This is a genomic window from Halobacterium sp. KA-4 (assembly GCF_021028995.1).
GTDB lineage: Archaea > Halobacteriota > Halobacteria > Halobacteriales > Halobacteriaceae > Halobacterium.
On record NZ_JAJJZG010000008.1, the window covers coordinates 1 to 55967 of the forward strand.

A 55967-nucleotide genomic window follows, 5' to 3' on the forward strand; every position below is an offset into this window, starting at 1 on the left:
TCCTCCCGGAAGCCACAGTCGCCACGCCGAACGTCCCCGAGGCCGAACTCCTCGCGGACGTCACAATCGAGGACGACGCCGACCTCCGCGAGGCCGCCGACGCCGTCCGCGACCTCGGCCCGGATGCGGTCCTGCTGACCGGCGGCCACCTCGACGGCGACCCCGTGGACGTCTACGCCGGCGAGACGACCCGTGCGTTCTCCCGCGAGCGCGTCGACACCGAGGACACACACGGCTCCGGCTGCACGCTCTCCGCAGCCATCGCCGCGTACCTCGCCAGCGGCGACGAGCCCGAAGTTGCCGTCGAGCGCGGCGTCGATGCCACCGCACGCGCCATCGCGTCGGACCTCTCGCTCGGGTCGGGCGCTGGCCCTGTCGACCACGCCGCAATCGCAGACCGACGCGTCGTCGCCGACGGCGCACGTGCGGGCGTGAGCCCCAACACGACCGACGCCATCGACGCGGTCCGCGATGTCGTCGCTGCGCTCGAACGTGAGTGGCCGCCCGAACTCGTGCCCGAAGTCGGGACGAACGTCGCCGTCGCGCCGGCTGACGCCACAGAACCCGAGGACGTGGTCGCCGTCGACGGCCGACTGCACGCGACGAGCCGCGGTGTGCGTGCCACGGGCGGCGTCGCGCCGGGCGCGTCCAGCCACATCGCGCGCTTCCTGCTCGGCGTCCGCGAGCACGACCCGCGGATTTCCGCCGCCGGGAACGTCCGCTGGAGCCGGGCGCGCGAGTCGGCACTGCGCGAGCGCTGGGACGTCGAACTCACCGACCGCACCGAGGAGCCCGCGGACGCCGACGGGACGATGGACTGGGCCGCTCGCGACGCGATGGCCGACCGGGAGCGCGCGCCCGACGCCGTCGTCGACCGCGGCGCAATCGGGAAGGAAGCGATGATTCGCCTGGTCGCGGAAGATGCGGACGCGCTGCTGGAGAAATTCAGAACCGCCGCGTCACTCGAACGTGACGCCGACGTCGTGTAGACCCTCGTTGTGGAGTGCGAGGTCGACGAGCAGCGGCGTCAGCGACTCCACCTCGGCGGCGTTCGACAGCGGGCCCGCGTCGAGCGCGCGGATGCCCTCGATGCCCGCGGCGAGGTCGACGACGTTCTGCTTGGCGTCGCCGTCGTCGCCGACGACGAGCGTGTCGAGGTCTAACTCGACGTCGAGGTTCGCCAGCCGGTCGGCCGCGAGATTCTGGAACGCGCCCACCACGGACACCTCGTCGGGTGCGGTCTCCGCGACGAGTTCGGTGACGCTGCCCGCGCTCGGCGGGTTGTAGTCGAAGCCGCCCTCGCGCTTCTTCATGCCGACGGCGGGCGACACCAGGAGCGTGTCCTCGTCGAGGCGGTCCGCGATTTCTTCGACGAGGTCGGAGACGTGGTACGGCGGCACCGCCAGCACCACGACGTCCGCGCGGTCGGCCGCCATCTCGTTGGCGAACCCTGTGATTTTCTCGTCGACGCCGCGGCTGTCCAACTCGGTCTCGTACTCTTCGGCCTTCCCGCGGGCCCGCTCGGGGTCCCGCGAGCCGACCACGATGTCGTGGTCGGTGTCGTACGCCCACCGCAGCGCCAGCCCTTCGCCGATGTCGCCAGTCCCGCCAAGTAACGCGATTCGCATACCTCACTGTCTCCCGGCGCGCGGTTAAGAATTGTGTGGGCGACTATCCGATGTGGGTCTCGACGTCCACGCCCGTGAGTTTCCCGAGTTCCTCCCACTCGTCGTCGCGGGCGTGGCGGCGCTCGACGGTCACGTGCTCGTCGCTGGTCTTTGGCGTCGTGAACCGGAACAGGACGTTGTCCGCCTCCAGGTCGCGGCCCTCGGCGTAGAACCCCTGTTCGCCTTCTTCGGCTTCCTCGAGTTCGACATCGTGCTCCCACTCGTCGTCGACTTCGATGTGCACTGGGCCGGCTTCCTGCTCGCGGAGAATCGTCACGAGTTCGTCCATGTGGGTGGCTGCGACGGCCAGCGTGTTATGCGATGTGGCCGTGCTACCGCGGGTCGACGACCTCGGGGAGGTCGTTGATGGAGTCGAGCACGCCGTCCGCGCCCGCGTCCTCGTACTTCCGGCGGCCCTCCGGCCCCGTCAGCCCGCCCGTGAGCACGCCGAACGCGTAGTACGTCCGGTCCGGGTCGGCCTCTCGCGCGTTCACCACCGTCTCGATGTCGTCGAGGGTGTCCCCGACGAACGCGACTGACTCCGCGCCCGTGCGCTCCGCGAGCGCAATCAGCGCCCGCGGATTCGGCTTCCCCTCCTCCCAGTCGTCCATCGTGAACCGGTACTCGTCGGGTACGTCCAGCCCCACGCGGTCCAGCGCGATTTCGGCCTCCGCCTCGGGGCGGCCCGTCAGCACGCAGACCGGGAACTGGCTGGTGAGTGCGTCGACTGTCTCGGGCGTCACGATGACCGGCTCGTCGTTGATGTACCCCTCCTCTGCGGGGAGGTCGGGTTCCTTCCCTTCCAGTTCCTCGTAGAGGTCGGTGCCGAGGTAGAGCTGCTGGAACACCTCGCGGAGCCGGTCGGGGCGCCAGTCCTCGCGCACGCGCTCGACGCCGCCCGGGTCGAGGTGGGACTCGACGACTTCCTCCGCGCCCGCCAGTCCACCGCCGTGTGCGGCGACCTGGTCCGTGAATTCGCCGACATCGCCCGTGTACCCCTCGCGCGAGGCGAGCACGAACAGCGCCGCCGCGTCCGTCAGCGTCCAGTCGTTGTTGAACCCGCCCGCGTCCTTGAATTGCTGGACGGCGGCCTTCTCGATGGTGTCCCCGTAGACGTACTGGACCGACTCTACGATGGCGCGCCTGTAGGAGTCCGCGACGTCCACGAGCACGCCGTCGACGTCGAGCACGACCGCGTCCACTTCCATACCACCACCGACGCGGCCCGCCGAAAAGACAGTTACGTCCCCGGACGCGCCGCATCGCCGCGCTCCCGTGCGACGTACAGCGTCCCCGAGGCGACGGTCCGTCGTTCGACTGGAACTGTGGGTTGGTCGCCGCCCAGCGTCGTGAACAGACACGTCGCGTCCGCTGTCTCCGCCACGGCGACGAGCGCGCTGTGGAGTTCCGGTGGACAGTTCAGCGCGTACACGGCGTCTGCATCCGCGTACACCGCGGAATCGGGGTCGGTCACGTCGTCGCGTACGAACGCGACGCCCTCGGGGCACTCGCGCTCGTGGACGTCCGTCGCGGTCACATCCCGCCCGCGCGCCGCTAATTCGGCTGCCACGTCCGGCCGCTGGCCCACGCCGACCTCGACGAGTCGCTCGTAGCCGGCGAGCGCGTCCACGACCGCGGGTGGGTTACCCATGCCGGGATGTTTATGCCTCACGCCGCTTAACTTCGTCTTGATGCGGGTCGACATCGTGCCCGTCGGCGACGTTCCCGCGAACGTCAAACGCGAGGCCTCCGCCAGCCTTCGGAGTATCTACGACTGCGACGTCGTCGTCGCGACAGAACAACCCGTCCCCGAGAGCGCGTACGACGACGCCCGCGGCCAGTACCGCGCCGCCGAATTCATCGACGTCGCCACCCGCGCCGGCAGCGGCGACAAGACCATCGCCATCACCCCCGAAGACCTCTACTACCGCCGCCGCAACTACGTCTTCGGGCTCGCGTACCTCGACGGCCGCGGCTGCGTCGTCTCCACGTACCGCCTCCAGACGTCCAGCGACGGCGGCTTCTCCGAACGCCCCGCCAGCGACGTCTTCGCGGACCGCGTCCGCAAGGAAGTCGTCCACGAACTCGGGCACACGCTCGGCCTCGAACACTGCGACAACAACCGCTGCGCGATGAACTTCTCCCCCACCGTTCAGGAAGTCGACCGGAAAGAACAGCACCTCTGTGGGAGCTGCCAGCGCACTGTTTTCTAGAACGCACTTTTTGCTGTGGGAGGGCGCCTGCGGCCGCTCGCTGGCAAAAACTTGCGGAAAAAGCACTCCTCGCTTCCTATGGTCGCTCGTCGGCCTCGCGGCTTCGCCGCGAGTGAACCGCGAGCGCCATATGGCGCTCGCGGATGCTTGCTCGTCGGCTACGTAGGTTCAAGTAGGAGAGCGGAGCCAACCCGGCCTGTGACCTGACAGTCGCCGCGGGCCGGCGGACGCGGAACGGCGGCGGACCGGCTCGCGGACTCGAACGCCGCCTGCAAGCCACAGCCGTCGCTGGTGCGTTCTGAGACGGGCGACTCGGGAGAAAGGCCTCGTCACAAGGGGCTCGGAGGGGGTAACTCCTCGTCACCGTCGCCCGGGAGTACGGTAGGGGCTCCCGGGAGAAGAGCCTTTCACTCCCGTCCAGCGGCTTCAACGTATTTCTTGCTGGCCGTCGAAGCCCGGGGTATGCGCCGTCTCGCAGTCGTCAGCGACACGCACGTGCCGTCCCGCGAACCCGAGATTCCGGGGTTCGTCGAACAGGAACTGGAGGACGCGGACGTCGTCGTCCACGCCGGCGACTTCGACAGCGAAGCCGCCTACGAAACTGTCGAGTCGCTGGCCGGCGGCGACCTCGTGGCCGTCCGCGGGAACATGGACCCCGTCTCGCTGGGGCTGCCCGCAGTGGAGACGCTGTGGGTCGAAGACCGGCAGTTCGTCGTCGTGCACGGCAGCGGTCCGCTGTCCGGCTACGAGGACCGCGTCCTAGAAACCGTTCGCGAAGAGCGCGACGACGAGGACGCTATCGGTATCTCCGGGCATACGCACGAGGTCACCGACGAGACCGTCGACGGCGTCCGCCTCCTGAACCCGGGGAGCGCGACCGGTGCCGAGCCAGCCGAGGAGGCGACGATGCTGACCGTGGACGTCGACGGTAGCGACGTCGACGTCTCCGTGGTGCGAGCGTAGAGTGGCCGTCGTGTCCGGTACCGCCGGGGCTTTTGTGAGGGGCGCCGAAGGCCGAGTATGCACGCGTTCGCGGTGCCGGAGTTTCCGGAGGTGCGTTCGGGCGACAGTCTCGCCGACCTCGTCGCCGAGCGCACCGACCTGCAGGACGGCGACGTCGTCTGCGTCGCCAGCACGGTCGTCTCGAAGGCCGAAGGACGGACGGCGTCGCTGTCGGACTACCCAGCGGGGCCGCGCGCCCGTGAAATCGCCGACCGCCTGAGCGAGATTACGGGCGAACAGAAGGACCCCCGGTTCGCGCAGGCCGTCCTCGAGGAGTCCGTGGACCTGCTGATGGAGGCGCCGTTCCTGTTGACGGAGACGACGTTCGGTCACGTCGGCGTGAACGCCGGCATCGACCGGTCGAATACGGGCGGCGCCGACTTACTGTTGCTCCCCGAAAATCCGACGGAGAGCGCCGAGCACATCCGTGAGGGCTTGGATGCGGACGTCGCGGTGGTCGTGACCGACACGTCCGGGCGGCCGTTCCGGCACGGCCAGCGCGGCGTCGCGCTCGGCTGGGCGGGGATGCCAGCATCCCGGGACTGGCGCGGTGAGACGGACCGCGACGGCCACGAACTCGAAGTCACCGTCGAGAGCGTGGTGGACGAACTCGCGGCGACCGCGAACCTCGTCTCCGGCGAGGGCGACGGCGGCACGCCCGTCGTCGTCGTGCGGGAGTTCGATTTCGGCAACCACGACGGCAGCGAGGAGTTGTACCGCGAGGTCGACGGTGATTTCGTGCGGCAGGCGCTCCGGGGGTGGGAGTATGCGCGGGATTGAGCTGGCCCCCGAGATTCCCGTCAGCGAGGTCGCCGACCTCGCCTCGCAGGCGGAGGCGGCCGGATTCGACGCGGTGTTCGCGTCGTGCCACTACAACAACCGCGACCCGTTCGTCGCGCTCGACCGCATCGCCGCCAGCACCGAGGACGTGCAACTCGGCCCGGGAGTGGCGAACCCCTACGACACGCACCCTGTGAAACTCGCGTCGCAGGTCGCGACCGTCGACGAAGTGAGCGACGGGCGCGCAGTGCTGGGGCTGGGCGCGGGCGACGCGTCGACGCTGCGCAACCTCGGCGTGGAGCGCGACCGGCCGTTGCGCCGGGTGCTGGAGGCGATGAAAGTCTTGCAGGACCTGTGGGCGGGCGAGCGCGTCGACCATGACGGGACGTTCGTCGCGCGGGACGCCGGCCTGAACTACGAGGTCGGCGAGGTCCCGGTGTACGTGGGCGCGCAGGGCCCGCACATGCTCCGGATGGCGGGCAAGCACGCGGACGGCGTGCTGGTGAACGCGAGCCACGAGAAGGACCTCGCGTGGTCGGCCGACCGCGTCGCGGAGGGCGAAGCCGACCGGGTGGTGGACGGAGACCCGGACGTCGCGGCGTTCGCGTCGGTCTCCATCGCGGAGGACGCCGACGCTGCGCTGGAGGCGGCGCGGCCGCCGGTCGCGTTCATCGCGGCGGGCGCAGCACCGCCCGTGCTGGAGCGCCACGGTATCGACGCCGAGCGCGCGAGCGACATCGGCGACGCCATCGAAGCCGGCGAGTTCTCGGCGGCGTTCGAGAAGGTATCCGAGCAGATGCTGGCAGCGTTCTGCATCGCGGGCGACCCCGAGGACGTCGCCGAGCAGTTGGCGGCGGTGGGGGAGCACGTCGACAGCGTGGTAGCGGCGTCGCCGCTCGGACCGGACCGGGAGAAAGCAGTGTCGTTGCTCGCGGACGCGTTCGACGCTGCGGACGTGTAACTACTGGGCGCGGCGCTGGCGCTGCGTGGCGGTGTCGGGAACGAGCGATTCGGCGAGCGCGCCGAGGGTGAGCGCGCCGAAGCCGCCGGCGGCGAGCGTGACGAGGGCACCGCCGACGAGGACGAGCGCGGCCGAAATCGGGTCCGTGCTGGCGGCGGTGACGATGTTCTCGGCGAGCGAGACGGCGTTGTCGATGAACCAGACCATGTGCGGCCGTGTGTGAGCCGGTGCCTTAGATGCTCCGGGACGGTTATGTCGGTCGCCGCCGAATCTGGGGGTGTGTCCGACGACGCCACGCTCGACGCGTTCGCGCCCGAGGAGACCGAGAGCGAGCAGGAGGAGGAGCGCGACAGTGCCGACGCGACCGACGCCGCGCCCGTGACGAGTTCGTGGAGCGACGCATCGGTCTGCGAGGCCTGCGGCGAGGCCGCGGGCCGTCGCTGGCTGGACGACGGCGAGCGCGTATGTGCGGCCTGCAAGCGCTGGTCGTGAACCGGCACTGTCGTGTGTGACCGAGAAACATACAAGTGACTGCTCTCCTACCGTTCGACAACTGACGACCGCCGCCCGGCGCTCGCATACCATGACAGACGCACACGATACCCACACCGTCGCCGATTCGCGGGGCGGCGCGACGACCGCGATGTCGATACCGGACGCCGGCGACCTCGCGGGCCGCGTCGTCGAGAACATCGAGACCGTCGTCGTGGACCAGCACGACACCATCGAGCACGTCCTGACGGCCGTCCTCGGCGGCGGCCACGTCCTCCTCGAAGACGTCCCGGGCGTCGGGAAGACGATGCTCGCGCGGTCGGTCGCGCGCTCGTTCGACGGCGACTTCCGGCGCGTCCAATTCACGCCCGATCTGCTGCCGACGGACGTCACGGGCGTGAACGTGTTCAACGAGAAGACCCGCGAGTTCGAGTTCCAGCCCGGGCCGGTGTTCGCGAACGTGCTGCTGGCGGACGAAATCAATCGCGCGCCGCCGAAGACCCAGTCGTCGCTGCTGGAGGCGATGGAGGAGGCGCAGGTGACTGCGGACGGCGAGACGCGCGCACTCCCGGACCCGTTCGTCGTGGTCGCGACCCAGAACGCCGTCGAGCGCGACCGCGCGTACGAACTCCCGGTCGCGGAACTGGACCGCTTCATGAAGAAACTCCGACTCGGCTACCCGGGCCGCGAGCAGGAAATCGACGTGCTCGACCGCGCGGTCGGCGGCCACCCAATCGACGACATCGAGGCCGTGGCGTCCGTCGAGGACCTCCGGCGCGCTCGCGCCGCAACCGCGGGCGTGGAGGTCGCCCGTCCCGTCAAGGAGTACGTCACGGAGCTGGCGCGGTACACCCGCGACCATGCCGCGCTCGGCGTCAGCCCCCGTGGCTCGATTTCGCTCCTCCGGGCGTCGCAGGGCCGCGCGGTCCTCGACGGCCGCGACTACGTGGTGCCCGACGACGTGCAGGCCGAAGCCGAGCCAGTACTCGCGCACCGCATCCGCGCGGAGGCCGGCGGGACGCTCGGCGGGGAGCCGGCGCGGACGCTCGTGCAGCGAGCGCTCCAGCGGGTCGCCGTGGAGTAGCATGGCGACGACGAAGCTCACGCGCCGCGGGAAGGCGGTGCTCGCGGTCGCCGTGCTCGGCGTCGTGCTCGGGTACGCGTTCGGCGGCCGCAGCCTGAACGCCGTCGTCGTGCCAGCGGCCGCGCTTCTGGGGGTGACGCGGCTCTACGTCCACACGTTCCCGGAACCCAGCGTCGAACGAACCGCGCCGAGCGAGGGCTATCAGGGCGACCGGCGGACCGTCGAACTGGTCGTCGACGCGGCGCAGCCGTACCCGGCGACGATTCGGGACCGGCTCTCCGACGGGCTGCGCGGCGACAGCGAGCGAGACGCCGAGGCGGACGGGCGCACGCTGACCTACGACGTCGAGTTAGCCGAGCGCGGCGTCGGCTCCGTCGGCCCGTGCTCGGTGCGCGCGACCGACCCGTTCGGGCTGTGGAACGTGGGGTTCGTCGCCGGCACGCAGGAGCGCGTGACGGTGTTCCCGCGCGTCCACGAACTCCGTGACACGGCGGCGCTCCTGTCGGGGTACGTGGGCGTGACCGACGACCGGGAGCAGTTCGCGGGCGTCCGCGAGTACGAGCGCGGCGACCCCCTGCGCGACATCAACTGGAAGGCGTCGGCGAAGCGCCCGAACGACTTCGCCGTCACCAAGTACGCCGGCGAGGGCGCGACCAACCGCGTGACCGTCGCGGCGGAGGCGGTCGGGCCGCGAGCGGACTCCGTCGCGGAGGCCGCCGCGAGCGTCGCCGTCCACCTCCTCGACGCGGGCGTCGCCGTCGGCGTGGCAACCGCGTCCGGGAACGTCGAACCGGCGCACGGCGACCCGCACCGCCGCCGGCTGCTCGGCGCGCTCGCGACGTTCGAGCGCGGCCGGCTCCCCCAACACCGCAGAGACAACGCCGACGTCGTCGTGCACGCGCCGGAGAGCGGCGAGCACGTCACCGTGACCGTCGGCGGGACGGACTACCGGTACACGGAGTTCGTCGGCCGCGGCGCCGGACCGGAGCGAGCGAGTAACGAGCGTCCCGCGAACCGCGGGGAGGTGTCGGCGTGAGCACCGCGCGCGTTCGAGACGCCGCGAGCGACTGGTCGGTTTCGTGGCGGAGCGTCGCAGCGGGCGGCTGCGTCGCCGTCGTCGTCGCGGCGTACCTCTCGGTGTTGTACGACGTCGTCACGGTCGTCGACGACCCGACGCTGTTCGTCGGGGCGGTGGTCGGCGCGGTCGTCCTGGCGGGCGTGCTGCGGGCACTCCCGTGGACGCACGCGCTCGGACTGGCGTCGGCAATACTGGTGGGCGGCCTCGCGCTCTACCTGTCGGCGGTTCCGCCGGCGTACTTCGACGCGCTGTCGCCGCTGCGCGTCCTGCAGGACACGGTCGCGCTGCTGACCGGCTACTCCGTGCTGCGGATGCCCGCCGCGGGCGCGTGGGCGACCGCGGTCGCGCCCGCACCGACGTTCCTCGCGGCGTACCTCGCGTTCCGCGGGCAGTACACGCGAGCAGCGGGGGTCGCGGCGGCGACGCTCGGGTTCTTCGTGTTGACTGGGGACAGCACGACGACCACGACGCTCGTCGGCGTGCTCGCGGCGGCGGGCGCGGTCGGGTTCGGCACGCTCGCCGCACACGCCGCGAGCGCGCGACAGACGCAGGTGTTGACGGTCGTGCTCGCGGTGATGGTAGTCGGGTCGGCGACGGTGACCGCGGTGCCGGGCGGACAGTCGCCGCTCGTGCCGGCGTCGTCGTCGAACCCGAGCGCGGGCAGCCTCGTGAGCGCGGACGGCTACGTCGGCGTGGGCGGCAGCCTCGACCTCGACCCGCGCGTCCAGTTCGTCGTCGGGTCCGAGCGCGCATCCTACTACCGGGCGGGCGTCTACGACCGCTACACGGGCGACGGCTGGGTGCGGACCGCGGACGTCGGCTCGGGGACGACGCCATCGCCGACCGGGGAGCGCGTGCGCCAGCGCATCACCGCCGAGCGCACGCTGGACGTGCTGCCGTCCGCGCCCGTTCCGCAGTCCGTGAGCGGCATCGACGCCGAAGTGGTCGACGGTGGCCTGCTCGTGAATGGGCCGACGCTGCGGTCCGGGGACACCTACGTCGTCGAGAGCCAGCGCCCGGTCAACGATTCCGTCGACCTCTCGCGGGAGACGGGTGCAGTCCCCGACCGCGTCGCGGCGACGTACCTCCAGTTGCCGGACAGCACGGACGACCGTGTGGTCGACCTCGCGGCGTCGCTGACCGAGGGTGCAGAGTCGAACTCCGAGCGCGCGGCCGCCGTCGAGCGCTGGCTGGAGGCGAACAAGCAGTACTCGCTGGACGCGCCGAAGCCCGACGACGACCTCGTCACCGAGTTCGTGCTCGGGGACGCGCCCGGCTACTGCACGTACTTCGCCAGCGCGATGACCGTCATGTTGCGCTCGCAGGGCGTGCCCGCGCGGTTCGTCACCGGCTTCACGCCCGGCCAGCAGGTCGCCGAGGACGAGTGGGTAGTGCGGGGACTGGACTCGCACGCGTGGGTCGAGGTGTACGTGCCGGACCGCGGCTGGGTGCGCTTCGACCCGACGCCGAGCGGCGAGCGCACGACCGTCGAACAGCAGCGCATCACAGAGGCGCGCGCGAGCGGGACCGAGGGCGTCGACGCGGCGGGCAGCGAGGATGGCACGTGGACGCCGACGAACGAGACGACCACGATGACGAGAACCGAGACGACGAGCGCCGGCGTCGGCGAGTCGGACGCGCCGACTGAACAGGCCGCGTACGGCGTCGGCAACCTCGAAGGCGAGGGTTCGGACCCGGCGAACGTGACTCCGCCGACTGGTCCGAATGGAGCGACGGGGAGCAGTGGTGGGCCGACGCTGCCGCCGGCGTCGACGCTGCTGGTCTGGGGCGTGCTCGTCGGCGGTGCGGTCGCGGGGGCACGGTACTCCGGACTCACCGCGCGTGCCTACCGGGCGGTGTGGCTGCGGTGGCTACCCCGCGGCGACCCCCGCGAGGAAGTCGAGGGGGCCTTCGAGCGCGTGGAGTACGTCCTCGAACGCCAGCACCGCGAGCGCGAACCCGGAGAGACGGTCCGCGACTTCGTCGCCGACGTCCGCGCTGACGACCGAGCGCGCCGGGTTGCGGCCCTCAGAGAGCGCGCGCGGTACGCGGGTCGCGTCGACAGAGCCGACGCCGCCGAAGCGAGACGGCTCGCGCGGTCGCTGGCCGCCGAAAACAGCCGCCTGCCCGACCCTCGGCGATAGTGTTTAATAGGCGGATTTCGTACGCACACGTGTAATGTCTGAGGTGTGCTCGACGTGCGGGTTGCCCGAGGAACTCTGCGTCTGCGAGGACGTCGCTAAAGAGTCCCAGCAAATCGAAATCCGCATCGACGAGCGACGCTACGGAAAGGAAGTTACCGTCATCGAAGGATTCGACCCCAACGACGTCGACCTCGACAGCCTGTCGTCGGACCTCAAGTCGAAGTTCGCGTGCGGCGGCACTGTCGAGGACGGCGAAATCGAACTCCAAGGCAACCACTCGGGGCGCGTGGAGGACTTCCTCCGCGACAAGGGCTTCAACGTCGCCTAACCCGCGCGTCGACGTCCACCACTTCTCTCTCAGTATTCGCGCTGCCGAGCCGCACGGTTCCCCAGTTTAGTTATTCCAGAAGACCAGCGCAGCGTTCAGAACGGGGATTCGGTCGCGGATTCGGTGTCGGGGCCTTCGTCGCTCTCGTTAGCGGCGACCTCGCCGTCCCAGCCGGTGATGCCGCTGGCGAGGCTCTCGACGCGCGCGTCCTCGTCGAGGCCCTCGTAGGACTTGACGAGTCGCGCGGCTTGCTGGCTGGCCTGCCCGTGGGGGCAGACGGTGACGACGCGGTCCGCGCCCTCGAGTTGGTCGACGGACTGGGGGAGGTCGGAGAACGGGATGTTCTCGCTGTTCGGGATGTGACCGCGCTCGAAGGCCGCCCGCGGGCGGATGTCGACGATGCGGACGTCCTCGCCATCGTCGAGGAGTGCTTCGAGTTCGTCGGCGGAAATCTCGCCGTCCATGTGCCGTACCTGGGTCTACGCGGAGTTACGGCTTGCGGTCGGGGAAGGAACGCGACTGCCACAACGACGAAGGGGCTGGTCATGTTATGTTTTACCATGCCACGTAGAAACGTCAACGTTCCGATGCGAGACCCGCGACGGGAGGAGCGCGAGGACGACCACGAGCACCGCCACCCGGTGCTCGCCGTCGCTGCGGTTCACAGGTAGCCGTCGGCCTGCGCCAGCAGCAAGCCCTCGATGGTGGCGTCGTTCGCTGGTGGCGCGCGAGCCACCGAGAGCGCCTCCTCGACGGGCACGCGCTCGACGGAGAGGAACTCGTTGTCGTCGAGGTCGCGGCCGACTTCTGTGAGTCCCTCCGCGAAGACGATGCCGCGCTGGTGGCGGAGCACGCCCGTCGCCGTCCAGAACGACTCGAGGAAGTGGACGTCGTCGGCCTCGTAGCCCGTCTCCTCGCGGAGTTCGCGGCGGCCCGCCGAGACGTACGACTCGCGGTTCGGGGTGGGCGCGACGTCCGCTGTTTCTTCACTCGATTCCTCTACGATTCCTGCAACCAATTCCATGCACTGCTCGCGAATCGTCGGTCGGTACTGGTCGACGAACAACACGTCCCCGTCGTCGACGGCGACGACGACGACCGCCGGCGGGAGTTCGGCCCAGTAGTAGTCTTTCAGCGAGCCGTCGGGCTGCTCGACGCGGTCGTAGCCGCCGTCGTACCAGCTCGTCTCGTACTCGGTCACGGCGTCGACGACCGGCCAGTCGTGGTCGCGCATGGCCGGCCGTACGCACCCGCCTACAAAGCCTCCCGGGGACTCGGCGTGGCCGGGAACAGCCTTTTCCCTCCGAGGGGCGGACCAACACGCGAGATGAGTGGGGGAGAGCTCTCGAAGACGGCCGGCCGCTACCTCAGCGCCATCCTGCTGGTGTCCGCCCAGGAGGGACGCCCAGCCAAGACCGGGGAGGTCGCCGACCGGCTCGACGTCGACCCCGCGACCGTCACCGAGCGCATGACCGACTTCGCGGAGCGCGGACTCGTCGACTACGAGCGCTACGAGGGCGCGACGCTCACCGGCGACGGCGAGACGGTCACGCGCGAACTCATGTGGAAGCGGTGTCTCGTCGAGAACTTCACGACCGACGACCTCGGGCTCGACAGCGTCGACACCGACTCCATCGGCGGCGCGCTCTCCGAGGAAGCTGCTCGCGCGCTGAAACGCCACATCGACCACCCCTGCACGGGGCGGTGTTCGGCGCCCGACGCGGACTTCGCGGAGTGCTGTCCGGACTACCAGGTGTCGCGGTAGTCAGAGGACCGGCTCGTAGAAGTTGCTGAACGCGATGCGGCGCAGCGTCGCGACGGCGGCGTCGGGCTCGTTCTGAAACGTCGTCGCCACCAGCGCGTCCGCGAACGGCACGTAGTGCCACGCGGCGTTGTCCACTTCGGTGCTCCCGTTCTCGTGGACTTCCGCGTCGGGGTGGTCGACTTTCGCGGCCTCGAACTCTTCGTAGTCGCCGACCTCGACTTCGAGGAGCGAGGCGAACATGGCTTCGCGGGCGGCGCCCACGACGTCGCTGGTGACGCGCTCGTCGTACTCCTCCTTGGAGAGTTCCATCGCGCGTGCGACCTCGCGGGTGACTGTCTGTGCGGCCGGCCCCACGCCCTCGAAGCGCTCGCGGACCTCGGCTTCGGTCGTCGGCGCGAGCACGCCACGCGTCTCTGTCATGCGCGAACGAACAGTCTGGACGCCCTACTGGGTTTCGGAGTCGTCGTCGCCGTCCTCGGGGTCGGGGCTCGCCAGCGACGACTCGTGGAGCTGCTCGGTGATGTCCTGTGCTTCGTCGAGAATCGCGGCGGCCTCCCCGGAGAGGTCGGCGTCGCCGTGCTGTTCGACGGCCGGCATCTCGTGGCCGTGCGGTTCGGTCACCGTCTCGGTGTCCGTCTCCTCGGCGTGCTCGGTCACGTCGGGGGCCAGCGACTCGGGGTCGCGGTCCTCCCAGTCCGGGACGGTGTCGTCCAGCCACGCCTCGTGGTCGCCGCCGCGGACCAGCGCCGTGAACGCGAGGTGGTTCGCGAGGTGTTCGCCGTCCGCCTCGTCGACGCCGCAGACCGGACACTCGTAGCCCATGCGCGGGGAGAGGGGCTACCGCCTAAAACGCGTCACGGTCTTCGAGGTTCGCGACGAGCACGTAGGCGTCCTCGCCGTCCGAGTAGTACTGCGGGAGCGTGCGCAGGTACTCGAAGCCGTGTTTCTCGTAGAGGTTCATCGCGGCGTCGTTGCTCCGCCGGACTTCGAGTTTCACGCTACGGACGCCCTGCCCGGCGAGCGCGGACAGCGAGCGCCGCAACAGTGCCGCACCGATGCCCTCGCCGCGGCTGTCCGGGTGAACCGCGATGTCCTTGACGTGGCCGAGGGGTTGGCGGTGGTTCGGAATCGTGTCCGCGACGACGTAGCCCGTAATCTCGCCGTTCGCGGCGACGGGGCCACCCGTCTCGCTGACGAGGAACGCGGGCGTCCCGACCTGCCGCTCGAACGCCGAGTACGGCCACGGCTGGTCGAACACCTCCTTCTCGATGCCGAACACGTCAAGCAGGTCCGCGCGGGTCGCCTGCCGGATGGCCGTGTCCGACGACGGCGGTGCGACGGTCGTCACGCTCCCCCCTATGGACACCGCGAATAAAGGCGCTGTGGCAGCCGAAGATTGCACGGCGCCGTCGCTGTCGGGCCGAGAAAGAAAGGAGAGAAAGTCGAGGCGCTTAGTCGTCGGCGGAGCTCGTCGCGCCACTGTCGCCGTGGCGCTGCTTCGTCAGCGAGAGCTTCCCGCCGGCCGCGAGCGTACGGCGCTCGCGGTCGGACGCGTCGAGGTAGGCGGTCGCCTCCCAGTCGTCGTTCACGCGGATGGTGAACTCCTCCTGGCCGGACTCGACGCCCGCGCGGGCGTCGTCGACGATTTCGACGTCGTCGCCCTGCTCGATGCGCTCGTAGGTCTCCTCGTCGATGGTGAGCGGAATCAGGCCGAAGTTGAACAGGTTGGCCTTGTGGATGCGCGCGAAGCTCTGTGCGAGCACCGCTTCCACGCCGAGGAACATCGGGCACATCGCCGCGTGCTCGCGGGAGGAACCCTGACCGTAGTTCTCGCCCGCGACGAGCACGCTGCTACCGGCGTTCTTCGCGCGCTCGGCGAACGTGTCGTCGATGCGCGAGAGCGTGAACTCCGAGAGCCGCTCGATGTTCGAGCGGAACTTGAGGATGTCGGAGGTCGCCGGGATGATGTGGTCCGTCGTGATGTTGTCGCCCATCTTCAGGAGCGTCTCGCCGGAGACGTCCTCGTCGATGGGGTCCTTGACGGGCACACTGGAGATGTTCGGGCCCTTGATGAGCTCGTCGTCGATGGCCTCGTCGGGCGTGATGATGTCCGGGTCGTCCGCGCCGTAGCCCGCGGAGTACTTGTCCGCGAGCTCGAAGCCGGGCGCTTCGAGGTCGCCGAGTTCGTCGGCGAGGTCGCGCGGGTCGACGATTTCGCCGGCGATGGCCGCCGCGGTGGCGACTTCCGGCGAGCAGAGGTACACCGAGTCGTCCTCGATGCCCGAGCGGCCCTCGAAGTTCCGGTTGAACGTCCGCAGCGAGACGGAGTCGCTGGCCGGAACGTGGCCGATGCCGATACAGGCACCGCAGGTCGCCTCGGAGAAGTTGACGCCGGCCGCCATCATCTCGGCGGTCCAGCCTTCACGGGCGAGCATCTCGGAGGCCTGCTTGGAGCCGGGCGCGACGATCATCTCGGTGCCGGCGTTGATCTGACGGCCTTCCAGCATCTTCGCCGAGGGCAGGATGTCCTCGTAGGCGCCGTTCGTACAGGAGCCGACGATGACCTGTTCGACCTGTTCGCCCTCGACCTCGCGGACGGGGACGACTTCGTCGGGCATCGACGGCTTCGCGACGAGCGGTTCGAGGTCCGAGAGGTCGACGACGATTTCGTCGGCGTACTCGGCGTCCTCGTCGGGGCTGAGGTCGACGAATTCGTCCTCGCGGTCGAACTGCGCGAGCCACTCCTCGGTCTTCTCGTCGGTCGGGAAGATGGAGGAGGTGGCGCCCAGTTCGGTGCCCATGTTCGTGATGGTGGTGCGTTCGGGCACCGAGAGCGTCTCCACGCCCGGACCCGTGTATTCGAGCACCTTGCCGACGCCGCCCTTCACGGAGAGGCGACGGAGGAGCTCGAGGATGACGTCCTTGGCGGTGGCCCACTCGGGGAGCTCGCCTTCGAGGCGGACGTTGACGACTTCCGGCATCTCGACGTGGTAGGCGCCGCCGCCCATCGCCACGGCGATGTCGATGCCGCCAGCGCCGATGGCGAGCTGACCGAGCCCGCCGGGGGTCGGCGTGTGGCTGTCCGAACCGAGGAGCGTCTTGCCGGGTGCGGCGAAGTTCTCCTTGTGGACGTTGTGGCAGATGCCGTTCCCTGGTCGGGAGAAGTACGCGCCGTACGTACCGGCTGCCGAGCGCAGGAAGCGGTGGTCGTCGGTGTTCTTGAAGTCGAACTGATAGGTCTGGTGGTCGCAGTACTGAGCCGCGAGTTCCGTCTGGACTTCGTCCATTTCGAGGGCTTCGAACTGCAGCCAGACCATCGTCCCAGTGGTGTCCTGGGAGAGCGTCTGATCGATCTCGATCCCGATTTCCTCACCGGGCTCGAGTTCGCCCTCGACGAGGTGGTCGTCGAGGATTTTCTCCGTGAGCGTCTGTCCCATAGCGTCCGAAGATGCCCCTTCGAAGATTATAAATCCCGCGTGTTTCAGGACTGGCGTATTCGCCTAATACGCGGCCTAAGACCTTATTTGCTCCATGTGAACCATCCACACATAGCGGTGGCGTCGACCGACAGAGCATAGGACTGCGAGCGCGACTCCAACGCCATGTACGAGAGCGGCGCGTTCGTCGCCGACCACGTCGAGCCGGTCACGGAAGCACAGGTCCAGCCCAACGGCGTCGACCTCACCGCCGAAGCCGTCCTCGAACAGCGCGAACCCGGCCGCATCGGCACCGAGGGCAAGACCATCGGCGACCGCCAGCCGGTCGAACCCAGCGACGACGCGGAGACGTTCACGCTCACCCCGGGCGGCTACATCCTCCAGTACGCCGAGACCATCGCCATCCCCGAGGACCACGTCGGCTTCCTCTACCCGCGGTCGTCGCTGATGCGCAACTCCTGCATGCTCAACACCGCGGTCTGGGACGCCGGCTACACCGGGAAGGGCGAGGGATTGTTGCAGGTCCACCACGAGGTCGAACTCGAACGTGGCGCGCGCGTCGCCCAACTCGTCCTCGCCGACGCCGAGCACGCCGACACCTACGACGGCAGCTACCAGGGCGAGCGCGTCGAGTAGTCCGGGAGGGGTACTTTTGGTGGCCGGCCGCGAGCACAAGAGCATGCACTGGCTGCGAGCGGCCGGCGTCGCCGTGACTGCCGCCGGTATCGCGGGCTACGTCGTCGGCACCGCCGCCCCGTACCCGGGGCGGGCGTTCAGCATCACCGCGCTCATCGTCGGCATCACGCTGTTAAGCATCACCGCTGGCCAGGAGGTGGCGGCGTGACCATCGACTGCGTCGTCTACGCGGCCGACGGCCTCGCGGAGTGGACCGACCTCGAAGCCGCGCGGGACGCCGAGGGGACGACGTGGGTGCGCGTGACCGACCCGACCGACGAGGAACTCGACAGCGTCGCCGACGCCTACGACATCCACGCGCTGGAGGTCGAGGACGTGCGCGGGGACGTGCGCCCGAAGGTCGAGGAGTTCGACGAACACACGTTCGTCCTCGTGAAGGCGGCGACCCTCCAGCGCGGCGACGTCGCGTTCGCCGAGGAACTCCACGTCCAACAGGTCGGGCTCTTCCTCGGCGACGACTGGCTCGTCACCGTCGAGCCCGAGCGCATCGAGGCCCTGGACGACGTCTGGGAGCGCGTCCACCGCGAGGAGCCGCGGCTCGCCTCCCGGGGCGCGGACTTCACCGCGTACCGCTGTCTCGACCGCGTCGTCGACGACTACTTCTCGATTCTTGACGACATCGAGGACGACATCGAAGTGGTCGAGGACGAGGTCGTGGACGCCGCCGGCGAGGACGTCCTCGAACGCATCAACGACCTGCGCCGCGACCTGCTGTCGGTGCGGCGGCTGCTGTGGCCGACGCGGGAGGCCGTCGGCGTGCTCGCGCGCGGCGACCCCGAGCAAATCGGCGAGGACGCCGAGAAGTACTACCGGGACGTCTACGACCACCTCGTCCAGCTCGTCGACCTCGTGGAGACGTACCGCGATTTAACCAGCGGCGCGCGCGACATCTACCTGAACGCGCTGTCGATGTCCACCAACGACGCGATGAAGAAGCTCACCGTCGTCGCCACCGTCATCCTCCCGTTGACGTTCGTCGCGGGCGTCTACGGCATGAATTTCGAGTACATGCCCGAGTTAGCGTGGCAGTACGGCTACCCGGCGGTGATGGTCGGCATGGGGGCGATGGCACTGATACTGATGGCATATTTCCGCCGCGAGGACTGGGTCTAAGCCTCGCAGACGTCGTCGAACAGTTCCGAGAACGTCGCCGCGACGTGTGCCGGCTGGTCGGCGGTGTCGAGGCCAGCGACGACGTGGGCGTCGTTCGCGGCCGCACACGACGTCAGCGCGTGCGCGAACCGGAACGCGGTCTCGGTGGACGTCTCGCCGAGTAGCACCGAGAAGTCGTCGACGTAGACGGTCGTCTCGCCGTCCCACGTCGACACGTAGTCGTTGACGAGTACGCCGACGCCCGCGACGTCCTCGACCTCGGAGACGGTCTCGACGGCACCCATCGCCGCAGCGGCGATGTCGGTGGCCGCGCTAGCGCCGGTGTCCGGCGTCGTGGCGGCGGCCGCCCGCGAGTGCTCCCCAACACTCACGACGGCGGCGCGCTCCGGACCGGTCTGGAACTCTCCGAGCCACGCTTCCGCGGCAGTCTCGTAGGTGACGCCGAGAACGTTCGACGACGGCGGGACGCCCGCGTCGGCGGCCGTCGCGTCAGCCCCAGTGACGAGAACGTGTGTCGAATCATCGGTAGGCCCCTCCCCTCGCATTCGTGTTCGGCTGATAATCTTACCCCACCGACATAAACTTTGACATGTAGTCTCTCTGGTGACACGAACGCACCCCACCGCCACACTTTTCTCCGCAGCGCGCCCGTTCGGGATATGCGGCTCAAGGAATCTCTGAAGAGCAGTTTTCTGGCGGGAGTGGTGCTGGTGGCACCGCTGGTCGCGACGCTCGTCATCCTCCGATTCGTCACGAACCTGCTGGCCGGCCAGATGCAGCCAATCGTCGAGGGAACCCGACTCGCCAGGTACACCGCCGACAACTACCTGCTCGCGCAGCTGGTCGCGCTCGCGGTGTTGCTCGTCGCAGTCACCGTGCTCGGCGCGTTCGCCAAACGACCCGTGGGGCGGCGCGTGTTCGGGCGAACCGGCCGCCTCGTCAACTTCGTCCCGGTCTTCCGCACCATCTACGGCAGCGTCAAGCAGATGGCGAACTCAGTCTCGACGCGGAGTTCGGACTTCGAGTCCGCGGTGTACGTCGAGTACGAGCGCGACGGCCTCTACCGGCTCGGCCTGAAGACCGGCGAGAGCCCGGGCGGCGTCGGCGACGTGGCCGGCGAACCCGCGCACAACGTCTTCGTGCCGGGCAGCCCCAACCCCACGCAGGGCGCGCTCCTGATGGTCCCGGAGAGCCGCGTCTACGACGCCGACCTCAGCGTCCGCGCCGCCATCCGCATCCTCATGACGACGGGCATGGCGGACGGCTCGGGGAACGACGCCATCGAACTGGACGACGACGAACTCGCCGCGATGGGCGTCGCCCCGGCCGACGACGACCGCGACGAGACCGTGGACCAGCCGTAAGTCGGCGCGCCACGGCCCCGCGCTCGGCGAAACCTTCACAAGCCACCTCCCGGCAATCAGTAAACTGACCCACATGCCGGTCTCGAACGCCCCGGGGCTCACCTCGCTGGACGCCGAAGCGATGCAGCGCGCGGTCGAAGACACCGTCGACGGGACGCTACGGTCGTTCGTCGAATTCACCGCCGACGACTTCGCGTTACTGTACGTCGACGACGTCACGCTCTCGTTCTACGACGACGAATCCCACATGCTGGACCACTTCGAGGAGATTCACTCCTACGTCCACATCGACTTCACCGAGACCGACTTCTTCACCGACCGGCTGTTCCCGCTCGCCAGCGACGTCCGCTATCACGCCACCAGCCTCGACGCCTTCACGCTCGTCCGCGTCTACTTCGACGACGAAGGCCTGTTCGTCACGCTCGACCGCGACGAGCCAATCGAACCAGTCGTCGGCGCCGTCGAGGACGTATACGCGGGCTGACGAGGGACCAGAAACCGCCCATCGAGGGGGAGTATCAGTGCACCTCACAGTGTAGGCGTCGAACGCCGTGCGGGTCGGAATGCGTCGACGGAACTCCCATCCCGACAGCCCTCGTAGGCGTTTTCGTATGTCGACGGCAACCGACGCCAGCGTGCAGTTGATTCGCAACGCCACCGCCCTCGTGGACGTCGGTGACACGACGTTCCTCGTCGACCCGATGTTCGCGTCACCCGGTGAGAATCCGCCCGTGCCGAACACGCCGAACGACCGCCGGAACCCGCTCGTCCCGCTGCCCGACGTCGACCTGTCCTACGACGCCGTCGTCGTCACTCACCGCCACCCCGACCACTGGGGCGAGGCGGCCAGCGACGAAGTCGACGCCGATGTGCCGCTGTTCTGTCAGCCCGAAGAGGCAGACGCCTTCGCCGACGAAGGCTTCACCGACGTTCGCCCCGTCGACGACGAAACCGCCTTCGAGGGCGTCGCCATTCACCGGACGCCCGGCCGCCACGGGCACGGTGAACTAGCCGAGGAGATGGCTCCCGTTTCCGGGTTCGTGTTCGAGGGCGACGAGACGGTGTACGTCGCTGGCGACACGGTTTGGTACGAGCCAGTCGAGAAAACGCTCGACCGGTTCAGTCCGGATATGGTCGTGCTGAACGGCGGTGAAGCACAGTTCGAACAGGGCGACCCCATCACGATGGGCGTCGCGGACGTCGCCGCCGTCCGCGAGGCGACCGACGCTACGGTCGTCGTCGTTCACATGGAAGCAATCAACCACTGCTTGCTCACCCGTGACGAACTCCGGTCGGCGACGGAGGACGTTCACGTTCCCGAGGATGGGGAGCAGGTCAGCGCGTAAGGCGAGAAGGTCCGGTCAAGTACGCCAGAAGTCGTCGCTATTCGTCGGTTCGTGGCCAGCGACACGCGCGTCGCTGTCCGGTGAGAGTTCTCTGAGAAGCGGGCGCGAAGGGCTATAAGGCTTAAAGCCGAAAAATTGGCGATTCACGGCCCCAAAGGGAGAAATCGCTATCGTGTGGTTCGCAACTGAGCGAACCATGGAACTCGAACCAATCGACCCCGAAACCGCGCTCGAATTGTACATCGCGGAGAAAGAAACAGCGGTCGCGGACGCGACAGTGTACTCGCACAAGTCGCGACTGGGCTTCTTCGTCCGGTGGTGCGACGAACGCGACATCGAGAATCTCAACGAGCTGACGGGCCGGCGTCTCCAGGAGTTCCGGCTCTGGCGGCGCAACGTCGGCGACCTCACCAAGGTCAGCGAGAAAACCCAGATGGACACTATCCGCGTCTTCGTGAAATGGCTGGAATCGGTCGACGCCGTCGAGCAGGACCTTCACCTGAAGGTTCGCTCACCGGACGTCACACCCCGAGAGAACAGCCGCGACGTCATGCTGGACGTCGAGGACGCAGAATCGGTGCTCGCCCACCTCGAACGCTACGCGTACGCCTCGATCCGACACGTCACCGCAACCATCCTCTGGCACACGATGATTCGGATGGGCGCAGCCCGAGCAATTGACGTCGAAGACTACGACCCCGAGGAGCAATCACTTCGGCTCCGACACAGGCCAGAGACCGACACGCCGCTCAAGAACAAACAGCGCGGCGAACGCATCATCGCACTCTCCGGTGAGGTCTGTCTCGTGCTCGACGACTGGCTTCGGGAGCAGCGACCGACGATGACTGACGACTACGGGAGACGGCCGCTGCTCGCGACGGCATACGGTCGCGTATCGAAAAGTACGGTCCGCCGCTTTTGTTATCAGGTGACTCGGCCGTGCGAGTACGGGCAAGAATGCCCCCACGACCGCAGTCCAGATGACTGTGAAGCAACGGTCGACGCCGAGGCAGCGAAGTGTCCGTCGAGCGTCAGCCCCCACCCGTTCCGCCGCGGCGCCATCACTCACTACCTCCACAGTGACGTCCCAGAGACCGCGGTCAGCGACCGCGCAAACGTGACCACGGACGTCATCGACCAGCACTACGACCAGCGCTCACAGAAGGAGAAAATGGAGCAGCGGCGCCAGTATCTGGACAATCTCTGAGTGTGGGGTCAGGATTGAGAGGGTGAAAGAGCAAAATCAGACTCGTAGCTACCTCCCAGGGACATTCTGCCTAAGGGGGTCTCTACGATAGCGAATCTATTTTGACGTGCTCAAGTCCGTACTCGTCGACCATAGTGTCACGGACCTCCTGCTTGGCAGTGAGATAGAGAATCTGCCATCCGTTGTTGGCGAGTCGCTGGAGAGTTTTGAAACCCTGGTCGAGCCGATCTGGGTCTGCCGCGAGGAAGGGATCATCGAGCAGAAGAAATCCAGGTTCGTTGCCGAGGAGCTGTTGAGCCAGCGACACGCGGGTGGAGAAGTACAGCTGGTCCTTCGTACCGTGGCTCAACACATCGGGCGTGAGCGTTCGGCCGTCACTGCTCTCTACAACGATTTCGTGTGAGTCTGCGTCGTATGCAACACCGGTATAACGACCGCCAGTTAGTGTTTCGAACGTTTGAGAGGCCAGGCCGTCAGGGTCGAACAAGTCTTCCAGTTTCTGCTCCTCTTGAGCCTTGACCTTGTTGAATATCTCTAGCGCTTTGCGTGATAATTCAGCGTCTCTTTCGATTTGGTTGACGACCGTCTTTAACTCGGCTGCAAGCGATTTTAGGCCTTCTTTGGAGTGAGTGCCCAGTTCGAGGGGCCCGTCGATAAACGGCTGAGTCGTCAGGTTCCGAGCACGCTGGTCAAAACCGTCCAACTTGCGGTCGTGTTCCGCAAGCCGGGCCTCGAGATCTTCAATTTCACCCGTCAGACGGTCGGCCTCAGCTTCGAGATTTTGTAAGTCAGTCTCATCATAGATTTCAGCATCTATCTCAGCTTCGTCGACATCAGCTACCAAACTCTCCAGTTCTTGCTCCCACGCGGCCGCCTTCTCGGAAGGATTGTCCACATCGAGTTCACCGAAACGATCCACGAGACTTTGCCAGGCGGCTTGACGGTCTGGCTCTAGATCTTCCCGGGTTTCGACGCGTTCTTCGTACTCGTCAATCGTAGCCACGGCAGTAGCCTCTAACAGTTCCTCGAGTCTGCTCTCTTGCTCGTCAATCTGCGACTGCAATTCGGATTGATCGCTACGGAGATTCTCAAGATCTTGCTCGGCATTCTCGCGCTGTTGGTCCGTTCTAGTTGCTCGCTCCTGGACTTGTGAGAGCTTGCTGTCGTAGGACTCGATAGCCGGTGCAACCTCCTCGACGCTCTCGACGCCGAAACCCGCATCTCGAGCCGACTGAAGCACCGACTCACGTGCGGTTTCGACGGCCGTGAGACGATTATTTGAACGGTTGTAGGCGACACCACTTGCGATAGCTGTGACGAGGAGGAGGACGCCGAACCCTAACACGGGGAGCGATCCCGTAATTGCTCCAGCAATACCTACACCGCCTGCGGCAAGCATCCCAGTCCCTGTAGCATATTTCGTTAGTGTGAGTTTCCGCTCAGCACTGGCTGCGTCGTCATTTCGATTTCGGTATGTCTCAATAGCGGAACGTACGTCATCAACCGCCGACTCCCGTCGTTCTAATTCCGTCTTTCGGGTTTCGAGGTCTTCCAGCGTCTCTACCGCTTCCTCAACTTCCGTTTCCTTCGCTTGGATGTCAGAGGTGAGGTCCTGCAGAGTACCGCGGTCACGAGCAATATCGTTTCGTAACTCACGGAGGTCCTCTAGGGTGTCCCGGTCGAATGCCTCGAGGTCGGTGAGCTTGCTACTAGTAACTCGGTACGTCTCGAGCTGGTCCGAGAGACGATCGTATTCGGCAACGGTCTTCGCTTCTTCCTGTGTGGCGAGTTGTTCCTCCGTCTCTCGAAGTTCCCGCTTGAGCCGTAGTCGGCTGGCATCCAATTCGTCCAGACTTTCCTCGTCGATTTTCAGCGTGTAGTCCCGAATGTCGTCGGCTAGGTCTTCGGCCGAATCACGGACACCCCCTGCGTTGTTATAAGATTGGTCGCTGGAGATGTTGAGGCGTGTCTCAGTGAGCCGCCCCCTGTCTATCAATTCCGACTGAATCGCATTAATCTCCGTCGTGTGGATGTCCCCGAGTTTCTCGATGAGAGACGTGTAGTACCCCTGGTAGCTGGGGAGTTTGAGGTCGCTATCTCGAACGACGAACACGCTCTGCAGGTGCGACGGTTCGATCGCGGAGATATCACAGAGTGACGTGGTTCCATCGCATTCGTACTGGTCACCACCGTTTTCGACGACGACACGGCCAGTAGGCGGTTCGCTCACGCGGGGAGAGGGATCCATTATGTCCGCTATGTCATGTTCAAGAAGTTGGAGTAACGCTTCGAGATACAGTGTCTTCCCCGCCTCGTTCGGCCCCGAGAGGACAGTGATTCCGTCATTACACGGTGGCCGACAGTCGTACAACGGTCCGTAGCGGTCGATTTCCGCAGTTTTGAGGCGCATCTCAGATCTCCCCTCGAGCCGATAACTGGCTGAATACTTCGAGTGTCCGATTGGTAACGTTCTCTCTTGTCTCGTCGTCCCAGTCTGTCTTTTCTATCTCGTCCTCGAACGACCGGAACAACGGATGTGATAGGACGTGGTCGACGCTCCGCGTCTCGTTCGTCACCGTTGCTGGCTCAGCTGCCGCGGTCAGTTCTTCGTGGAACTCTTCTTCCCCCATTTCGACGAAACCGTCGACGTGGATCGAAGCGTCCGCGCATTCAATCGCGTGTTGCTCAGACCACTCTCGAACGTCATCTAGTAGAGACAATTCATCACCGGGCACAGCTGTAAACCGTCGTGAGGCATAGTGATGGGTCTCCAGCGTCTCGAACCCGATTCCATCAGTAGGGTCGAGAATGCTCACGCGCCGTTGACCGGTTTCTGAAGTGCTCGTAGACGCTGGTGTTCCCGAATAGGTGAACTCGGCGCCTGTGGAGAACGATACTTTGTGTGGACTGTGATAGTGGCCGGCCAGATAGTAGTCGAACCCTAGTTCTGCGAGTAGTTTTTCCGTGACAGGGAAGTATCGTCTTGTTCCTTCCTCACCAGTTTCGTAGTCATCGAAGGGGGCATTCAAACTACAGTGAAGGAGGAGGACCTCCGTTCCCTCGAACTGTTCCCTGTCCTGTAGCGACAGTAAGAGTTCGTCGTCCGGCTGCTCCCTGTAGGGGAGTCCAGTAATGCGCATGTCCCCATCCGGTGCGGTCCAGTGGCCAAAGGGTTCCTCAGTGAAGACAGTACACGCATCGCCGAAGAAGACGTCACCACGGTACGCCTCGACGTCGTGGTTCCCAGGTATCAGAACGATCTCGAACGAACGTTCGGAGAACAGGTCGTTCCGTAGGTCGGTCCGGAGCTGTTCCATGTCCTCCGGGTTGTCGAAAAGGTCCCCGCCGATAGTGACGACATCAATGTCATTAGTTCCGGCTCTCCGAAGGAGTGTTTTGAGCGCCTCCTGACGTTCCGGGGCGTCCGGTGTCAAGTGGACGTCAGCGGTGTGGAGAACTCGTGTCATTATAGTCCAGAAACACAGTATATTGTCATAAATATGATGGAGTGGTTTTGCAAATTCTCCTAGACGAAGACAGTATTGCGGCGGTAGTTTCTGTAATCGGCCTCCAAGGCGCTACAGAACTTCAGGTGTAGGATGAACCCCGACCAGTGATGTCGTCAAGCACTTCCTGGCGTTGCCGCATCTTGTCCTCCTCCGACCGGACATCGTAGTGCTGGTCGATAATCGTGGGCGTGACGTTACACCGGTCGCTGACTACTTCGACCGGTACACCAGCGCGGAGCAGTTGGGTGATGTAACCCCGACGAATCGGATGGGGCGTCACGCTCGACGGACACCTGGCCATCCGATCGTCGTTCGTGACCGCTTCGCAGTTCTCTGGATCCCGATCATGTGGGCACTCCGCCCCGATCGCACAGGGACGGGACCACCGGTAGACGTAGGACCGAATCGTCGACGTGCCCGGCCGGCCGTGAGTAGTCGCGAGCAGTGGCTGTCGACCGTAGTTATCGGTGATATCCGGTCGCCGCTCCCGGAGGTAGTCGTCGATGACGTCACACGCCTCCGAACTGACGGCCACGCGACGCTCACCAGGGGCCTTGTTCTTGATTGGGGTGTCAGTCTCCGGACGGTGGCAGATCTCTATGTGCGCCGTCTCAGCGTTAGGTCGGAAGTCTTTGACGTCGAGAGCTCGGGCAGCTCCGAGGCGCATCCCTGTCTCAGTCAACACTACCCAGGCGACGTGCTCAGTCGTGGCATACTCGTAGCGCCCGAGGTAGTCTAACACGTCTCGGGCGCGGTCCGCGTGGAGCACCGTGTCTCGCGCGTTCTCTCCGTCGTTCAGACTCGGGGAGTCGACGTTCTTGAACAGGCCCGGTTGGACAGCATCGATCGTCTCGCACCACTGAATGAATACCCGCAGGGAGTCCATCTGTGTCTTCTCGCTCACCGTATTCAAGTCTTGGCGACGCCACACGCGGAACTCGTGGAGGTCCCGCGCGCTGAGGTCGTTCAGGTTATCGATGTCCTGGGTCTCACACCAGTCAACGAAGAAGCCGAGCCGAGACCGGTGTGCGTCGACGGTCGCCTGCTGACAGTCCCGGGACTTGTCGTCGAGATATAGTTCCAGCGCTCGCTCGGGAGTGGTCGGTTCGAGCGATTCGGTGGTCTGGTCTAGAAGGTCGGCGAGTCGGTCCTCCAAGTTGTCAGTGTCGTCGATTGCGGGGACATCGTTGGACACCACTATTCCAAGTCCCCCAGCAATTGCTCGATGAAGTTCGACTTCGGCTCGTCCTGCTGGGAACAATCCGTCTCGGTGAGGCCGCTTGACGAATTTGAGGCCAGCGCTCGAAGATCCCACGGGTTCCGCTCGATGTGGTCCTCGATGGCCAATTCCAGGTATGCGGACATCGAGGTACCACACTCTTCGGCAGCGAGTGCTAACTGGGCCTTCGAATCGGCGTCGATGCGGGAGGCGACGGTTTCTGTGTTGGGGCTCACGTCAAACAGCCCCAGGCCGATCCCACGTATATAGATTGGAGAGAAATTGGAGTTGGTCCCCAAAACACCACCAATTCAAGCGATATATTCGGTTGGCATTGGTTTAGAACCACATAGATTGAAGTTATATCACCAATTCGATGCTTGTTTTCGAATAAGGTACCTAATTCCTGTGCCCGGAACGTAGATACGCCGCCAATTCACGTCGACGAACGTCTGGTTTTCCCGAATCGCAGTACAGCAGTACAGAATTGGCCACCCACAGGTTGACGAAGGCGTTGTCACAATCGCGAATATGGCATCGGCGGCTGACGAGCTCGCAGAACCACAAGTCCTCGCGCACGCCAAGCGACGCCTCTTCCCCGAGGAGCGCGAAGCGGGCACGTACGCCGTCGTAGACACGCAGTTCTCAACGACAGAGTGGTTATCGGGCGAACGGATCGACCCGGCTATCCAGGATCGGCTTGCGCCGTTCAATCACGTTCAGGTCGGCGGCGGGTATCCCGACCTCGTCGGGGTTCGTAACCTTGAATCGGAGCTGCTGGCAGTCGAACGATTCGGCGACGACCCACCGCTGATTGCGGTCGAAGCGAAGGGCCACACCGGGGACGGAACCGTCGACACACAGCGCGGCATCCTGGAGGCGTACGACCGACTCCACGAGGCGAACGCGGCGTATCTCGCAGCACCGCGGGCAGTCGTTACACAGACGGACCGGACACTCGCCCGGGAGCTGAACGTTGGAATTCTCGGGGTCGAGCGTGGCGGGGGCGTCACACCACTAGAAGTCCCGCGAATCGTCGGCAACCGGACGTCAGACGAGGTAACAGCGATCCGCTTCCAAGCGAGCGCGCAGGGCGTCGTCGACAAGTCCTTCGGCCTGAATCATCCAAAGAACTACCTCGGCTACCCGCTCGCACACTACGCAGACGGCGATACCGCCCAACTCCTCCAAGACTACAAGGTCGTCGGCGCTGTCGAGGACGCACGTCGCGGGGCGGTCTTCCTCGGGCTCGTCGAGGAGAAACCGAATCGTGTGGAACTGACGCCGCTCGGCCGCGAGGTGATTCGGTACGTTACGAGTCGTTACGGTTCAGTCGAGGCCGGGATCGCCGAATTCGAGAACTGGTACCGGAAATCCCAGCGATTCTATGATCTCGCTCCGGAATGGGGGCAGCTCGCCCGCCGTGTCGTCTTCGCCTATCCGGCCACCCAGTTGCTCGTCGAGGAGTTACAGCAGATGCACGACGACCGGATTCGGGAGCCGTCGTTGGTGGAATTGGTCGAGTGGCTGCACGTACAGCATCCGTCGTTCACCGTGGAACTGTTCATCCGGGGTGACCAAGACGTCCGCAGTCGAGTATTGACGCCAGACGGGGAGTTACGTGAAAAGCCGTTACACGACGGTGACGTCTATCACTCACCGACTGTCTTCCAGTTGAAGGCGATGCTGTTCCACGCAGGGATTCTGACCGGGCGTGGGGCGGAACCGTGCAATTTGGGCCCGGAAACCGACACCTGGGCACTTCGGGACCCAGTTTAAGAAAAGGAGAGTGACAGTGGCCTGCCGACCAAATCAGCGGACACGATAGCGGGGAGCCCTGGTGTGTTTCGGCGGAAGAAATATGCACCTGCTAACAGTTCCTTCCTGCAATGGAGCCGATAGGTCCGGATTACCGGGACTTCGAGGAGTACCAGACGGACCGCCTCGCTGGCAAGTCCCCCCTGGAACAGCTCCTGTTAATGGACAGCGAGTTGGCGAACTACGTTCACCTATCGTCGCGATACGTGGGACCCCTACACCCAGTAGATTTGCCCCAAATGCGGGACGCTTACGACCGACGCTTCTCCGAGTTCATCGAACAACGGTTAGACGAAGATACGCGTCGAAACGGACGTGCAGATCACACTGAATTTGCCGCGTTTCGAGAAGATATTGCCGAACTAAACAAGACCCTCAAAAGTAGAGGCGACAACGAGCTCGCCGTTCTCTCGGAGTCTGCTGAACGCCTGCTCACAAAGCGACTACGACGTGAAGGATTGGACCCGAGCCAAATGGAACTCGACCACATGAGCAGGGACGGGACCCTGTATCTCCTGGAGCTCTACGCGACTGCGGTTCAACAGGAACTATACGAGGATGCGGAGCTGCTTACCGAGTTGCAAGACGCGCTCGAGGAGTACAACGACTTCGACCACGAAGCCCTGGTCGATTCCCTGCAATATCCAGTTTTGATGGTCTCGCTGTGGCGAAACCAACGCGAGGGACTCCATCAATGGCTCGATGCCGGTAGAGAGGGGACGCTCGAGATGGCGACAGCAACCGGGAAAACTGTGGCCGGAATCGCAGCAATCGCTCACCTGTGTGGCGTTCTTCCCAACCACGACTTCGACGAGTGGGGAAGCGACGTCCGAACAGAGGACGCATCGATTGCTATCGTCGCTCACTCGAATGCAATCCTCAGCCAGTGGGAGCGCGAAATTCGGGATCTACTTGGGCTGAACGTAGCCGGTGCAGACCGATCCGGACAGCCCGAGAATCTCAACTTCTCGACCGGTACCGTCGAGTTCCACACTATCCACTCACTCCAGCCACGGTACGGAGGACCACCGGACAAGACCTACGACCTCGTCATCTGTGACGAAGCCCACCACTACTCGAACACGAGCGAGGGCGGATTTGGTGCCGCACTGAACGACATCCGAACTGACGCGATGCTCGGCCTGTCCGCTACGCTCGGACGGGAAGGTGGGAAGAAACGCGAGGAGCTAGAATCACTCCTCGGTGACGTCGTCTACCAGTATTCTGTAGAGGACGCACAAAGAGACGGCATTATTCCCGAGTTCGAGTGGACAGTTCACCCCACACCTCTCGAGGCGTCCGAGGCTGACGAATGGGAACAGAAGACGAACCGAATCACGAATCTATTCAAGCGAATCCGGTACGAAGACCGATCGAAGCGGGTGTTGCGAAGCCTGGACGTGCCGTTCAACGAATTCGAAGACCTCGGGGATTTCATCCGAGCCCATAAAGCGGCCTCCATCGAACGGGATGAAGTACCAGACTCCTGGGGAGACCTGCACGCGGCAATCATGAGCCGGAATATGATCCGGCATCGGTCTCGGCCGAAACTCGACGCAGCAATCGAACTCGCCGAAGAGTACCTCACGGCGGACGGCAGCGGCATCAAGCTCGTGATGTTCACCATGAACATCGACATGGTGGAGGAGATAGAGACGCAGCTTTCGGGAGTCTGTGAAAACGTGTACGCTGTTCACAGCAAGGTCGCAGCGTCGAACAAGAAGAAAGACGAGATCGTGCGCAGACGGATCGACGAGTTCAAAGACACGGACAACGGCGTTCTCATCGCGCCGAAGCTTCTCGATGAGGGCATCGACGTGCCGGACGCGGAGGTCGGCATCAACGTCGCCGGGACGAAGACCGAACTCCAGCTCATTCAGCGAATGGGGCGCATTCTGCGACGTCACGCCGACCAGAAGCCGCACTTTCACCATTACGTCGCGGTACCTGAGGAACAACATTTGGACGGCGTCGACAGCAAGGAGTTCGCGCAGGAACTCCACTGGGTCCGGGAGCTCGGAGAGCGCATCGCACAACAGCCAACGTTCGAACCGGCTGGCATCGATCCAGACATCGTCGAGAAGGCAAAGCAACGGGGCAACGAACTCTGGGCAGAGGAACTGGCTGCCGACGAGGAAGTCGAGACGATCGACGGTCCGCTCAAACTCGAGGAAATCGTCAAAACAATCACGCCCACCGTCGCCGACGCACTCCTCGGTGAGCTCTCGTTGACTGCCAACCAGTTCTCGGAGCAGGCCTGGGAACGCGGTATGCAGACGGTCCGAGAGCGATCGATTCTCTCCCCGAGTGACTTGCAACAGCTCTGGTGGCTCTACCCGCTCTACCAGGACGATCCCACGACCCTGAAACAGCTGCTCACTGCCGCCCGTGAAAAAGAGGCTGGACTACCGGGCATGAACGCAGAAGGGAGCGGTTCGAAGGGGAGTGACGCAAGTCAATCGGACTCGGGTGATCCCGAACCCAAAGAGACCGAGACGAACAACCCAGTAACCCCAGATTCAACAACGTTAGATCCAACTGAGTCGTCGAACTCCACTGGTTCCGGAGCTGAGTCTAGGGAATCCACTACCACTCAATACCACGACCTCTCCGAGAAAGCGGTCCGTCGGCTCCACGATATCGCCGATACCCAACCGACGAAGAACGCCGAACTTTGTTCACTTTGGGAGTACGAGTCCGGGTCAGAACTATACTCGTACCTTCGGGGAACACTAACGGATTACTTCGAGCGGAACTCCAACGGGCTGATCGTGCTGAATGAGGCAGGCGAGAAATTGGTCAAGGTGACGGAACGCCCGAAATAATCGATCCCAACGATACGCGCAGATCGCGAGACTCAGTTTTCAATTCGAGGCAGTGAAATGGAGAGATGGCCGAATTATTCCTATACGATCAAGTGGTCAAGAAGGACAATGGTTTAGACGCATGAATCTCCGACAACAACTACTATGAAGCCGCCGAAGAAGGTGGCTCATATGCTTGGAGACTTGCTGCCCTGGACTACAGGAGGATACTATGGCTAGCAAAGTGATCGCGGACTATATTTCACCAAGTGAAGAAATCCAGGGGAAAGGAGGATCTATCAACCCGACGGGGCTCTTGGACGAAGTAAGCCTATACAATCTCTACGACGATCGCGAGTCCCCTGAGCAAGACGCTGAGCGTATCCTCGAGATTACTTACCCCACGGATACGCTCACCTCAATAATCGAGAATAGCACGAGGAAATTAGACCCGACCGAAGATTTCTCCGAGGGGGGTCAGGTAATTGGCGGAGAATATGGTAGCGGGAAAAGCCACATCGAACTTGTCGTTTACCACCTGTTCAATTCACCAGAACTTGGCGAACAATGGCTCAATTCTCAAGGAATCGACGCGAGCCTGCCCGACGAGACTCGGTCAGCAGCTCTCCAGATGTTCAATCTGGATCAGGAATACAACCGTCTCTCAGAGGCAGTCCGCGATTACCTGGGAATTGACCAGTGGAAGGGGGACAGCGAGTCACCTACCGTTCACCAGATCCGTGACACGCTCGAAGGCAAGCCTAGCATTATTCTGATCGACGAATTCGAGCGGTGGTTCGGGATGGCGGATCGGTCAGCGTACCGTGACGACAATCTGGCCTTCCTCCAGAACCTTCTGGAAGCTGCTGGTCGGGATGACACGCAGATCTCTGTTCTCATCTCGCTGTTATACGAAGATGATGACGTTCAGGCAATCACGCAGCGGACGAATCCCTTCACGCACGACTTATCATCGCGGCGGGACGAGAAGATAGACTTCATTCTTCATCGCCTAGTCGGTGAAGTGAACGACCCGGAAGGACTGGAATCACTCGCAAAAGAGTACACGGACGTCTACCGACAGAACGACCAGATCCAACTGCAGGACTACCAGGACCTACAGGACCAAATCGAGCGGTACTATCCATTCCATCCCGCGTTACTGAAGCTGCTGATGGAGAAGTACTCCGAGCAGCGTATTAGCTCGGACGCACGCGGCCTGCTCAGATTCCTCACCGAGATATTCAGTGACAACTACCAGAACGTCGATCTCATTTTGACTGGCGACGTCGACGTTTTCGAGTACACGGACCGGTTCCAGTATATCGACAACGAACTGGTCGGGAAGTACGTTAACGACTATCATCGACTCCAGAAGCCCGATGAAACCTTCGACGAATTCATCGAAGAGCTCCTGAACATCGTCCTCCTGCACAGTCTCGCGAGGGCAGGAGAGGAAGGGGCGAACAAGCGCCAGATGCTGATGGGCACGATGCGGAAAGGAGTAAACGCCCACCGGCTCATTCAAACGTTCACCGAGGAGGTCTACGGGCACGCCTGGCACATCCACCGGATCAACGGGGAGTACGCTTTCGACGTGGACGAGAACCCCGCGGCCCGGATCGAGAAGAAAGCCGAGGACATACACAAGCACGACGCGGTGCACCGGGTCGAGTCACTCGTAACCGAGGACCTGTTCGGGGGCCACAACAACGTCCACATCCTCGACCCGGTGAATACTGAACAGGACATTCCGGACAACAAGGCCCTGAAAATCGCGGTGACTCTCGGAGCGAGTCGGAGCTACGACGAGGAGTTCGAGGAACTCACGACCGGGCAGGAACGAGAGTTTAATAACACGATTGTCCTGGTCACGCCGCAGAAACGGTCCAGCGTAGACACGAATACAGGCATCATAGAACTCGCACGAAAGGTAGTCGCAGGCGAACAACTCGACCGCGAAGAAGAAGTGCTCCCAGATGGGTTCGCGGAGATTCACGACCAGAACTTCCAGAACCTCCGGGACCGCGTGCGGGACAAGTTCGGCACGGTCCACACGTCCACCGAACGCGGTCTCTTCCCACAGGATCTGCCGACCGGGGGGAACATGGACTTCTACGCTGCGACTATCGAGGTCGTCAAGCCGGATAGCAGCCAGCTACGGTCTGAAGTAGAGGACGCCGTCAAGAATGCGGGTGGGAGCGGCATTCAGTACGAGCACCTCAAAAACGACTTCTACCGGAATCCGTCATATACGACTCTGACGAGTGAGGATGAACTGGAGGAAGCAATAGATACGCTCTGCCGTGATGGGGTTCTCAAGGTCGGAAACTACCACGAAGAGCGGGTCGGGAGCCTCGGCAACGATACGAATCTCGTTCACGAACAGTACATCGAGGAAGAAGACGACGAAGACGAAAAGAAGACCATCACAATCGATGCCCGAGGGACTGGGGATGGAGATGACGACGAAGGAGGAAAGTCGGTAGCTGGAGATGATGACGAAGGTGGACAGGGAACCGCAGCCAGTGCCTTCGAATGTCCCGAGTGTGGCCGTGAGCTCGAGGGCAACTCCTGCGAGTGCGGCTTCGAGTTCGACGTTACCGACATCGAGGAAGGAAAAGTGGAGATCGAGGGAGAATCTGAGAAGATGGTCGGGAAGTTCATCGAAGATCTGGGGCTGGAGGAACCCGAAAAGCGAATCCAGTCGTATCCGTTGATGGGGGACATCGAGGCCGACAACAAGCCGGACCTCATCGACGAACTCGAGCGTGAGATCGGCATCGAGTGGGAGATCCACGAGGCAACAATCTCCGTCGAGGGCACGCTCACGGCGGACGACTTAGCCGACTACGGTATCAATGCAGACGCGCTCAGCGAGAAGGTCTCACTGAGCGAGACATTCGACATCGATGCGGACGAACCGCTTTCACGTCAGGCGTTCCTCAGCCTACTCTGGGATCTGAACGTCCCCGAGCGCGCGTCGCTATCGGTGAAGCTACAGGTGGACAAGAATGAGTAGCGGCCTATACGGGAGCGAGGAGTTCGAGAAACTCCTCCAGGAGGAGAACGTCCTCGATGGTGCCTTCGAGTGCCTGCGGCGAATCTGGACGGATACGGACGCGCTCGGTGACCGACGCCTGACGGAGTCGGAGTACCAGACCCGCTTGCTCGAGCGAGAATTGGAGAAGATCTACCCACCGCTGTACGACGACCTGCGGGAGCAGATGGGTGGGCATCCGATTACGGAGTTGGATGACGGCTGTGGCGTCATCATGGACGCTTTGAGTCTCCGCGAGGGGTTCCGGCTCGAACAGGAACTCGCAGACGAACACGATTGGTCGGTGTCCCTGTCGTGGGCGCCAATCGAACGGCTTCCAAGCGAGACGAAATTCATCTGCCAAGAGTGGTTCGACGCACAGGGTCCCTCGGCTGTCTCTAGGGACGACTTCCGATTTATCGGCGACCTTGACGTCCCGAAACTTCCCGGCACGAGTCCGGAGTACGTGTGGACCCGCCACCCCGACCAGCGACTTGAGGGAGCGTTGAAGGGGAACTACTCGATGGAAGAGGTCGAGGACATCTACAAGGACGTTAAGCGCCTCCTCGAGGACATCGTCCACGGGAGTGGCCACGACGAGTTCCTCGTGACGAGCGATCACGGCTATGTGAACCACCTCGGCAATTCTCCCTACTCACTGACTGACGAGCAGGAGGAGGCCCTCTCGAGCAAATTCAGTAGCCGCTTCCGAGAGGTGGCGAACGGACAGGCATACCAGCTCCTCGAACAGGCGAAGATTATTGAACGAGTACGGGAGCACTACATGGTACGAGGGCACTACAGGTGGACGAAACGGGGCGCGACGAAGAAGATCATGCATGGTGGATTCAGTCTGCCGGAGTGCATGACGCCGGTCCTACGAATTACGACGTGAGGAAATTATGGAATCCTGGGAAAAACTACCGCTGAACCTGATGGACGAACTGGCCGAAAAAGAGACCTATCGCCGGGACATTTATCGCCCGATCTACTCGCTGCACAAATGGTGGGCTCGTCGACCTGGTTCGACCTTCCGGTGTCTCGGACTCGCTGCATTCTCGGATGAAACCATTACGAAAAATGATATCCTCACCGAGCGAAACAGTGGATCACACGATGGACTGTATCTTGACTCGTATCACGATGAGTTCAATCCGAACGACGAACACCTTGACCGGGATGTGACGGTCCTCGACCCCTTCGCGGGCGGGGGTACGACGCTGGTCGAGAGCAATAGGTTGGGTGCGGACGTCCTCGGCTACGAGCTCAACCCGGTCGCGTGGTGGATTGAGAAGAAGTCGATGGATGACGTAAATCTTGATGCCCTCGAACATGAGTTTGACCGGATTCTAGAGGAAACCCGCGACGAACTCGGTGACTATTACACCACGACCGATCAGGCGACGGGTCAGGAGTGTGAGGTACTCTACTATCTGCAATCGCAGCGAATTCCCTGCTTGACGTGCAACGAGGAGGTTCAGTTGTTCCCGCGATATCAGTTGGCGAAGACGAAGGCAACCCGACCGGGCGTCCTCTATTGTCCGAATACGGACTGTGACGACCGCATCATCGAGCTGGATGGTCGTGATAAAGGCCTCGAAGCGGGTACTACGGTGTCTACCGATAGGGGGCGTTCAGCGACAGTCTCCGAAGACGGGAACGAAATCTGCCAGAACTGTGGCCACGAGTTCGATCCAAACGACGGGACCTACGGATACGGGAAGTACACCTGCTCAAATGGTCACAAGCACGACGTCAAGGAGACGCTCCAGCGTCTCGATGAACGCCCGACGTTTGAACGATTCGCCCTCCAGTACGTCGATCCGCATGGAGACAAGCGGATCAAGGAGTTCGGGGAAGAGGACGCTGAACGTGTACGAGAAGCGGGGGAAAAATTCGAGGCCCTCCGTGAACAACTCCCACTCCCAAGCCAAAATATTCCAACTGGTGACAAGACTGGAGCACTCCTAAATTACAACTATGAACGGTTTACCGACCTATTTACAGACCGGCATTTGCTGACGCTCGGGCTTCTGCTCAACAAAGCATGGGATGTCCGAAATAAAGATATCGACAATGCGGATGCCCAGAACATCGCCGAATTCTTGGTCACAGCCATCTCTGGTGCGATTGAGCGAAACAACCAGCTAAGTAAGTGGGATTACGGGGCGACGCGGGCCAACAGTATTTTCGTCAGACATGCGTACGTACCTCGGGTCCAAACAGTAGAAGCGAATCCCCTCACAGATCATCTTGCCAGCCTCTCCGCTTCGTTCGGCAAGGTGAAAAGAGCAAAAGAGTACTGTCAGCGCCCTTTCGAGAAGATCAAGAACCGCAAGAAGGGGCACGTCGAGCAGTTCTACGTCGATAGCGAGGACGTCAGTGAAGACCGCGTAGTTGATCTGCACTGCAAGACGGCCGAGCGAATGGACGAGGATGACGAGTCCGTTGATTACGTCATTACGGATCCACCGTACTATGATAACGTCCAATACTCGGAGCTCTCCGATTACTTCTATGTATGGCTGCGGGAGTGTCTTCAGGACGAACACGAGGAGTTCCAGCCCGACCTGGTACCGAAGGCCCGTGAGATCGTCGCGAACAACAGCGCCAATAAGGGCGAAGAGTTCTTCGTGGAGTCGCTGGCTAACGTCTTCTCGGAGTGCCATCGTGTGCTGAAACAGGACGGTGAGATGGTGTTCACATACCACCACAATGAGAACGAAGCGTGGTCCGTCATCCTTGAGGCCCTCGTGCGGAGTGGATTCACGATCACCGGCGCGTATCCCGTCCAATCCGAGATGCCGAACAATCCCCACATTTCCGACCTGGACAATGCGGAGTACGACATACTTGTGTACGCGAACAAGGAACAAGCGGACGAAGAGATTACGCTCACAGAACTCCAGCAAAACCTATTCTTCGAACTCCAAGATATGGCCGATGAGGAGCGTGAACGCCACGAAGATCTATCTAAAGCCGACCTCGGCGTAATTCTCCGCGGAAAGTGCATGTACTACTACTCCAAGCACTACCCGAACGTCTACTCAGAAGGGGAGCAAGCTGGTATCGACGAGGCCTTAGAAACAGTCGACTCCATCATAGAGCAGGCTCTTGAGGGATCCGTCAACCTCCCCCAGAGCATCGATCCTCTGACCCAGGCCTACGCGGCATTCTACCAGCGCGGCTGGGAGGAGTACGACGAACTGAACAAGCACCTCCTTGCGAAGAACCTCAACGTCAGCGACCTTGAGGACGAGAAGCTTGTCAAAGGACCGCGCAACAAGAAAGAACCCACCACCGCTGACGAACGAATCCACTACATCGAGAGTAAGCTCAACAAGAATGGAAAAGGCGCAGACGCGCTGCTCGATATTGACAAAGTCCAGTACCTCTACCACCTGTACAAGACGGATCAAAACACGGTTGAGTACCTCAAGGAATGGAAGAGCGACGACCTCGAAGACCTCGCCGACTTCCTGGCCGACGTCACGAACGACGACAGGTATGAAAGCGTCATGGAGATGGGGCTGTCCCAGTTCTGACCATGCCACTCCACCAGGGATACAACGTCGTAACGGATCGCCTAGCCGACACCGACAGCGAACTCGCCGCGCTGGAGTTCTTCCGGCTCGCTGGACGCGACGCCGACATCGAAACGCCAGTGACGGTGACCGGTATCGAGGACCTGCTCTACAACGCCGAGGAAGGCGATCGAAGTAGAGTCCTCTCGGAACTGCGGCAGACACTTCGGCAGACCAACTCGTTAAACGCCGGGGATGCGGTTCAGTTCCTAATTGATGGTCAGATCCACGATGCGGCAGAGTTTCAGGTGCGGATCGAACGAAGCGGGGAGGGGGTTTACCTGGACGTCGGACAGCTATTCGTCGAAGAGCCGAAAAGCATCAGTGCGGATCAAGCCGTAGCGAGGAAATAAGGGGAGCAATCCAAAGTTCGTCGGGAGTATTTCAATTCCCGTCGGTCTCCTTGCTGCCGGCCAAGTCGTCGAAATCGCCCATCAGATCACTCACGATATCCGACTCATTCTGTTCTTTACCACTCTCGTCTTGACCCTTGCCAGAAGTATTCCGGGATGCTGCTGAACGCGGGGACGAGCTGTTGTCAGCATCATCAGAATTTGTCCCGTCAGGAATTTGATCTGTTAGGTTCTTCGTCGGCCCTCCGTCCTCGGACAGTAGAGTTTCCTGCCACCGCCGACGCAGTATCAGTTGAAATTGCGCCTTCTCTGTTAGACGGTATCCATTGCTCCTTCCGTCGATACTGAACTTGTCAACGAACCCCTGCTCAACAAGTTCGTCGAGGTTAGGATACAATCGCCCATGGTTAATCGAATCGTCATAGTACTGTTCTAATTCACCCATTATTTCGGTCCCCCGAGCTGAGTCCATCCCGCCAATAACAACCAACAGATCTCGCTTGAATGCAGACAATTCAGCATAATTTGTTTGGTCGATTTCAGATGCCACTAGTTCGTGCTCTTCGGAATCACCCGCAAAATCCTGGTTTTCAGACTCGTGGTTTTCCATTTTCCTGAGAGGGCGTTAGCGGTATCTATACGGCTCCATTTCGTGGCCATAGATAAGAAAATAGTACATCAATTACCCCGATCATTCTGATGGACTGAGACTGCTGACCTCCTTTTCAATCTGTTCGAGGACGCCAATTCGCTCTTCAGCTCCATCTTTGTCGCGCTGGTCTTGGAGGAACGTGACGAGATTATCCAATTCGTCCCCCGGTTTGTCGATAACTTCTCGCTTGATAATTCGAGCACCTCCCGCGCCGTAACTGGTGAGCACGTCGATCTGGAGCTCTGGGTCAAAGATAGCATCCTCATCCCCTGAGTGAGCGTAGGCGAGCGATGCAGCAATCACGGAAAGACGCTGATTCTGGTCGATGTAATTCCATCGCATCTCGCCGTCTTCATCGTGATTCTCGATCCAGCGGTCTCGATCGTAACCCACGCTTGCGGCGAAAATCAAGAACCGAGTTCTCGACTCGAAAATCGCATCTTTCCCTGCCGCGAGTTGCTCTACTGCCTCGTTCCGTTCGTAGAAGAATGTTGCTGGGGGCATGCTACTGTCCACCGTGTTCCGTGACGATTTCAGTGTACTCGTACTCGATACTGGGATCTTCCGAGGGATCGTGGTATTTTAAATAGTAGCGCTCGCCAGCGACAGCATCCATCTCGCCGGCGACCTCTTCTGTCCACTGGCTCTGTGTCACGAGTAGAACGACTTGTTCCGCCATCCTCGGGAGTACCGAACTCACACGTTGCTGATAGTCTGGGTCTAAGTATCCGAACGGGGAGTCCATAATCATCGGATAGATACCCCCCGTGAAGTAGACCGCCTCCTCCTCAGAGTTGTATCGTTCTCGAGCGAGTGACACCAGAGACGCGATGAATGAGAGACTCGCCACCTGACGTTCACCGGTAGACTTGGCAACTGGGACCGTCTCTTCCGAGCCGATATCTTTCAGAATCTGCAGGGAGTAATCATCGTCAATCTGTGCGTAGAAGTCCTTCGCGATGATCTCTTGGAAAATATCGTTGACTCGGTCGTTGACGCTCGACCGCACGTCTTCCTGATATTTCTGGAAGAGATTGTCGATTCGGTCGTAGAGGTACTCAGCCATCTGCGCACGCCGCCTGGCCAGATCGGCTTTCTCGTTTTGCTCCTCGGCTTCGTTGATCTCCTCTTTGACGTCGTCGAGGTCGTCGTTGAGATCCTCGATTTGGGTTTCTAAGCCGCCAATTTTTCGCTCGTATCCTGAGACTTCCTCTTTCAGATCCTGTCTACGGTTCTCGAGCTGATTGATATTTTCAGTGTCGAGGTCTTCCAACTGACTTCCGATTTCCGAGATTCGTTCTTCCTTTTGCTGGCAATCGTCAGCTGCCTCACTTCTTTGAGTGAGAAGTTCCTGGATGTCCTCGTATATTTGGTCTTCCTCTGCGGCGATTTCAGAGAGTCGACCAGCGATATTCATCGCCGCCTCTTCCAGTTCAGACGATCCAGCAGCGTTCCGCCACTGCTGAACGTTCTGGTGAGGGGTTGATCCAGGCTCTAGATGTCTGCCGCAGATGCACTCCTCCATCTCCAATAGGTCTTCGACGAATTGCGTTTTTATCTCGGACGGGATTTCCCCCTTATCACGTTTGTTTCGGAGCATTTTCGCCGTCTTCTCGACCGCTGGTGCTGCAAATGGAACGTATCCTGCGTCAGAAATCCTATCACCGATATCGCTATTGATCGACTTGATCTGATCTTTCAGATCGGAAACTTCGTCTTCTAACCGATCCCGTTCCTCCTGCAGTTCACGACTTTCCTCAAGTTCACTCAGACGCTGTCGAACCTCTTCGAGTTCGTCTTCGGTTTTCTTTTTTGAGTCTCGAACGTCATCAAGTTCGTTTTTCAAGGATTCCCGTCGATCCTCTAGGTCATTTCGTGTTTCGTACAGGTCAGAAAGTTCATTGCTTCCGTGTTTCGCCACCTCATCTTCGAACCGTTTTCGTACTGCCTCCAGATGTGTCTTCGCGCGCTCCAGAATGGTGAGGCCCATGATATTCTGAATCGCAGTCTGTATCTTGTCCTGACCACCCAGTGCGGATAGTTCGTCGATGGTCTCACCGTCGAAGAAGAAGATGTCCTGTAGACGTTCTGGCATTATCTGGCGGAGCGAGTCGCTCGCATTGCCGCGTACCTTCCGGTTCCCCGAGTCGTCAATGTATTCGAGATGTAGATCGCTATCAATCTCAGTACCAGCGAAATCGCTGCTCCGTTCGCGCCGAACAGTCTTCGATCGCTTCGCAGTGTACTCGATCCCGTCATGAACGAATTTCAGCGTTACCTCTATTTCAACAGTGCCGCCTGCTCCGGCCTCTGCCATGGCACGTTCACTGGCGATTTGATCGGATTTCGGGAGGGATACCTCACCATAAAATAGCCAAAGAAACGCATTGAGGAGTGTCGTCTTTCCCGAGCCGTTTGCGCCGTGAATAACCGTGACGTTCTTGTCCTGATCTTTGGAGAACGCAATCGATTGCTCACCGTAGAACTGACGGAAGTTTTCTAATTCTATGTAGTCCAGTTCCATCTACTTTATCTCGTCCTCAATGATAGACTGGATGTCGTTGTTGATCCCGAGGGGGTTGTCCATGTGTAGTTTGTCCTCTTCCGCTTGCAGTACTCGCCGCATCGCTCTCCGAATTGTATCTTTGTCAACGCCGTCTGGCGGATCAGTCTGGTTCATTGTGCTATATCATATATCCAGAAGGTTAAAGTCCTTTTTCAGAGTGGCTAACGAACCGGTCCCCGTTGGAATCGATGAGAGTTCCGCATCCGGATGATTTCTTGCCGCGGCGGCGAACGTCGATGCTCGCTGGAGTTCCTTCTGAACGAGCCGGCGCTCAAGATTGAAAATTGAGTCAGGCTCGCCGTGTCGGATGTCCCCTGGAGGGGCGACAATGAAGTCGTGAATGACGGCGAAGTCTTTCGAGGGATGGGGTCGAAGTATTCTACCCCTTCGTTGAACGAATTGCCGGGGATTCGACGAACTGGCGAGAATAAACGCTGTTTCGGTGGCGGGAACATCGACCCCTTCGTCCAAACACCGAATCGCGACAAGCGCATCCAAGACACCCCTCTCAAAGTCTTCGAGAAGTTGTTCTCTTTTATCCTGATCTTCCTCGTAAGTGAATTTGTGTGTTTTCAGACCTAAGTCATGCCCCAGCATCTCGGTAACAGCGTCTAGTTGACGCTTGGTTGCCTCTCCCTCGGCCGCGATCTTCCCATCACTACAATAGACGAGAGTGTGATGAACGTCATCCGTTCGTTGCAGAAGCGACCTAAGTCGGGATAGTTTGTTTTGTGCAGTACCAACTAAGCGTGCTCGCTTGAATAGGAGTTGTTTCAGTTGCTCGTCGTCTTGTAGATCAGCATCACCGATGTCTCCTGAGACGTTCCCCATTCGTTTCCCGATCGCTCTGGAAATAGCGATGTAATCCTCTGATTCTTCGTCAGTCAATTCGACGATATGCGGGACATAGTAGTACTCACAGAGGTGTCCGCCTGCGATGGCTTCCTCGAGACCATATTCGAAAACGATTCCGTTAGAGAAGTATTCCATCACGCTATCCGTCCCTTCGTCATCATACCACCGCTCGGGGGTCGCCGAAAGGCCCAATCTGGCCCGAATCGACTCTGGCAGGTGTTTTCGGAAGTGAGGCGCACCAAGGTGATGGACCTCGTCGCCAATGACCATCGTTCTCGCTCCATCGACTCGGTCTAAGACGTTCTGGAAGTGATTGGAGCAAAAAGTCGCATGAGTAGTAACAATCGCAGTAAAATCTCTGGAGCCGGTTCCAAATTCCGTGAGTTGACTTACTGCTTCGTCCGTCCACGAGTTCCGAGACTGGTACGCCCGAATTGGGGATAAGCCAAAATCGTGGAGTTCAGACACCCATTGATCGACGAGGTGTTGATACGGAGCGGCAATGATCAAAGCGAGCCGATCATTCTGAAGTTCGGCAAGCTCGGCTGCCGCGAGTAGCGACGTGATTGTTTTTCCAGTTCCCGTCGCCATGTGGAGGACCCCCTGCCCCTGGTTACTCAACCATGCATTAACTGCAGCCGATTGGTATTCACGTGGCTCCAACCAGTCGGGAGGGGATAGTCCGGGCATTCAATTCTAACTCTCGGTTGAGCGCCGTATTTCTTCTGGAGGAGCCACTGCAAGTGCCACTACCCAAGCGAAAGTATAAGATTGCGAATATTATGTCTTAGATTATTATAGAGTGTATTAATGCCACTTGGGCATGACATAGAGACAATGACGGGAGAGTATCCAGTCCATTCAGCCATCGACGTCATCGACGGCACCGATGTGTACAAGAACGAGGAGTGGTGGAAAGCCGTAATCGTCTACGAGCGCTACGGACGCAAAGTTGGGGTTTACCTCTGGCACAACGAAGACGGCGACTGGAAACGCAAGCAAAAATACGTAATCCGAGAACAGGAAGATTGGACAAAGGACAAAGCCGCTATTGAGAAGATGGTCCCCCTTCTCGACGAGGAAGCAGACTCTACGTCTGTGTCTGAAGCGGATGGGTCCAAAGTTGACGAGCTGACGGACGAAGCCATGGATACCAGTACGTAATTTCGATGCCTGGTCTGCGGACATCCTGAATTCTCGGCGAAGCCGACCAATTTCTCGCCTTTTCCAACCCGTAGTATCAAATTCCCGTAGCTATATACCAATTCAGCAGTTTGTATCTCACGAACCGCACGATGGCGACGACCCCCGTTCGCAAAGAGAACGGGCGCAGATTCCCAACGGGGAATTGCCTTATATACGCCCCGACGCCGTCTGTTGAATTCGGGCCGCCGGAAAATTGAGCGGGCGCGAAGGGATTTGAACCCCTGACATCTTGGTCCGGAACCAAGTGCTCTGTCCGCTGAGCTACGCGCCCTCGGCGTGTGGTAGCGGGGGCGACGGTATAACGGTTGTGAGTCCGAGTAGGTCAGGCGGCCTCGGACTCGTCGGCGTCGACGAGCGTGCGTTTCCACGTGCCGCGCGTGAACCACACGGCGGCGACGATTGCGCCAGTGATGTTCCCGAAGGCCATCCCGACCCAGATGCCGGTGGCACCCCACGCGAACACGAACGCGAACAGGTAGACCGTGAGGACGCGCCCGATCCACAGCGTCACCATCGAAATCACCATCGCGGTCTTCGTGTTGCCGGCACCGCGGAACGCACCGAGCAGGACCTGGACGACGCCGACGAAGACGAACTCGATGGCGCGGATGCGGACGTACGTCGACCCGTACTCGACGATGGCAGCGGCGTTCTCCGCGCCGGGGCTGAGGAACACCGCGACGATTGGCCGCGGGAAGATGGCGGCGACGATAGCGACCGCGAAGAGGACGCCGGCGGCGACTTTCGCGGCGAGCCAGACGGCGCGCTCGGCGCGCTCGGGCTGTTTCGCACCGAGGTTCTGGCCGACCATCGTGTTCGTGGCGCGGCCGAGGCCCATCGCGGGCAGGAACACCAGCGAGATGAGGCGGTTACCGAGGCCGAACGCGCCGACGACGGCGGGCGCGAACGACGCCACCATCGCGGTGAGCGTAATCATCGCGAGCGCGCTCGTGGACTGCTCGGCGGCGCTGGGCGTGCCGACGCGAACGATGCGGGAAATCATCGAGACGTCGGGCGCGAACTGCGACAGCGAGATGTCGGGGCCGGCGTTCGTGAAGAAGAGGACGTAGACGCCGATGATGGCGGCGACGAGGCGCGCGAAGATGGTGGCGACGGCGGCGCCCGCGATGCCCATCTCGGGGAACACCCACCAGCCGAAGATGAGGAACGGGTCGAGGACGACGTTGAGGGCGACGCTGACGAACATCACGCGCATCGGCGTGCGGGTGTTGCCGTAGCCGCGCATCAGCGCGGAGAACACGAAGAAGCCGAACAGCGCGGGCATCCCGAGGAAGAACACTTCCATGTAGTCGCCGGCCAGCGGCACGACGACCCGGGCGGTCTCGGCCTGCGCCGGCAGCAACGCGAGCATGTCCCGGGTTACGAAGTGGCCGATAATGCCGAGGACCGTCGAGATGGCGACGACGAAGCCCATCGTCTGGGCGGCGACCTTCCCCGCGGAGCCTTCGCTGTCCGCTCCCGTGTACTGCGCGACGAGAATCGAGCCGGCGGTCGTGAACCCGCCGCCGACGGAGATGAGGAAGAAGACGAGCGGGAACGCGAGGCTGATGGCGGCGACGGCGTTCCCGGACAGCCGGCCGAGCCAGAACGTGTCCGCGAGGTTGTACGTCACCTGGAGGAGCTGGATGACGACCATCGGCCACGCGAGCCGAATCATCGGGCCGACGAGGTCGCCCTCGGTGATGCTGCTCGTCGAGCGGGTTTCGGGCACTACGGACCCTCACGAAGCGGCCCGTTTTGAAAACTCCGGCTCGAAGAAAGCCGGCAAACCGCACGAGTTGCCGGCTTACGTGGAAACGCGAGAAGAACGGCGACCGACAGTTACGGCGTCTCGTCGGTCTCGATAGAGAACTCCGCGGTCGGGTAGGCGGTACACGTCAGCATGTACCCCTTCTCCATCTCGTCGTCGCTGAGCGTCTCGTTGTTCGTGTGCCGGACGAGGTCGTGGGAGTCCTCGCCACTGGCGACGCGGCCACCACACGACAGGCACTGGCCCTGACGGCAGGCGTACGGGAGGTCCCAGCCCTCCTCTTCGCCGGCGTCGAGGATGCTCTCGTTGTTCGCGACCTCGATGGTCTCGCCCTCCTTGACGAACTCGATTTCGTAGTACTCGACCTCGTCCTCCGGGATGGATTCGGGGTCGAAGCCTTCCTCTTCCTCGCCCTCCTCCTCGAGTTCGCCTTCCGCAGCGCCGCCCGCGACTGCGCCGGCGCCGCCGCCACCGCCGATGGAGCGGTTGTACGGCTCCGGGAAGTCGGTCTCCGGAACCGTCGAGGCGCGCTGTTCGAGGACCTCGCTGGCGATGTCCTCGGGGACGGGCTTCGGCGTGCCCTTCAGGAAGTGGAGCCCGACGAGCGTGAGCGCCATCCCGAGGCCGAGCAGCAGCCCCAGTGTGTTCACCATGTCCGGCGGTACGGAGAGGTCGCTTAACAGTATTGTGATTGCTCACCGCGCGGCTCCGGGCGAGTTTTGAGGGGGTGGCGCGAACGCCGCCGCATGGACGTCGCGATACTGCTGTACGAGGGGTTCGACGAGCTGGACGCGGTCGCACCCTACGAAGTGTTCCGGACGGCCGCCGACTTCGGCGCGGACCTCGACGCGAGCCTGCAGACGCTCGTCCCGAGCGACCGCGTGACTGCGAGCCACGGCCTCCGCGTCGAACCCGACGACGTGCTCATCGGTACGCCCGACCTCGTGCTCGTTCCCGGCGGCGGGTGGAACGACCGCGGCGAGCACGGCGCCTGGGCGGAAGTCCAGGACGGCACGCTCCCCGAACGCCTCGCCACGCTCCACGAGGGTAGCGCGACCATCGCCACGGTCTGCACGGGTGCGCTCGTCGCCGCGGAGGGCGGCCTGCTGGAGGGACGACCAGCGACCACCCACGAGTCGGCGAAAGACGACCTCGCCGACTACGGCGTGGACGTCCGCGACGAGCGGTTCGTCGACGACGGCGACGTGCTCACTGCGGGTGGCGTCACCGCGGGCATCGACCTCGCGCTCCACGTCGTCGAATGCGAGTTCTCGCCCGAGATTGCCGAGCAAGTGGCAGAAGAAATCGAGTACGAGAACGACTACTGACCGCGTTTATTCGTCTTTTCGAGCAACTTCATGCCTGCCAAAGCCGTACCGCAGCCGGTTCGCTAGCCGCCGCGCGAACCGCCCCTCGCCGTCGCCGCTGGCGCGGGAGTCGAAGCGCTCGGCGAGCGCCTGGTAGATAATCGGGAGCGGTACCTCCTGTTCGAGGCTCTCCTGGACGGTCCACGTGCCCGTGGAGCCGCCGGCGATGTGGTCGGCGACGTCGCCGAGGTCGTTGCCCTCCTCGCGGAAGGCTTCCTCGCAGAGTTCGAGCAGCCACGAGCGAATGACGGCGCCGTTGTTCCACGTCTTCGAGACGGCTTCGAGGTCGAGGTCGTAGCGGCCCTCGTGGAGGAGTTCGAAGCCCTCGCCGTACGCCTGCATGAGCGCGTACTCGACGCCGTTGTGGACCATCTTCACGTAGTGACCCGAGCCCGCGGGCCCCATGCGGTCGTGGCCGTCCGGGCCCGTCGCGACGGCGTCGAAGACCGGGACGAGTTCGTCGTACGCCCACTCGGGGCCGCCGACCATCAGCGAGAAGCCGAGTTCCGCGCCCGCGGGGCCGCCCGAAGTACCGCAGTCGAGGTACGCGAAGTCGTGTTCGTCGGCGCGCCGCGTCGAGTCCTCGAAGTGGCTGTTCCCGCCGTCTACGACCACGTCGTCGCGGCCGAGTTCCGGTGCGAGTTCGTCGAGCGCGGCGTCGACGGGGTCGCCCGCGGGGACCATCAGCCAGATGCGCTTCTCGTCGCCGAGCGCGGTCGCGAGGTCGGGAATCGATTCCGCGGGCGTCGAACCGGCGTCCGCCGCGTCCGCGCGGGCGTCCGCGTCGATGTCGAACGCGACCACGTCGTGGCCCGCGTCCAGACACCGGTCGACGACGATGCGCCCCATGCGACCGAGACCGACAACACCGAGTTCCATACGTCGACCTCCCGGCCGCGGTAGGTAGTGGTTGCGATAAGCGCGGCCGCCAGCAGCCGACAATACCACAGCGACCTGCGAGGAACGGCCGGCTACTCGTCCAGTGTCGTCGTCTGGACGTTCCAGAGGTCGGCGTACCGGCCGCCGCGGTCGAGGAGGTCGTCGTGGGTGCCGCGCTCGGTGATTTCACCGTCCTCGACGACCAGAATCGCGTCGGCGTCCTGGACGGTGGAGAGCCGGTGGGCGATAACGAGCGCGGTTCGGTCCGCGGAGAGGTCGTCGAGGCTCGCCTGGATGCGGCGCTCGGTCTCGGTGTCGACGTCGCTGGTGGCCTCGTCGAGAATTAGAATTTCGGGGTCTTTGAGGATGGCGCGCGCGATGTCGATGCGCTGGCGTTGGCCGCCCGAGAGTTTCACGCCACGCTCACCGACCTCCGTGTCGTAGCCCTCCGGGAGGTCGGCGACGAATTCGTGGGCGTCGGCGGCTTTCGCAGCCTCGACGACCGCCTCGCGGTCGGCGTCGAACTGGCCGTACGCGATGTTCTCCGCGATGGTGCCGTCGAAGAGGAAGGTGTCCTGGCTGACGTAGCCGACGTGCTCGCGGAGGCTCGCCAGCGTTAGGTCGCGGACGTCGTGGTCGTCCACACGAACCGCACCGTCGTCAACGTCGTACAGGCGCAGCAGGAGTTTGCAGAGCGTGGACTTCCCGGCGCCCGTCGGCCCGACGAGCGCGACGGTGTCGCCGGAGTCAGCGTCGAAGGAGACGTCGTCGATGACGGTCTCCTCGGCGTCGTAGCTGAACATCACATCGTCGTAGTCGACGCGTCCGTCGATGTCCCCGAGTTCGACGGCGTCGTCGGCGTCCGTGACCTCCGAGGGGACGTCCATGAGGCCGAACACGCGCGCGGAGGAGGCTTTCGCGTTCTCGTACTGGTCGACGATGTTCGACACCTCCGCAAGCGGCGTGACAAAGCGCTGCGTGAGGAAGATGAACGTGACGAACGCGCCCGGCGACAGCGTCCCCGAGAGGAACAGCGGCGCGCCGTACAGCAGCCAGTAGCCGCCGACCGCGAACGTCACGGCGAAGGAGAGTCCGGCGAGCAGTTCCATGCCGGGGCGGTAGACGTAGCTCAGGCGGAGGACGTCCATCGTGTCCCGGAAGAATCGGTAGGAGGCGTCCGTGACGCGGTCGGTCTCGTGGTCCTCGGCGGCGTTAGTCTTCACGAGTTCGACGCCCGCGAGGCTGTTCTCCAGTTTCGTGTTGAGATTGCCGATGGCCGCGCGCTGGCGCTCGTAGCGGGGTTCCGCGCGCGTCATGAACCACGACGTGAGCACGACCATCAGCGGAATCGCGGACAGCGTGACGACCGCCAGCTGCCAGTTCTCGGCGACGAGGATGGCGGTGATGCCCGCGACCATTATCACGAGTCGGGCGGAGTTCTGGAGCGCGTCGTCGAGGAACACTTCGAGGTTCGAGGCGTCGTTGTTCAGCACGGACATCACTTCGCCGGTCTGTTTGTCGTCGAAGAACGTCATGTCCAGGCCCTGCATCTTCGCGAACGAGTCCGTGCGGACGTCGTGCATCACGCGGTGCGCGAACAGGTTCGCGGTGACGCCGTACGCGTACGTGAACACCGCGGTGACGAGGAACGACCCGGCGATGAGCACCGCCGAGAGTTCGAACAGGGCGACCTCGCTCGTGGGGAACCAGGCCGCGGGCACGAGCGGCAAGTCGTAGGGCGCGTCGCCGGTGAACACACTGTCGATGGCGGCACCGAGCACGACCGGCGGCAGGAGGCTCGCGACGCGCGCGACGACGTTCGCCACCATGCCGGCTGCGAAGTACGGCCATTCGCTGGCGCCGTACTCCCGGAACAGCCGGCCGAGCGGCTGCTCGACGCGGTCGCGGTACTCGTCGAATGCGCTGTCCTCCGTCGCTGGCATTACGGTTCGAAATACCACCGCGCCCGAAGTCGGTTACGGTCGCCACAGTCCGGCGACCACAAGGTTTCAGTCGGCCGCGCGGCGACACGCGGACATGCGCACGCTCCCGGTGGTCCTCGCGGTCGTGCTCGTGAACGACGCCGTCCTCCTGCTGGCGCTGGACGTCGCAGTGCCGACGTGGCTGGTCGTGCTCGGCGCCGCGCTCGCGCTGACGGTGCCGATACTGGTTGCCGTCGGCGCGACCGTGGAGAACGAAGCGCCCTCGCGGGCAGAGTTACAGCGAGACGTCGAGCAGTTGCGCGAGCGCGTCGAGTCCTAGTCAAGCGCGCGGCGCGGAACGATGCGGGGTTCGTCGTCGTAGGAGACGGCGGCGTCGACGTCGAAGACGTCCGCGAGCAGCTGTTCGGTGACGACGTCCTCGGGCGGGCCCCAGTCGTACACTTCGCCGTCGTCGAGCGCGACCAGATAGTCCGCGAAGCGCGCGGCCTGCTGGAGGTCGTGGAGGACGACGCAGACCGTGACGTCGCGTTCCTCGTTGAGCGTGCGGACGACCTCCATCACGCGGAGCTGGTGGTGGAGGTCGAGGTACGTCGTCGGTTCGTCCAGCAGAAGCACGTCGGTGTCCTGGGCGAGCGTCATCGCGACGAACGCGAGCTGCTTCTGGCCGCCGGAGAGCTCCGAGAGCTGGGTGTCGCGGAGGTGGTCGACACCCGCGAGGTCGATGGCGCGCTCGACGGCGTCGCGGTCCTCGTCGGTGAGCGGGTCGAGGAAGCCGCGGTGAGGATACCGGCCGTGGGACGCGAGGTCTTCGACCGTGAGGCCGCCAGGTGCGGCGTTCTCCTGGTCGAGGAGGCCGAGTTCGCAGGCGAGGTCCTTCGCGGGGCGCTCTTGGACGTCGCTGCCGTTCAGGAGCACTGTGCCGGACTCGGGGGACAGCTCCGCTGACAGCCCCTTCAGCAGCGTGGACTTCCCGGAGCCGTTGGGGCCGACGAGCGCCGTCACTTCGCCCTCGGGGATGACGAGGTCGTCGCAGTCGACGACGATGCCCTCGCCGTAGCCGAGTTCGATGCCGGACGCGAGCAGCGCGGCGTCGTCGACCGGGTCCTCGTCGGTGACGTGGTCGGTCGTCGAGTCGGTGCCGGTCGAGACGAGTGGGATGTCTGGCATGGTTAGAACTCCGTGAACGACTCCGTGCGGCGCAACAGCAACAGGAAGTACGGCCCGCCGAGCAGGCCGGTGACGACGCCGACCGGGACCTGCGTCCCGCCGAGCGCGAGCCGCGCGAACACGTCCGCGGTGACGACGAGCGCGGGGCCGGCGAACAGGCAGCCGGTCATCAGCCGGCGGTAGTCGCTGCCGACGAACGTGCGGACCGCGTGGGGGACGACGAGCCCGACGAAGCCGACGAGGCCCGCGACCGCGACTGCGGCGGACGCGGCGACGATGGCGAGCGTGGACAGCAGGAAGCGGATGCGTTCGACGCTCATGCCGAGTGAGCGCGCCGCGCGCTCGCCGAGCAGGAGGACGTCGAGTTGGCGGGCGCTCGCGAGCGCCGCGGGCACGACGACGAGCGTCGGGATGGCGACGGTGCGGGCGTCGGTCCAGTCGACGCCGACGAGCGAGCCGGCGAGCCACGCGACGGCGGTGCGCATCACGCCGTTGCTCTCGATGAAGTAGAACATCCCCGTCTGGAGGCTGTTGAAGATGGTGCCGACGACGACGCCCGCCAGCACCAGGCGGACAGGGGTGGTGCCGCCGCGCCACGCGACGGCGTACACGAGCAGGAACGCGCCGGTGCCGCCGGCGACGGCGGCCAGCGGCAGGAGGTACGCGCCCAGCGAGAACACGAGCGTGAAGACGACCGCGACGCCGGCCCCGGAGGAGACGCCGAGGATGTACGGGCTCGCGAGCTCGTTGCGCGTAATCGCCTGGAAGATGGCGCCGGAGACGGCGAGGTTGAGTCCCACGAACGCGGCGACGAGCACTCGCGGGAGCCGCACGGTCCAGACGACGATGGTGGCGTTTGAGAGCACCGAGAGGTCGGCGTAGACGCCGAGGAAGCGCGCGGCGTTCTCGCCGAGGACGAGCGTCGCGAGCACCTCGGGGTTGGTCCAGACGGCGCGGTCGAACAGCGCCCGGACGGCGATTTCGAAGGGCATCTCGTAGGCGCCGTAGCGTATCTGGACGAGGCCGGCGATAACCATCAGGACGACGCTCGCGCCGATGATGGTGGCGAGTTGGGCGTCGACCTCGGGGAGGAGTGCGTCTCGGACGCGGCGTTGTCGTGTCATCTGTTGGTCCGTGCGGCTGTTTGGAGGCCGCGGCGGTACCGGCGGAGTCACCCGCCGGAACTGCGCTTACCTTTAGGTCGCCCTAAGACTTCAAAAGCGTTCCGTCTACGACGTGGTAATCGTCGCCAGTTCGTCGCGGTCGAACAGTTCGCCCTCGAAGCGCTCGGGGTAGAGCTCCGTGGCGAAGCGCTCGGTGAGGAAGAGGTGCTGAATCGGGCCGAGGTAGATGGGGCCGCCGCGGTAGACGGCGCCCTCCTCGACGGCGGTGATGCGGCTCGCCGTCTCGTGGTTCTGCATGAACGACACGACGGTGTTCTCGAACTCCTCGCGGGTCTTGTCCTCGTGGCCGCGCACGAACAGCGCCTCGGGGTCGAGGTCGAGCAGCGTCTCGTAGTCGATTTCCGAGCGGCTCCCCGTCGAGAGCGCTTCGACGTCGGAGTCGGCGATGGCGTCCTGGACGTTCAGGTCGTGGAAGGACTTCTTGTTCGCGCCCTCGCCGCTGAGGTGGTACGGGGAGAACGACGTGGGCTCGTTACTGCCGCCCCAGACGAGCGCGGCGCGCGGCCCCTCACTGGGCACATCCTCGCCGATGCGCGCGACGAAGTCGTCGTGGAACGTTGAGAACGCCTCGTAGCGCTCGGTCTCTTGGACCGCTTGGGCGACCTTCTCGAAGGCGCCGTACATCGTGTAGTAGTCGTAGTCGTGCCACGCGTCCGTGCGCCGGAAGATGGTGTTGCCGAGGAACGGGCCCGCGCGCTCCTCGAGGAACTGGACGTCCTCGTCGTTCATCTCGAAGACGTTCGTCAGCCAGTTGGGGTCGATGAGGTGGAGGTCGGCGTCGATGGAGAGCAACGTCTCGCGGGAGACGCCCTGGTCGACGAGGTCGACCATCTGGGACTTGTCGACGCTGACGCCGTCGAGTTCCTCGTAGCCGCCGGTGTGGTAGCGGGCCTTCTGTCCGATGGACGCGACGGCGTCGCCGTGGCCGAGCGCGACGAGCATATCCGCGTAGCCGGACGTGTAGACGGCGATGGTCTCGGGGACGCTGTCGAACTCGACTTCACCGACCGGCGTCATCGTGACGCTGTACGACTGGGACTGGGCTTCGGTCGTCTCCTCGGCGCCCGACGTCGTGGCGTCGTCCTCGGTCGCGGGCGCTTCGGTCGTGTCGTTCGTGCTTCCTTCGTTCGGGCTCGCGCAGCCGGCGAGCAGGCCGGCGAGCGTGGCTGCGGTACCGGACTTGATGAACGTGCGTCGTCGCATACTCGTTTAGGTTCGCCTAAAGAATAAAAGAACGTCGGTTTTTCGGCGGGCCTAAACGAACGGCGTCGGCGCGTCGCGGCCCCGGCCGGAGCGGGCGTCGTGCCACGCTCCCACCCGGGACGGGAACCTTTATGGCCGCGCCACCGCTCCGCTGACGTATGCGCGTCGAGCTCGCGGTAGTACGTGTGTAAGCCCTCTTCTCGTCACGAACCGGACACACAGACACGCGACCGCGGCCGACGACCCACCCAGCTATGACGAACATTCCGGACAGCTACGACCCCGACCGCATCGAGACCGAGTGGCAAGACGACTGGCAGGACTCCGACGTCTACGAGTTCGACCCCTCCGAGTCGGACACCCAGTACGTCGTCGACACGCCGCCGCCGTACCCCACCGGGAACCTCCACCTCGGCCACGGCCTGCAGTGGTCGTACATCGACTTCGTCGCGCGCTTCCACCGCCTGCAGGGCGACGCCGTCCTCTTCCCGCAGGGCTGGGACTGCCACGGCCTCCCGACCGAGGTCAAAGTCGAGGAGAACCACGACATCCACCGCACGGACGTCTCCCGCGAGGAGTTCCGCGAGATGTGCGTCGAGCACACCGAAGCCCGCATCTCGGAGATGAAACAGACGATGACCGAATTGGGCTTCTCCCAGGACTGGTCGGCGGAGTTCCGCACGATGGACCCCGAGTACTGGGGCCAGACGCAGTCGTCGTTCGTCGAGATGGCCGACGACGACATGGTCTACCGCGACGAGCACCCCGTCAACTGGTGCCCGCGCTGCGAGACCGCTATCGCGGACGCCGAAGTCGAGAATGTCGACCGCGAGGGCACGCTGTACTACGTCACGTTCGAGGGCGTCGGCAACGACGACATCGAAATCGCGACCACGCGCCCGGAACTGCTGGCGGCCTGCGTCGGGATGGCAGTCGACCCCGACGACGAGCGCTTCGAGGGCCGCGTCGGTGACACGTTCGAGGTCCCGCTGTTCGGCCAGGAGGTCGAACTGCTCGCGGACGACGACGTCGACCCCGACTTCGGGACCGGCGCCGTCATGATTTGTACGTTCGGGGACAAGCAGGACGTCGACTGGTGGGCAGAGTACGACCTCGACCTCCGGTCGGTGTTCACCGAGGACGGCCACCTCACCGAGGAGGCCGGCGACTTCGCGGGGCTGTCCATCGACGACGCGAAGGGCGAAATCGCGGACGCGCTCGACGACGAGGGCTACCTGAACGACACCGAGCCCACCGAGCAGAGCGTCGGCGCGTGCTGGCGGTGTGACACGCCCATCGAGATTCTCTCCAAGGAGCAGTGGTTCGTGGAGGTCGACCAGGACCTCGTCCTGGAGAAGGCCGAGGAGGTCGAGTGGATTCCCGAGCACATGCACGACCGCCTCGTCGACTGGGCGGAGGGCATGGAGTGGGACTGGGTCATCTCCCGGCAGCGCGTCTTCGCGACGCCGATTCCCGCCTGGGAGTGCACGGACTGTGGCCACTGGCACATCGCGGAGCGCGCCGAGACGCCGGTCGACCCCGACGAGGAAGACCCCGCCGTCGGCGCGTGCCCCGAGTGTGGCAGCCACGACTGGCGCGGCGAGACCGACGTCATGGACACGTGGATGGACTCCTCGATTACGCCGCTGCACATCTCCGGGTGGCCCGAGGACATCGACCTCGACGAGTTCGAACCCGTCGGCCTGCGGCCGCAGGGCCACGACATCATCCGCACGTGGGCGTTCTACACGCTCCTGCGGACGGGCGCGCTCACCGACGAAGCGCCGTGGGACGACATCCTCGTTAACGGCATGGTGTTCGGCCCGGACGGCAACAAGATGTCCAAGTCCCGCGGCAATGTGGTCGCGCCCGACGAGGCCATCGAGGAGTACTCCGCGGACGCCGTCCGGCAGGCGCTCGCGCTCGGCGGCCAGCCCGGCAGCGACGTCCAGTTCCAGTGGAAGGAGGTCAAGTCCGCCTCCCGCTTCCTCACGAAACTCTGGAACATCGTGAAGTTCTCCGGCGGACACTTCGACGAGGACACGCCCGACATCAGCGACCCCGCCTACCGGGACGCCGACCGCTGGCTGCTCTCGGAACTCACGCGGGTCGCCGACGAGGTCGAAGCCGAGATGGAGGCGTACCGGTTCGACACCGCGCTTCGTACGCT

Annotated in this window: 56 protein-coding genes and 1 tRNA gene (1 of these 57 running past the window's edge); 28 read left to right on the top strand and 29 right to left on the bottom strand. The window is 63.3% G+C overall.

Annotation, left to right across the window (positions count from 1 at the left end; genetic code table 11):
- Window positions 1-989: PfkB family carbohydrate kinase (locus tag LPA44_RS09465; protein ID WP_230889344.1), on the top strand; the 989-nt coding region annotated here is incomplete at its 5' end.
- On the opposite strand, the gene npdG is transcribed toward LPA44_RS09465, so the two are convergent.
- Genes npdG through LPA44_RS09485 form a run of 4 tightly spaced genes read right to left on the bottom strand, consistent with a single transcriptional unit; the run spans window position 960 to window position 3318 of the window.
- Entirely contained in the window at window positions 960-1628 is a 669-nt protein-coding gene (npdG, locus tag LPA44_RS09470) for an NADPH-dependent F420 reductase (protein ID WP_230889345.1), read from the bottom strand. The genes LPA44_RS09465 and npdG overlap by 30 nt on opposite strands.
- 43 nt (window positions 1629-1671) lie before the next feature.
- Complete coding sequence (locus LPA44_RS09475; RefSeq protein ID WP_230889346.1) at window positions 1672-1956, bottom strand: hypothetical protein; 285 nt, start codon at window positions 1954-1956, stop codon at window positions 1672-1674.
- 43 nt (window positions 1957-1999) lie between these two features.
- Window positions 2000-2875, bottom strand: a complete 876-nt coding sequence (locus LPA44_RS09480) for a TIGR01548 family HAD-type hydrolase (protein WP_230889347.1) — start codon at window positions 2873-2875, stop codon at window positions 2000-2002.
- Between the two features lie 32 nt (window positions 2876-2907).
- On the bottom strand, window positions 2908-3318 hold the full coding sequence (locus LPA44_RS09485; RefSeq protein ID WP_230889348.1) for a UPF0146 family protein: 411 nt from the start codon (window positions 3316-3318) through the stop codon (window positions 2908-2910).
- A gap of 40 nt (window positions 3319-3358) precedes the next feature.
- Between LPA44_RS09485 and LPA44_RS09490 the strand changes: the two genes are divergently transcribed.
- The 4 genes from LPA44_RS09490 (at window position 3359) to LPA44_RS09505 (ending at window position 6623) form a co-directional block, all read left to right on the top strand.
- Window positions 3359-3880, top strand: coding sequence for an archaemetzincin family Zn-dependent metalloprotease (locus LPA44_RS09490; protein ID WP_230889349.1), 522 nt, complete (start codon window positions 3359-3361; stop codon window positions 3878-3880).
- Window positions 3881-4342: 462 nt separating this feature from the next.
- Window positions 4343-4843 (top strand): metallophosphoesterase family protein, encoded by a 501-nt coding sequence (locus LPA44_RS09495; protein ID WP_230889350.1) that lies wholly within the window; start codon window positions 4343-4345, stop codon window positions 4841-4843.
- A 57-nt stretch (window positions 4844-4900) separates the two neighbouring features.
- Entirely contained in the window at window positions 4901-5662 is a 762-nt protein-coding gene (locus LPA44_RS09500; protein ID WP_230889351.1) for a coenzyme F420-0:L-glutamate ligase, read from the top strand.
- Window positions 5649-6623: a 5,10-methylenetetrahydromethanopterin reductase gene (locus LPA44_RS09505; protein ID WP_230889352.1), complete on the top strand. Its 975-nt coding sequence runs from the start codon at window positions 5649-5651 to the stop codon at window positions 6621-6623. Before LPA44_RS09500 ends, LPA44_RS09505 begins: the two co-directional genes overlap by 14 nt.
- Here LPA44_RS09505 and LPA44_RS09510 read toward each other — a convergent pair whose 3' ends face one another.
- Window positions 6624-6830 carry a hypothetical protein gene (locus LPA44_RS09510; RefSeq protein ID WP_230889353.1) on the bottom strand — a complete coding sequence of 69 codons (207 nt, stop codon included), beginning with the start codon at window positions 6828-6830 and terminating at the stop codon, window positions 6624-6626.
- Between the two features lie 72 nt (window positions 6831-6902).
- On the opposite strand from LPA44_RS09510, the gene LPA44_RS09515 reads away from it, so the two are divergent.
- The 5 genes from LPA44_RS09515 (at window position 6903) to yciH (ending at window position 11749) form a co-directional block, all read left to right on the top strand.
- Window positions 6903-7115 (top strand): DUF7573 domain-containing protein, encoded by a 213-nt coding sequence (locus LPA44_RS09515; protein ID WP_230889354.1) that lies wholly within the window; start codon window positions 6903-6905, stop codon window positions 7113-7115.
- 91 nt (window positions 7116-7206) lie between these two features.
- Window positions 7207-8199: an AAA family ATPase gene (locus LPA44_RS09520; RefSeq protein WP_442903377.1), complete on the top strand. Its 993-nt coding sequence runs from the start codon at window positions 7207-7209 to the stop codon at window positions 8197-8199.
- Between the two features lies 1 nt (window position 8200).
- Window positions 8201-9235: a DUF58 domain-containing protein gene (locus LPA44_RS09525; protein WP_230889355.1), complete on the top strand. Its 1035-nt coding sequence runs from the start codon at window positions 8201-8203 to the stop codon at window positions 9233-9235.
- Complete coding sequence (locus LPA44_RS09530) at window positions 9232-11421, top strand: transglutaminase TgpA family protein (protein ID WP_230889356.1); 2190 nt, start codon at window positions 9232-9234, stop codon at window positions 11419-11421. The genes LPA44_RS09525 and LPA44_RS09530 overlap by 4 nt, the downstream gene beginning before the upstream one ends.
- Window positions 11422-11455: 34 nt before the next feature.
- On the top strand, window positions 11456-11749 hold the full coding sequence (gene yciH, locus LPA44_RS09535; RefSeq protein ID WP_058980746.1) for a stress response translation initiation inhibitor YciH: 294 nt from the start codon (window positions 11456-11458) through the stop codon (window positions 11747-11749).
- Window positions 11750-11844: 95 nt separating this feature from the next.
- Here yciH and LPA44_RS09540 read toward each other — a convergent pair whose 3' ends face one another.
- Both LPA44_RS09540 and LPA44_RS09545 read right to left on the bottom strand, forming a co-directional pair.
- Window positions 11845-12213 carry a rhodanese-like domain-containing protein gene (locus tag LPA44_RS09540; protein ID WP_230889357.1) on the bottom strand — a complete coding sequence of 123 codons (369 nt, stop codon included), beginning with the start codon at window positions 12211-12213 and terminating at the stop codon, window positions 11845-11847.
- 197 nt (window positions 12214-12410) lie between these two features.
- On the bottom strand, window positions 12411-12983 hold the full coding sequence (locus tag LPA44_RS09545; RefSeq protein ID WP_230889358.1) for an NUDIX hydrolase: 573 nt from the start codon (window positions 12981-12983) through the stop codon (window positions 12411-12413).
- A 93-nt stretch (window positions 12984-13076) separates the two neighbouring features.
- On the opposite strand from LPA44_RS09545, the gene LPA44_RS09550 reads away from it, so the two are divergent.
- A complete protein-coding gene (locus tag LPA44_RS09550; RefSeq protein WP_230889359.1) occupies window positions 13077-13514 on the top strand; it encodes a metal-dependent transcriptional regulator in 438 nt (145 codons plus the stop codon).
- Here LPA44_RS09550 and LPA44_RS09555 read toward each other — a convergent pair whose 3' ends face one another.
- The 4 genes from LPA44_RS09555 to LPA44_RS09570 form a co-directional block, all read right to left on the bottom strand.
- On the bottom strand, window positions 13515-13934 hold the full coding sequence (locus LPA44_RS09555) for a DUF5809 family protein (RefSeq protein ID WP_230889360.1): 420 nt from the start codon (window positions 13932-13934) through the stop codon (window positions 13515-13517).
- Between the two features lie 24 nt (window positions 13935-13958).
- Entirely contained in the window at window positions 13959-14336 is a 378-nt protein-coding gene (locus LPA44_RS09560; protein ID WP_230889361.1) for a DUF5810 domain-containing protein, read from the bottom strand.
- Window positions 14337-14358: 22 nt separating this feature from the next.
- Entirely contained in the window at window positions 14359-14862 is a 504-nt protein-coding gene (gene rimI / locus LPA44_RS09565) for a ribosomal protein S18-alanine N-acetyltransferase (protein WP_230889362.1), read from the bottom strand.
- 103 nt (window positions 14863-14965) lie between these two features.
- The gene (locus tag LPA44_RS09570; protein WP_230889363.1) at window positions 14966-16951 is read right to left on the bottom strand and encodes an aconitate hydratase; all 1986 of its coding nucleotides are present in this window, start codon (window positions 16949-16951) and stop codon (window positions 14966-14968) included.
- Window positions 16952-17116: 165 nt separating this feature from the next.
- Here LPA44_RS09570 and LPA44_RS09575 point away from each other — a divergent pair, with 165 nt between their 5' ends.
- Genes LPA44_RS09575 through corA form a run of 3 tightly spaced genes read left to right on the top strand, consistent with a single transcriptional unit; the run spans window position 17117 to window position 18760 of the window.
- On the top strand, window positions 17117-17587 hold the full coding sequence (locus LPA44_RS09575) for a deoxyuridine 5'-triphosphate nucleotidohydrolase (RefSeq protein ID WP_230889364.1): 471 nt from the start codon (window positions 17117-17119) through the stop codon (window positions 17585-17587).
- Window positions 17588-17630: 43 nt separating this feature from the next.
- Entirely contained in the window at window positions 17631-17795 is a 165-nt protein-coding gene (locus LPA44_RS09580; RefSeq protein ID WP_230889365.1) for a hypothetical protein, read from the top strand.
- Complete coding sequence (corA, locus tag LPA44_RS09585; RefSeq protein ID WP_230889366.1) at window positions 17792-18760, top strand: magnesium/cobalt transporter CorA; 969 nt, start codon at window positions 17792-17794, stop codon at window positions 18758-18760. The genes LPA44_RS09580 and corA overlap by 4 nt, the downstream gene beginning before the upstream one ends.
- Here corA and LPA44_RS09590 read toward each other — a convergent pair.
- Window positions 18757-19305, bottom strand: coding sequence for a DUF7504 family protein (locus LPA44_RS09590; RefSeq protein WP_230889367.1), 549 nt, complete (start codon window positions 19303-19305; stop codon window positions 18757-18759). The two genes, corA and LPA44_RS09590, sit on opposite strands and share 4 nt — an antisense overlap.
- Window positions 19306-19419: 114 nt before the next feature.
- On the opposite strand from LPA44_RS09590, the gene LPA44_RS09595 reads away from it, so the two are divergent.
- The 4 genes from LPA44_RS09595 to LPA44_RS09610 all read left to right on the top strand — a co-directional run bounded on the left by LPA44_RS09595 (window position 19420) and on the right by LPA44_RS09610 (window position 22677).
- On the top strand, window positions 19420-20124 hold the full coding sequence (locus LPA44_RS09595) for a DUF502 domain-containing protein (protein ID WP_230889368.1): 705 nt from the start codon (window positions 19420-19422) through the stop codon (window positions 20122-20124).
- A gap of 73 nt (window positions 20125-20197) precedes the next feature.
- Complete coding sequence (locus tag LPA44_RS09600; RefSeq protein WP_230889369.1) at window positions 20198-20608, top strand: hypothetical protein; 411 nt, start codon at window positions 20198-20200, stop codon at window positions 20606-20608.
- 127 nt (window positions 20609-20735) lie between these two features.
- Window positions 20736-21470 (top strand): MBL fold metallo-hydrolase, encoded by a 735-nt coding sequence (locus tag LPA44_RS09605; RefSeq protein WP_230889370.1) that lies wholly within the window; start codon window positions 20736-20738, stop codon window positions 21468-21470.
- 196 nt (window positions 21471-21666) lie between these two features.
- Complete coding sequence (locus LPA44_RS09610; RefSeq protein WP_230889371.1) at window positions 21667-22677, top strand: tyrosine-type recombinase/integrase; 1011 nt, start codon at window positions 21667-21669, stop codon at window positions 22675-22677.
- 82 nt (window positions 22678-22759) lie between these two features.
- Here the strand turns inward: LPA44_RS09610 and LPA44_RS09615 are convergent, their stop codons facing one another.
- The 4 genes from LPA44_RS09615 to LPA44_RS09630 all read right to left on the bottom strand — a co-directional run bounded on the left by LPA44_RS09615 (window position 22760) and on the right by LPA44_RS09630 (window position 27641).
- Window positions 22760-25087: an ATP-binding protein gene (locus LPA44_RS09615; protein ID WP_230889372.1), complete on the bottom strand. Its 2328-nt coding sequence runs from the start codon at window positions 25085-25087 to the stop codon at window positions 22760-22762.
- A gap of 1 nt (window position 25088) precedes the next feature.
- Entirely contained in the window at window positions 25089-26144 is a 1056-nt protein-coding gene (locus LPA44_RS09620) for a metallophosphoesterase family protein (RefSeq protein ID WP_230889373.1), read from the bottom strand.
- Window positions 26145-26265: 121 nt separating this feature from the next.
- Window positions 26266-27381: a tyrosine-type recombinase/integrase gene (locus tag LPA44_RS09625; RefSeq protein WP_230889374.1), complete on the bottom strand. Its 1116-nt coding sequence runs from the start codon at window positions 27379-27381 to the stop codon at window positions 26266-26268.
- 2 nt (window positions 27382-27383) lie between these two features.
- Window positions 27384-27641: a hypothetical protein gene (locus LPA44_RS09630; protein ID WP_230889375.1), complete on the bottom strand. Its 258-nt coding sequence runs from the start codon at window positions 27639-27641 to the stop codon at window positions 27384-27386.
- Window positions 27642-27936: 295 nt separating this feature from the next.
- Between LPA44_RS09630 and LPA44_RS09635 the strand changes: the two genes are divergently transcribed.
- The 6 genes from LPA44_RS09635 (at window position 27937) to LPA44_RS09660 (ending at window position 39004) form a co-directional block, all read left to right on the top strand.
- Window positions 27937-29184 carry a hypothetical protein gene (locus LPA44_RS09635; RefSeq protein ID WP_230889376.1) on the top strand — a complete coding sequence of 416 codons (1248 nt, stop codon included), beginning with the start codon at window positions 27937-27939 and terminating at the stop codon, window positions 29182-29184.
- A gap of 110 nt (window positions 29185-29294) precedes the next feature.
- On the top strand, window positions 29295-32048 hold the full coding sequence (locus LPA44_RS09640) for a DUF5797 family protein (protein ID WP_230889377.1): 2754 nt from the start codon (window positions 29295-29297) through the stop codon (window positions 32046-32048).
- A gap of 211 nt (window positions 32049-32259) precedes the next feature.
- A complete protein-coding gene (locus LPA44_RS09645) occupies window positions 32260-35049 on the top strand; it encodes a DUF499 domain-containing protein (protein WP_230889378.1) in 2790 nt (929 codons plus the stop codon).
- Window positions 35042-35962 (top strand): hypothetical protein, encoded by a 921-nt coding sequence (locus LPA44_RS09650; RefSeq protein ID WP_230889379.1) that lies wholly within the window; start codon window positions 35042-35044, stop codon window positions 35960-35962. Before LPA44_RS09645 ends, LPA44_RS09650 begins: the two co-directional genes overlap by 8 nt.
- A 7-nt stretch (window positions 35963-35969) precedes the next feature.
- Window positions 35970-38612 carry a DUF1156 domain-containing protein gene (locus LPA44_RS09655; protein ID WP_230889380.1) on the top strand — a complete coding sequence of 881 codons (2643 nt, stop codon included), beginning with the start codon at window positions 35970-35972 and terminating at the stop codon, window positions 38610-38612.
- Between the two features lie 2 nt (window positions 38613-38614).
- The gene (locus LPA44_RS09660) at window positions 38615-39004 is read left to right on the top strand and encodes a hypothetical protein (RefSeq protein ID WP_230889381.1); all 390 of its coding nucleotides are present in this window, start codon (window positions 38615-38617) and stop codon (window positions 39002-39004) included.
- 31 nt (window positions 39005-39035) lie between these two features.
- Here LPA44_RS09660 and LPA44_RS09665 read toward each other — a convergent pair whose 3' ends face one another.
- The 5 genes from LPA44_RS09665 to LPA44_RS09685 form a co-directional block, all read right to left on the bottom strand.
- Window positions 39036-39614 carry a PadR family transcriptional regulator gene (locus LPA44_RS09665; RefSeq protein WP_230889382.1) on the bottom strand — a complete coding sequence of 193 codons (579 nt, stop codon included), beginning with the start codon at window positions 39612-39614 and terminating at the stop codon, window positions 39036-39038.
- 81 nt (window positions 39615-39695) lie between these two features.
- Window positions 39696-40160 carry a hypothetical protein gene (locus LPA44_RS09670; protein ID WP_230889383.1) on the bottom strand — a complete coding sequence of 155 codons (465 nt, stop codon included), beginning with the start codon at window positions 40158-40160 and terminating at the stop codon, window positions 39696-39698.
- Window position 40161: 1 nt separating this feature from the next.
- A complete protein-coding gene (locus LPA44_RS09675) occupies window positions 40162-42180 on the bottom strand; it encodes an AAA family ATPase (RefSeq protein ID WP_230889384.1) in 2019 nt (672 codons plus the stop codon).
- Entirely contained in the window at window positions 42181-42336 is a 156-nt protein-coding gene (locus LPA44_RS09680) for a MotA/TolQ/ExbB proton channel family protein (protein WP_230889385.1), read from the bottom strand.
- Window positions 42337-42345: 9 nt separating this feature from the next.
- Window positions 42346-43767: a DEAD/DEAH box helicase family protein gene (locus LPA44_RS09685; protein WP_230889386.1), complete on the bottom strand. Its 1422-nt coding sequence runs from the start codon at window positions 43765-43767 to the stop codon at window positions 42346-42348.
- Between the two features lie 120 nt (window positions 43768-43887).
- Here LPA44_RS09685 and LPA44_RS09690 point away from each other — a divergent pair, with 120 nt between their 5' ends.
- Window positions 43888-44241 (top strand): hypothetical protein, encoded by a 354-nt coding sequence (locus LPA44_RS09690; RefSeq protein WP_230889387.1) that lies wholly within the window; start codon window positions 43888-43890, stop codon window positions 44239-44241.
- A gap of 240 nt (window positions 44242-44481) precedes the next feature.
- Here the strand turns inward: LPA44_RS09690 and LPA44_RS09695 are convergent.
- From LPA44_RS09695 to LPA44_RS09705, 3 genes are all read right to left on the bottom strand, one after another.
- Window positions 44482-44554 (bottom strand) — tRNA-Arg (locus LPA44_RS09695).
- 51 nt (window positions 44555-44605) lie between these two features.
- Window positions 44606-45961: an MATE family efflux transporter gene (locus LPA44_RS09700; RefSeq protein ID WP_230889472.1), complete on the bottom strand. Its 1356-nt coding sequence runs from the start codon at window positions 45959-45961 to the stop codon at window positions 44606-44608.
- Window positions 45962-46125: 164 nt separating this feature from the next.
- Window positions 46126-46707 carry a 2Fe-2S iron-sulfur cluster-binding protein gene (locus tag LPA44_RS09705; RefSeq protein WP_230889388.1) on the bottom strand — a complete coding sequence of 194 codons (582 nt, stop codon included), beginning with the start codon at window positions 46705-46707 and terminating at the stop codon, window positions 46126-46128.
- A 93-nt stretch (window positions 46708-46800) separates the two neighbouring features.
- On the opposite strand from LPA44_RS09705, the gene LPA44_RS09710 reads away from it, so the two are divergent.
- Window positions 46801-47382: a DJ-1/PfpI family protein gene (locus LPA44_RS09710; RefSeq protein WP_230889389.1), complete on the top strand. Its 582-nt coding sequence runs from the start codon at window positions 46801-46803 to the stop codon at window positions 47380-47382.
- A 6-nt stretch (window positions 47383-47388) separates the two neighbouring features.
- Here LPA44_RS09710 and LPA44_RS09715 read toward each other — a convergent pair whose 3' ends face one another.
- On the bottom strand, window positions 47389-48300 hold the full coding sequence (locus LPA44_RS09715; protein WP_230889390.1) for a decarboxylating 6-phosphogluconate dehydrogenase: 912 nt from the start codon (window positions 48298-48300) through the stop codon (window positions 47389-47391).
- A 92-nt stretch (window positions 48301-48392) separates the two neighbouring features.
- Window positions 48393-50243, bottom strand: coding sequence for an ABC transporter ATP-binding protein (locus LPA44_RS09720; protein ID WP_230889391.1), 1851 nt, complete (start codon window positions 50241-50243; stop codon window positions 48393-48395).
- 94 nt (window positions 50244-50337) lie between these two features.
- On the opposite strand from LPA44_RS09720, the gene LPA44_RS09725 reads away from it, so the two are divergent.
- Window positions 50338-50562, top strand: a complete 225-nt coding sequence (locus LPA44_RS09725; protein WP_230889392.1) for a hypothetical protein — start codon at window positions 50338-50340, stop codon at window positions 50560-50562.
- Here LPA44_RS09725 and LPA44_RS09730 read toward each other — a convergent pair.
- The 3 genes from LPA44_RS09730 to LPA44_RS09740 form a co-directional block, all read right to left on the bottom strand.
- Window positions 50559-51410 carry an ABC transporter ATP-binding protein gene (locus tag LPA44_RS09730; protein WP_230889393.1) on the bottom strand — a complete coding sequence of 284 codons (852 nt, stop codon included), beginning with the start codon at window positions 51408-51410 and terminating at the stop codon, window positions 50559-50561. The two genes, LPA44_RS09725 and LPA44_RS09730, sit on opposite strands and share 4 nt — an antisense overlap.
- 2 nt (window positions 51411-51412) lie before the next feature.
- Window positions 51413-52534, bottom strand: coding sequence for a FecCD family ABC transporter permease (locus LPA44_RS09735; protein WP_230889394.1), 1122 nt, complete (start codon window positions 52532-52534; stop codon window positions 51413-51415).
- Between the two features lie 105 nt (window positions 52535-52639).
- Window positions 52640-53797, bottom strand: a complete 1158-nt coding sequence (locus LPA44_RS09740; protein ID WP_230889395.1) for an ABC transporter substrate-binding protein — start codon at window positions 53795-53797, stop codon at window positions 52640-52642.
- A 254-nt stretch (window positions 53798-54051) separates the two neighbouring features.
- On the opposite strand from LPA44_RS09740, the gene LPA44_RS09745 reads away from it, so the two are divergent.
- Window positions 54052-55967: the 5' portion of a valine--tRNA ligase gene (locus tag LPA44_RS09745; protein WP_230889396.1), read on the top strand. 724 nt of this gene lie beyond the right edge of the window; 1916 of the gene's 2640 nt are visible here — the first part of the coding sequence; it begins with the start codon at window positions 54052-54054; the stop codon falls past the right edge of the window.

Excerpts from the sequence above, each read along its gene's own strand:
- npdG (WP_230889345.1), bottom strand. The coding sequence starts at position 1,628 with ATGCGAATCGCGTTACTTGGCGGGACTGGCGACATCGGCGAAGGGCTG.
- LPA44_RS09475 (WP_230889346.1), bottom strand. The coding sequence starts at position 1,956 with ATGGACGAACTCGTGACGATTCTCCGCGAGCAGGAAGCCGGCCCAGTG.
- LPA44_RS09480 (WP_230889347.1), bottom strand. The coding sequence starts at position 2,875 with ATGGAAGTGGACGCGGTCGTGCTCGACGTCGACGGCGTGCTCGTGGAC.
- LPA44_RS09485 (WP_230889348.1), bottom strand. The coding sequence starts at position 3,318 with ATGGGTAACCCACCCGCGGTCGTGGACGCGCTCGCCGGCTACGAGCGA.
- LPA44_RS09490 (WP_230889349.1), top strand. The coding sequence starts at position 3,359 with ATGCGGGTCGACATCGTGCCCGTCGGCGACGTTCCCGCGAACGTCAAA.
- LPA44_RS09495 (WP_230889350.1), top strand. The coding sequence starts at position 4,343 with ATGCGCCGTCTCGCAGTCGTCAGCGACACGCACGTGCCGTCCCGCGAA.
- LPA44_RS09500 (WP_230889351.1), top strand. The coding sequence starts at position 4,901 with ATGCACGCGTTCGCGGTGCCGGAGTTTCCGGAGGTGCGTTCGGGCGAC.
- LPA44_RS09505 (WP_230889352.1), top strand. The coding sequence starts at position 5,649 with ATGCGCGGGATTGAGCTGGCCCCCGAGATTCCCGTCAGCGAGGTCGCC.
- LPA44_RS09510 (WP_230889353.1), bottom strand. The coding sequence starts at position 6,830 with ATGGTCTGGTTCATCGACAACGCCGTCTCGCTCGCCGAGAACATCGTC.
- LPA44_RS09520 (WP_442903377.1), top strand. The coding sequence starts at position 7,207 with ATGACAGACGCACACGATACCCACACCGTCGCCGATTCGCGGGGCGGC.
- LPA44_RS09525 (WP_230889355.1), top strand. The coding sequence starts at position 8,201 with ATGGCGACGACGAAGCTCACGCGCCGCGGGAAGGCGGTGCTCGCGGTC.
- yciH (WP_058980746.1), top strand. The coding sequence starts at position 11,456 with ATGTCTGAGGTGTGCTCGACGTGCGGGTTGCCCGAGGAACTCTGCGTC.
- LPA44_RS09540 (WP_230889357.1), bottom strand. The coding sequence starts at position 12,213 with ATGGACGGCGAGATTTCCGCCGACGAACTCGAAGCACTCCTCGACGAT.
- LPA44_RS09545 (WP_230889358.1), bottom strand. The coding sequence starts at position 12,983 with ATGCGCGACCACGACTGGCCGGTCGTCGACGCCGTGACCGAGTACGAG.
- LPA44_RS09550 (WP_230889359.1), top strand. The coding sequence starts at position 13,077 with ATGAGTGGGGGAGAGCTCTCGAAGACGGCCGGCCGCTACCTCAGCGCC.
- LPA44_RS09555 (WP_230889360.1), bottom strand. The coding sequence starts at position 13,934 with ATGACAGAGACGCGTGGCGTGCTCGCGCCGACGACCGAAGCCGAGGTC.
- LPA44_RS09560 (WP_230889361.1), bottom strand. The coding sequence starts at position 14,336 with ATGGGCTACGAGTGTCCGGTCTGCGGCGTCGACGAGGCGGACGGCGAA.
- LPA44_RS09570 (WP_230889363.1), bottom strand. The coding sequence starts at position 16,951 with ATGGGACAGACGCTCACGGAGAAAATCCTCGACGACCACCTCGTCGAG.
- LPA44_RS09575 (WP_230889364.1), top strand. The coding sequence starts at position 17,117 with ATGTACGAGAGCGGCGCGTTCGTCGCCGACCACGTCGAGCCGGTCACG.
- LPA44_RS09580 (WP_230889365.1), top strand. The coding sequence starts at position 17,631 with ATGCACTGGCTGCGAGCGGCCGGCGTCGCCGTGACTGCCGCCGGTATC.
- LPA44_RS09590 (WP_230889367.1), bottom strand. The coding sequence starts at position 19,305 with ATGCGAGGGGAGGGGCCTACCGATGATTCGACACACGTTCTCGTCACT.
- LPA44_RS09595 (WP_230889368.1), top strand. The coding sequence starts at position 19,420 with ATGCGGCTCAAGGAATCTCTGAAGAGCAGTTTTCTGGCGGGAGTGGTG.
- LPA44_RS09600 (WP_230889369.1), top strand. The coding sequence starts at position 20,198 with ATGCCGGTCTCGAACGCCCCGGGGCTCACCTCGCTGGACGCCGAAGCG.
- LPA44_RS09605 (WP_230889370.1), top strand. The coding sequence starts at position 20,736 with ATGTCGACGGCAACCGACGCCAGCGTGCAGTTGATTCGCAACGCCACC.
- LPA44_RS09610 (WP_230889371.1), top strand. The coding sequence starts at position 21,667 with ATGGAACTCGAACCAATCGACCCCGAAACCGCGCTCGAATTGTACATC.
- LPA44_RS09615 (WP_230889372.1), bottom strand. The coding sequence starts at position 25,087 with ATGCGCCTCAAAACTGCGGAAATCGACCGCTACGGACCGTTGTACGAC.
- LPA44_RS09620 (WP_230889373.1), bottom strand. The coding sequence starts at position 26,144 with ATGACACGAGTTCTCCACACCGCTGACGTCCACTTGACACCGGACGCC.
- LPA44_RS09635 (WP_230889376.1), top strand. The coding sequence starts at position 27,937 with ATGGCATCGGCGGCTGACGAGCTCGCAGAACCACAAGTCCTCGCGCAC.
- LPA44_RS09640 (WP_230889377.1), top strand. The coding sequence starts at position 29,295 with ATGGAGCCGATAGGTCCGGATTACCGGGACTTCGAGGAGTACCAGACG.
- LPA44_RS09645 (WP_230889378.1), top strand. The coding sequence starts at position 32,260 with ATGGCTAGCAAAGTGATCGCGGACTATATTTCACCAAGTGAAGAAATC.
- LPA44_RS09650 (WP_230889379.1), top strand. The coding sequence starts at position 35,042 with ATGAGTAGCGGCCTATACGGGAGCGAGGAGTTCGAGAAACTCCTCCAG.
- LPA44_RS09655 (WP_230889380.1), top strand. The coding sequence starts at position 35,970 with ATGGAATCCTGGGAAAAACTACCGCTGAACCTGATGGACGAACTGGCC.
- LPA44_RS09660 (WP_230889381.1), top strand. The coding sequence starts at position 38,615 with ATGCCACTCCACCAGGGATACAACGTCGTAACGGATCGCCTAGCCGAC.
- LPA44_RS09665 (WP_230889382.1), bottom strand. The coding sequence starts at position 39,614 with ATGGAAAACCACGAGTCTGAAAACCAGGATTTTGCGGGTGATTCCGAA.
- LPA44_RS09670 (WP_230889383.1), bottom strand. The coding sequence starts at position 40,160 with ATGCCCCCAGCAACATTCTTCTACGAACGGAACGAGGCAGTAGAGCAA.
- LPA44_RS09675 (WP_230889384.1), bottom strand. The coding sequence starts at position 42,180 with ATGGAACTGGACTACATAGAATTAGAAAACTTCCGTCAGTTCTACGGT.
- LPA44_RS09680 (WP_230889385.1), bottom strand. The coding sequence starts at position 42,336 with ATGAACCAGACTGATCCGCCAGACGGCGTTGACAAAGATACAATTCGG.
- LPA44_RS09685 (WP_230889386.1), bottom strand. The coding sequence starts at position 43,767 with ATGCCCGGACTATCCCCTCCCGACTGGTTGGAGCCACGTGAATACCAA.
- LPA44_RS09690 (WP_230889387.1), top strand. The coding sequence starts at position 43,888 with ATGCCACTTGGGCATGACATAGAGACAATGACGGGAGAGTATCCAGTC.
- LPA44_RS09700 (WP_230889472.1), bottom strand. The coding sequence starts at position 45,961 with ATGATTCGGCTCGCGTGGCCGATGGTCGTCATCCAGCTCCTCCAGGTG.
- LPA44_RS09705 (WP_230889388.1), bottom strand. The coding sequence starts at position 46,707 with ATGGTGAACACACTGGGGCTGCTGCTCGGCCTCGGGATGGCGCTCACG.
- LPA44_RS09710 (WP_230889389.1), top strand. The coding sequence starts at position 46,801 with ATGGACGTCGCGATACTGCTGTACGAGGGGTTCGACGAGCTGGACGCG.
- LPA44_RS09715 (WP_230889390.1), bottom strand. The coding sequence starts at position 48,300 with ATGGAACTCGGTGTTGTCGGTCTCGGTCGCATGGGGCGCATCGTCGTC.
- LPA44_RS09720 (WP_230889391.1), bottom strand. The coding sequence starts at position 50,243 with ATGCCAGCGACGGAGGACAGCGCATTCGACGAGTACCGCGACCGCGTC.
- LPA44_RS09725 (WP_230889392.1), top strand. The coding sequence starts at position 50,338 with ATGCGCACGCTCCCGGTGGTCCTCGCGGTCGTGCTCGTGAACGACGCC.
- LPA44_RS09730 (WP_230889393.1), bottom strand. The coding sequence starts at position 51,410 with ATGCCAGACATCCCACTCGTCTCGACCGGCACCGACTCGACGACCGAC.
- LPA44_RS09735 (WP_230889394.1), bottom strand. The coding sequence starts at position 52,534 with ATGACACGACAACGCCGCGTCCGAGACGCACTCCTCCCCGAGGTCGAC.
- LPA44_RS09740 (WP_230889395.1), bottom strand. The coding sequence starts at position 53,797 with ATGCGACGACGCACGTTCATCAAGTCCGGTACCGCAGCCACGCTCGCC.